The 57,671-nt window shown below is 30.4% G+C and carries 49 protein-coding genes and 1 pseudogene (1 of these 50 running past the window's edge); 45 read left to right on the forward strand and 5 right to left on the reverse strand.

Going from position 1 to position 57,671, the window contains the following annotated elements:
* Nucleotides 1-28: 28 nt before the first annotated feature.
* The 24 genes from ACX6CF_RS12850 to mtnK all read left to right on the forward strand — a co-directional run bounded on the left by ACX6CF_RS12850 (nucleotide 29) and on the right by mtnK (nucleotide 27,811).
* Nucleotides 29-295: a winged helix-turn-helix domain-containing protein gene (locus tag ACX6CF_RS12850; RefSeq protein ID WP_458785737.1), complete on the forward strand. Its 267-nt coding sequence runs from the start codon at nucleotides 29-31 to the stop codon at nucleotides 293-295.
* Between the two features lie 2 nt (nucleotides 296-297).
* The gene (locus ACX6CF_RS12855) at nucleotides 298-1,713 is read left to right on the forward strand and encodes a sensor histidine kinase (protein ID WP_458785738.1); all 1,416 of its coding nucleotides are present in this window, start codon (nucleotides 298-300) and stop codon (nucleotides 1,711-1,713) included.
* A 9-nt stretch (nucleotides 1,714-1,722) separates the two neighbouring features.
* Nucleotides 1,723-2,646, forward strand: a complete 924-nt coding sequence (locus ACX6CF_RS12860; RefSeq protein ID WP_458785739.1) for a helix-turn-helix transcriptional regulator — start codon at nucleotides 1,723-1,725, stop codon at nucleotides 2,644-2,646.
* Between the two features lie 56 nt (nucleotides 2,647-2,702).
* Entirely contained in the window at nucleotides 2,703-3,059 is a 357-nt protein-coding gene (locus ACX6CF_RS12865) for a RidA family protein (protein WP_458785740.1), read from the forward strand.
* Nucleotides 3,060-3,253: 194 nt separating this feature from the next.
* Entirely contained in the window at nucleotides 3,254-3,874 is a 621-nt protein-coding gene (locus ACX6CF_RS12870; RefSeq protein ID WP_458785741.1) for a TetR/AcrR family transcriptional regulator, read from the forward strand.
* A 15-nt stretch (nucleotides 3,875-3,889) separates the two neighbouring features.
* Complete coding sequence (locus ACX6CF_RS12875; protein WP_458785742.1) at nucleotides 3,890-5,161, forward strand: cation:proton antiporter; 1,272 nt, start codon at nucleotides 3,890-3,892, stop codon at nucleotides 5,159-5,161.
* A gap of 182 nt (nucleotides 5,162-5,343) precedes the next feature.
* Nucleotides 5,344-5,724 carry a BlaI/MecI/CopY family transcriptional regulator gene (locus ACX6CF_RS12880; RefSeq protein WP_458785743.1) on the forward strand — a complete coding sequence of 127 codons (381 nt, stop codon included), beginning with the start codon at nucleotides 5,344-5,346 and terminating at the stop codon, nucleotides 5,722-5,724.
* Entirely contained in the window at nucleotides 5,721-7,628 is a 1,908-nt protein-coding gene (locus ACX6CF_RS12885) for a M56 family metallopeptidase (protein WP_458785744.1), read from the forward strand. Before ACX6CF_RS12880 ends, ACX6CF_RS12885 begins: the two co-directional genes overlap by 4 nt.
* A 213-nt stretch (nucleotides 7,629-7,841) precedes the next feature.
* Nucleotides 7,842-8,309, forward strand: coding sequence for a MarR family transcriptional regulator (locus ACX6CF_RS12890; protein ID WP_458785745.1), 468 nt, complete (start codon nucleotides 7,842-7,844; stop codon nucleotides 8,307-8,309).
* 17 nt (nucleotides 8,310-8,326) lie between these two features.
* Complete coding sequence (locus ACX6CF_RS12895) at nucleotides 8,327-8,947, forward strand: L-2-amino-thiazoline-4-carboxylic acid hydrolase (protein ID WP_458785746.1); 621 nt, start codon at nucleotides 8,327-8,329, stop codon at nucleotides 8,945-8,947.
* A 121-nt stretch (nucleotides 8,948-9,068) separates the two neighbouring features.
* Nucleotides 9,069-9,425, forward strand: a complete 357-nt coding sequence (locus ACX6CF_RS12900; protein WP_458785747.1) for a hypothetical protein — start codon at nucleotides 9,069-9,071, stop codon at nucleotides 9,423-9,425.
* 230 nt (nucleotides 9,426-9,655) lie between these two features.
* Nucleotides 9,656-13,642 carry an acyl-CoA dehydratase activase gene (locus ACX6CF_RS12905; protein ID WP_458785748.1) on the forward strand — a complete coding sequence of 1,329 codons (3,987 nt, stop codon included), beginning with the start codon at nucleotides 9,656-9,658 and terminating at the stop codon, nucleotides 13,640-13,642.
* A 155-nt stretch (nucleotides 13,643-13,797) separates the two neighbouring features.
* Entirely contained in the window at nucleotides 13,798-14,406 is a 609-nt protein-coding gene (locus ACX6CF_RS12910) for a class I SAM-dependent methyltransferase (RefSeq protein WP_458785749.1), read from the forward strand.
* A 195-nt stretch (nucleotides 14,407-14,601) separates the two neighbouring features.
* The gene (locus tag ACX6CF_RS12915; RefSeq protein ID WP_458785750.1) at nucleotides 14,602-14,724 is read left to right on the forward strand and encodes a hypothetical protein; all 123 of its coding nucleotides are present in this window, start codon (nucleotides 14,602-14,604) and stop codon (nucleotides 14,722-14,724) included.
* Between the two features lie 655 nt (nucleotides 14,725-15,379).
* Nucleotides 15,380-16,672, forward strand: coding sequence for a radical SAM protein (locus ACX6CF_RS12920; RefSeq protein WP_458785751.1), 1,293 nt, complete (start codon nucleotides 15,380-15,382; stop codon nucleotides 16,670-16,672).
* Nucleotides 16,673-16,695: 23 nt separating this feature from the next.
* Nucleotides 16,696-18,525 (forward strand): YcaO-like family protein, encoded by a 1,830-nt coding sequence (locus ACX6CF_RS12925; RefSeq protein WP_458785752.1) that lies wholly within the window; start codon nucleotides 16,696-16,698, stop codon nucleotides 18,523-18,525.
* A gap of 28 nt (nucleotides 18,526-18,553) precedes the next feature.
* Nucleotides 18,554-20,248, forward strand: coding sequence for an ABC transporter ATP-binding protein (locus tag ACX6CF_RS12930; RefSeq protein WP_458785753.1), 1,695 nt, complete (start codon nucleotides 18,554-18,556; stop codon nucleotides 20,246-20,248).
* Nucleotides 20,249-20,264: 16 nt separating this feature from the next.
* Nucleotides 20,265-21,035 (forward strand): hypothetical protein, encoded by a 771-nt coding sequence (locus tag ACX6CF_RS12935; protein WP_458785754.1) that lies wholly within the window; start codon nucleotides 20,265-20,267, stop codon nucleotides 21,033-21,035.
* 286 nt (nucleotides 21,036-21,321) lie between these two features.
* The gene (locus ACX6CF_RS12940) at nucleotides 21,322-22,092 is read left to right on the forward strand and encodes a DeoR/GlpR family DNA-binding transcription regulator (RefSeq protein ID WP_458785755.1); all 771 of its coding nucleotides are present in this window, start codon (nucleotides 21,322-21,324) and stop codon (nucleotides 22,090-22,092) included.
* A 12-nt stretch (nucleotides 22,093-22,104) separates the two neighbouring features.
* Nucleotides 22,105-23,265 carry an iron-containing alcohol dehydrogenase gene (locus ACX6CF_RS12945; protein ID WP_458785756.1) on the forward strand — a complete coding sequence of 387 codons (1,161 nt, stop codon included), beginning with the start codon at nucleotides 22,105-22,107 and terminating at the stop codon, nucleotides 23,263-23,265.
* A gap of 57 nt (nucleotides 23,266-23,322) precedes the next feature.
* A complete protein-coding gene (locus ACX6CF_RS12950) occupies nucleotides 23,323-23,970 on the forward strand; it encodes an L-fuculose-phosphate aldolase (protein WP_458785757.1) in 648 nt (215 codons plus the stop codon).
* A gap of 76 nt (nucleotides 23,971-24,046) precedes the next feature.
* Nucleotides 24,047-25,357, forward strand: coding sequence for a Na+/H+ antiporter NhaC family protein (locus ACX6CF_RS12955; RefSeq protein WP_458785758.1), 1,311 nt, complete (start codon nucleotides 24,047-24,049; stop codon nucleotides 25,355-25,357).
* Between the two features lie 166 nt (nucleotides 25,358-25,523).
* Nucleotides 25,524-26,570: an S-methyl-5-thioribose-1-phosphate isomerase gene (locus tag ACX6CF_RS12960; protein ID WP_458785759.1), complete on the forward strand. Its 1,047-nt coding sequence runs from the start codon at nucleotides 25,524-25,526 to the stop codon at nucleotides 26,568-26,570.
* A 20-nt stretch (nucleotides 26,571-26,590) separates the two neighbouring features.
* Complete coding sequence (gene mtnK / locus ACX6CF_RS12965; RefSeq protein WP_458785760.1) at nucleotides 26,591-27,811, forward strand: S-methyl-5-thioribose kinase; 1,221 nt, start codon at nucleotides 26,591-26,593, stop codon at nucleotides 27,809-27,811.
* 143 nt (nucleotides 27,812-27,954) lie between these two features.
* Here mtnK and ACX6CF_RS12970 read toward each other — a convergent pair whose 3' ends face one another.
* The 3 genes from ACX6CF_RS12970 to ACX6CF_RS12980 form a co-directional block, all read right to left on the reverse strand.
* Complete coding sequence (locus ACX6CF_RS12970) at nucleotides 27,955-29,286, reverse strand: S-layer homology domain-containing protein (protein ID WP_458785761.1); 1,332 nt, start codon at nucleotides 29,284-29,286, stop codon at nucleotides 27,955-27,957.
* A 354-nt stretch (nucleotides 29,287-29,640) separates the two neighbouring features.
* Entirely contained in the window at nucleotides 29,641-30,255 is a 615-nt protein-coding gene (locus ACX6CF_RS12975; protein ID WP_458785762.1) for a TetR/AcrR family transcriptional regulator, read from the reverse strand.
* Between the two features lie 135 nt (nucleotides 30,256-30,390).
* On the reverse strand, nucleotides 30,391-31,440 hold the full coding sequence (locus ACX6CF_RS12980) for a zinc-dependent alcohol dehydrogenase (RefSeq protein ID WP_458785763.1): 1,050 nt from the start codon (nucleotides 31,438-31,440) through the stop codon (nucleotides 30,391-30,393).
* Between the two features lie 262 nt (nucleotides 31,441-31,702).
* Between ACX6CF_RS12980 and ACX6CF_RS12985 the strand changes: the two genes are divergently transcribed.
* From ACX6CF_RS12985 to ACX6CF_RS12995, 3 genes are all read left to right on the forward strand, one after another.
* The gene (locus tag ACX6CF_RS12985; protein WP_458785764.1) at nucleotides 31,703-32,320 is read left to right on the forward strand and encodes an L-2-amino-thiazoline-4-carboxylic acid hydrolase; all 618 of its coding nucleotides are present in this window, start codon (nucleotides 31,703-31,705) and stop codon (nucleotides 32,318-32,320) included.
* A gap of 90 nt (nucleotides 32,321-32,410) precedes the next feature.
* Complete coding sequence (locus ACX6CF_RS12990; protein ID WP_458785765.1) at nucleotides 32,411-33,316, forward strand: helix-turn-helix transcriptional regulator; 906 nt, start codon at nucleotides 32,411-32,413, stop codon at nucleotides 33,314-33,316.
* 155 nt (nucleotides 33,317-33,471) lie between these two features.
* A complete protein-coding gene (locus tag ACX6CF_RS12995; protein WP_458785766.1) occupies nucleotides 33,472-34,854 on the forward strand; it encodes an MATE family efflux transporter in 1,383 nt (460 codons plus the stop codon).
* A 60-nt stretch (nucleotides 34,855-34,914) separates the two neighbouring features.
* Here the strand turns inward: ACX6CF_RS12995 and ACX6CF_RS13000 are convergent, their stop codons facing one another.
* Nucleotides 34,915-35,967, reverse strand: a complete 1,053-nt coding sequence (locus ACX6CF_RS13000; RefSeq protein ID WP_458785767.1) for a helix-turn-helix transcriptional regulator — start codon at nucleotides 35,965-35,967, stop codon at nucleotides 34,915-34,917.
* A gap of 146 nt (nucleotides 35,968-36,113) precedes the next feature.
* On the opposite strand from ACX6CF_RS13000, the gene ACX6CF_RS13005 reads away from it, so the two are divergent.
* From ACX6CF_RS13005 to ACX6CF_RS13085, 17 genes and pseudogenes are all read left to right on the forward strand, one after another.
* Nucleotides 36,114-36,722: an MptD family putative ECF transporter S component gene (locus ACX6CF_RS13005; RefSeq protein ID WP_458785768.1), complete on the forward strand. Its 609-nt coding sequence runs from the start codon at nucleotides 36,114-36,116 to the stop codon at nucleotides 36,720-36,722.
* Complete coding sequence (locus ACX6CF_RS13010; protein ID WP_458785769.1) at nucleotides 36,719-37,441, forward strand: energy-coupling factor transporter transmembrane component T; 723 nt, start codon at nucleotides 36,719-36,721, stop codon at nucleotides 37,439-37,441. Before ACX6CF_RS13005 ends, ACX6CF_RS13010 begins: the two co-directional genes overlap by 4 nt.
* Before the next feature lie 12 nt (nucleotides 37,442-37,453).
* On the forward strand, nucleotides 37,454-38,686 hold the full coding sequence (locus ACX6CF_RS13015) for an ABC transporter ATP-binding protein (protein ID WP_458785770.1): 1,233 nt from the start codon (nucleotides 37,454-37,456) through the stop codon (nucleotides 38,684-38,686).
* Complete coding sequence (locus tag ACX6CF_RS13020; protein WP_458785771.1) at nucleotides 38,655-38,909, forward strand: hypothetical protein; 255 nt, start codon at nucleotides 38,655-38,657, stop codon at nucleotides 38,907-38,909. Before ACX6CF_RS13015 ends, ACX6CF_RS13020 begins: the two co-directional genes overlap by 32 nt.
* Nucleotides 38,906-39,877 (forward strand): helix-turn-helix domain-containing protein, encoded by a 972-nt coding sequence (locus tag ACX6CF_RS13025; protein WP_458785772.1) that lies wholly within the window; start codon nucleotides 38,906-38,908, stop codon nucleotides 39,875-39,877. Before ACX6CF_RS13020 ends, ACX6CF_RS13025 begins: the two co-directional genes overlap by 4 nt.
* Before the next feature lie 114 nt (nucleotides 39,878-39,991).
* A pseudogene (locus ACX6CF_RS13030) lies at nucleotides 39,992-41,760 on the forward strand (ABC transporter ATP-binding protein).
* The gene (locus ACX6CF_RS13035; RefSeq protein ID WP_458785773.1) at nucleotides 41,747-43,474 is read left to right on the forward strand and encodes an ABC transporter ATP-binding protein; all 1,728 of its coding nucleotides are present in this window, start codon (nucleotides 41,747-41,749) and stop codon (nucleotides 43,472-43,474) included. Before ACX6CF_RS13030 ends, ACX6CF_RS13035 begins: the two are co-directional and overlap by 14 nt.
* Nucleotides 43,475-43,748: 274 nt before the next feature.
* Nucleotides 43,749-44,687, forward strand: coding sequence for an ABC transporter permease (locus ACX6CF_RS13040; protein ID WP_458785774.1), 939 nt, complete (start codon nucleotides 43,749-43,751; stop codon nucleotides 44,685-44,687).
* Between the two features lie 15 nt (nucleotides 44,688-44,702).
* Nucleotides 44,703-45,590, forward strand: a complete 888-nt coding sequence (locus ACX6CF_RS13045) for a carbohydrate ABC transporter permease (protein WP_458785775.1) — start codon at nucleotides 44,703-44,705, stop codon at nucleotides 45,588-45,590.
* Nucleotides 45,591-45,667: 77 nt separating this feature from the next.
* Entirely contained in the window at nucleotides 45,668-47,305 is a 1,638-nt protein-coding gene (locus ACX6CF_RS13050; protein ID WP_458785776.1) for a type 2 periplasmic-binding domain-containing protein, read from the forward strand.
* Nucleotides 47,306-47,509: 204 nt separating this feature from the next.
* Nucleotides 47,510-49,438 (forward strand): glycoside hydrolase family 31 protein, encoded by a 1,929-nt coding sequence (locus ACX6CF_RS13055; protein ID WP_458785777.1) that lies wholly within the window; start codon nucleotides 47,510-47,512, stop codon nucleotides 49,436-49,438.
* A gap of 93 nt (nucleotides 49,439-49,531) precedes the next feature.
* Entirely contained in the window at nucleotides 49,532-51,583 is a 2,052-nt protein-coding gene (locus tag ACX6CF_RS13060; protein ID WP_458785778.1) for a glycoside hydrolase family 31 protein, read from the forward strand.
* 121 nt (nucleotides 51,584-51,704) lie between these two features.
* Nucleotides 51,705-51,899 (forward strand): sulfur carrier protein ThiS, encoded by a 195-nt coding sequence (thiS, locus tag ACX6CF_RS13065; RefSeq protein WP_458785779.1) that lies wholly within the window; start codon nucleotides 51,705-51,707, stop codon nucleotides 51,897-51,899.
* A gap of 3 nt (nucleotides 51,900-51,902) precedes the next feature.
* The gene (gene thiF / locus ACX6CF_RS13070) at nucleotides 51,903-52,706 is read left to right on the forward strand and encodes a sulfur carrier protein ThiS adenylyltransferase ThiF (RefSeq protein WP_458785780.1); all 804 of its coding nucleotides are present in this window, start codon (nucleotides 51,903-51,905) and stop codon (nucleotides 52,704-52,706) included.
* 6 nt (nucleotides 52,707-52,712) lie between these two features.
* Nucleotides 52,713-53,489, forward strand: a complete 777-nt coding sequence (locus ACX6CF_RS13075; RefSeq protein WP_458785781.1) for a thiazole synthase — start codon at nucleotides 52,713-52,715, stop codon at nucleotides 53,487-53,489.
* A gap of 5 nt (nucleotides 53,490-53,494) precedes the next feature.
* A complete protein-coding gene (gene thiH / locus ACX6CF_RS13080) occupies nucleotides 53,495-54,649 on the forward strand; it encodes a 2-iminoacetate synthase ThiH (RefSeq protein WP_458785782.1) in 1,155 nt (384 codons plus the stop codon).
* A 9-nt stretch (nucleotides 54,650-54,658) separates the two neighbouring features.
* Nucleotides 54,659-55,252: a thiamine phosphate synthase gene (locus tag ACX6CF_RS13085; protein ID WP_458785783.1), complete on the forward strand. Its 594-nt coding sequence runs from the start codon at nucleotides 54,659-54,661 to the stop codon at nucleotides 55,250-55,252.
* 102 nt (nucleotides 55,253-55,354) lie between these two features.
* Here the strand turns inward: ACX6CF_RS13085 and ACX6CF_RS13090 are convergent, their stop codons facing one another.
* Entirely contained in the window at nucleotides 55,355-56,167 is an 813-nt protein-coding gene (locus ACX6CF_RS13090) for an AraC family transcriptional regulator (RefSeq protein WP_458785784.1), read from the reverse strand.
* Nucleotides 56,168-56,333: 166 nt separating this feature from the next.
* Here ACX6CF_RS13090 and ACX6CF_RS13095 point away from each other — a divergent pair, with 166 nt between their 5' ends.
* Nucleotides 56,334-57,671, forward strand: partial view of a glycoside hydrolase family 2 protein gene (locus ACX6CF_RS13095; protein WP_458785785.1) — the 5' portion only. Its footprint extends 870 nt past the window's final position; only the first 1,338 of its 2,208 coding nucleotides appear in the window; its start codon is at nucleotides 56,334-56,336; its stop codon lies beyond the right edge, outside the window.

A 57,671-nucleotide genomic window follows, 5' to 3' on the forward strand; every position in this document is an offset into this window, starting at 1 on the left:
AAGTGGTGGTTGCTGACTTAGTGAAAAAATGGAAGTGAAAAAAAGTGGAGAGATTCTTGACTTAAAACCAAAAGAGTTGAGATTGTTTTTATATATGGCAAGTCATCCTAATCAAATTCTCAGTAAAGAAAAAATATGTGATGAAGTATGGGGAGAAGATTATATTGGTTTTGATAATACTATAATGGTTCATATCAGAAGACTTAGAGAAAAGATAGAGGATAATCCCTCTGAGCCTAAGTTCATTATTAATGTTAAAGGGCTTGGATATAAGCTTATTGTAAAGGATGAATAGGTATGAAATGGAAGCTGACATTCAGATTTGTAGCTACTATAATTTCAGTAGTAATAATTGTAGTTCTTATAAATAGTGTTGCTATAATAATGACTATATTAAACAGTAATAGAAATGGCCAAGAAAATAAAAGCATAAGTGGACATAATATGGAAAATTTTGTTAGAGATTTTTCTGGATATATATTGGCTGAGGGCGAAGAAATATATGTGAACAACCAAGGAAAGAAAGCATTGGATAGTAAAGAAACTTGGATACAAATATTGAATGAAGATGGGGGCGAAGTATATCAATACAAGAGACCAGATAATATTCCAGCGAAATATACTCCTTTTCATATTGTACATGGTTATAAGTATGAAGGTGGAATAGGTGAGGCGTCGACCATATTTATGGGGAAGAAAGAGGTTGAAGATAGATTTTATAGTTACATTATTGGAATTTCAATGCAAAAAGTTAGAAGAGAAGTCATTACGTATAATACTAATGAATTAGGGATTTTTCTAAAAAATATAATTTTGATTGTATTGATTATTGATTCTGTAATAGCTTTATTTTTTGGTTATCTATTTAGTAGGGGGATTACTAAACCTTTAGGTAATATCATAACTGGTGTAGGGAGATTAGGGAAGGGAGAATATGATGTCTATTATACTCCGAAAGGGGTCTATAGAGATATTTACAATAATCTTAATGATCTATCCAATATTCTAAAGAGCAATAGAAAAGAAAGAAAAAAACTCAATAAGATGAGGGATGAATGGATTGCTAATATATCTCATGATATTAAGACTCCATTAGCTTCTATTAAAGGGTATGCAGAGATTTTGAGTGACGATGATTATGATTTTTCTAAGGAAGAGGTCAAATCTTATGCAGCTATTATAGATGATAAATCCAATTATATTAGAAAACTTGTGGATGATCTAAATCTAACTACAAAATTAAAAAATAATATCTCAACAACAAATAACAAAAATGAGGTTAATATAGTTAAGCTGGTAAGAGAAACAATCATAGATATATTGAATGACCCTATATATAATGATAGTAATATTGATTTTATCGCAAAAGAAGATATCATATTAGATAAAGTGGATGAAACGCTGATGAGAAGAGCCATTAGTAACTTGTTGTATAATGCACTTATTCATAATGATAGTAATGTGAAAATTGAGGTGAAGATAATTAAAGATGATAGAATTCATATATTCATCAAAGATAATGGCAAAGGAATATTACCAGATGAACTAAAATACATTTTTGATAGATATTATAGAGGAACAAATACAGGGGAAGAGCATAAAGGGTCTGGACTTGGTATGGCTATAGCAAAAGACATAGTAAAAGCACAGGGTGGAGACATAAAAATAAGCAGTATAATAAATAAAGGTACAGAAATAGAAATTATTTTATAGGAGATGTATATGAGAATAGATCGTTTACTAGCTATTACAACTTATCTTTTGAATAGAAATATTGTGACAGGCAAAAAACTAGCTGAGAAGTTTGAAGTATCTGAACGTACTATCCAAAGAGATATAGAAACAATAAATATGGCTGGTATACCTATTGTATCTTTAAAAGGTGTTAGTGGTGGTTATCAGATTATGGATACTTTCAAGGTAATGAAACAGCCAATGACCAATGATGATATAGAGGCAATTATAATTGCATTGAAAGGACTAGAGACTACTCTTGAAGACGAACAGATATCAAAGACTTTAGAAAAAATAAAATCCTTGTCATTTGATAATGATGAGATTATAAGTATTGATTTTAGTATAATAAATGAAAATCAATGTATAAGTGAATATATGAGAGTACTGTCAGATGCTATTGTCAATAAAAAAATGGTCACAATGAAATACTGTAATGCGGACCAATTGATTACTAAGCGAAATATTGAACCAGTAATGCTTAAATATAAGTGGTATACATGGTATGTAGTTGCTTACTGTTTGGATAAACAAGACTATAGAATTTTTAAACTAAGTAGGATTCATGATATATTAGAATCAAGTAGGGATTTTATAAAGCAACATATTGCTGAGGAAGGAATATTTGATAAATTATTGATGAAAGATGATAGGAAATATATTCATATAAAATTATCCTGTACTAAAAAAGCTATGTATGTGTTAAAAGAATACATTCCCAAATGTACTATTGTTAAACTTGAGGAAGATAAATATATATGTGAGATGTCGTTACCAGAAAATGAACGTATGTGGTATGGGATTGTTTTATCTCTTGGAACAGATATTAAAGTTATAAGTCCGATAGAACTAAGAGAAAGAATAGTGTTACATTCAAAAAAAATACTAGAATTTTATAATGACGACATATAGTTGTCGGGTATACTATTATATAATTATTCCAAAGTGAAAAATAGGAGGAATAAATAATGATAACAAGATACCCAACACATTGTAATGATAAAACATGCGCATCTTGCGTTGAAGCAGGAGATTTTATTTTTCTAGCACACCATGCAGGGGGATTTGATAAGGATGATGTAGCTTATCAGTCATTGAAAACACTTAATGCCATGAAGGAGACACTGAATTCAGTAGGAGCTTCCTTAACAGAGATTGTTCAGCTCAATTTATATCTGAAAAATATAAAGGACCTTAGAGAAGCATGTGATGTGTTCTATGAAGTTTTTGGTGATGAAGTGCCTGCAAGGATGACCTTGACAACAGATTTCTTTGATGATAGATGTTTGTGTATGATGGATGCAATTGCCTATAAAAAGAAATAGCGATTAATATAATAACAAATCAATATTATACCAAGAGCAAGGGACTGTACATATGAGACAGTCTTTTTGTATTTGTCAATTGTTGTAGATATATAGCTATAATGGTTGAATTAAGGCTGGAAGTTTGTTATACTAAAACACAGACCAGGTGGTTTGTTTGTCTGGTTGTATAATACTGAAGGAAGGTCATTAGATTGAATAGGGAAGAACAAAATAAAAATAGTAGAAAAAAGATCTTGGAAGCCAGCTTACAGGAATTTGGTGAAAAAGATTATACGTCAGCATCCATCAATAATATATGTAAGAGTCATAATATTTCTAAAGGGATGTTATTTCACTATTACAAAAACAAGGATGAGATTTTTCTTCTTTGTGTGGAGAAGCTTTTCATTGATTTAAGTGATTATTTAAAGGATAACTTTAAGGTGTTACATACAAGTATTGAAGATGATTTTAGAGAGTTTATTCAGAAAAGGTTTACTTTTTTTCATCAATATCCTTATTATGAGCAGATATTTTATTCAGCTACATTTAATACGCCGAAGCATTTGATATATGAAATAAATTCATTAAGAAAACCCATAGATGAAACTAATAAAGAGTTTTGGTGTGAAATTATAGGGCATCTTAATTTGAAACCAGATATTATTATAGATGATGTAATTGACATGATTATAGGTATAGGAAATCATCTACACATAAAAATTCAACAGAATAATACTCAATATAAGGATGGTGAATCTTGGGTGGTAGAGAGATATACAACAGAATATGTGAAAATGATAAATATACTTTTATACGGAATAATAGACTAAGTAGTTGTGGAGGAAATGAACATAATAAAAGGAATAATATTATTGATTGGTTTTATTTTTATTGCATTAATAATTGGTAAATTGGTAGCAAAAGCAAAGATGCCTGCTATACTAGGATGGTTATTAACAGGGATGATAATTGGACCATATGCATTAGGATGGTTAAGTGATAGTATGATGCATAGTACATGGTTTCATATCATTAGCAGTATTTGTGAAGTGACAGTAGGACTTTTTATAGGTACAGAATTGATTTGGAAGGATCTCAAGAAATCAGGTAAGCAAATTTTAACAATATGTTTTACAGAAGCTTTTGGTACATTTTTGATTGTTACGGTAGCTTTTGGATGTATCTTTGCATTTATGGGTGTTCCAATATATTTAGCATTCATTTTTGGGGCTATTGCATTAGCAACTGCACCAGCACCTTCTTTATCCATAATCAATGAGTATAAAGCGAAAGGACCAGTGACAAGAACATTGATGCCTTTAGCTATTCTAGATGATGTAATTGCATTGATTGTTTTCTTTTTAGTGGTAGGGATAGTATCTAATGTTTTGGCTGGTGGTGGTATGCCATTGTACTATGCACCACTTATGATAGTGTTGTCAATTATAGTAGGTATTGTAACAGGGATTTTAGCATTAATTGTATTAAAAAGAGAAGTAGGTAGTAAAAGTACAATTATATTAGTATTAGCATGTCTTGTTATGGTAACTGGAATTGGGATGTATATTAATGAATATCTTTTACCAGAACCTATGATGAATCTCATGCTTGTTGGTGTTACTTTTTCAACTGTTTTTGCAAATCTAATATCTAAGGAAAGACTAGAGCAGATAATGAAAGATGTAAATCTTGTGGTTATGCTAGCTATGGTTATTCTCATAATTAATCTAGGAGCACCATTAGATTTTCATTTGATTACGGGTGCAGGTATTTTTACAGCAGTTTATATTGTTGCTCGTGCCATTGGTAAATTAGGAGGAGCATATATTGGTGCTGTAATTTCTAAGGCGCCAGTAACAGTGAAAAAATATCTAGGACTTACATTATTGCCTCATTCAGGTGTTTCATTGATTTTTACAGGTATTGCAGTAAGTACTCTTATACAACCAGCTCCTGAATATGCCAAGATAATACAAGGGACGATTGCAGCGGCAGCTGTTATTAATGAAGTGATAGCAGTGATTTTGGCTAAACAAGGATTTAGATTAGCGGGAGAATTAGATGGTAATAAAATAGAACAGAATTATATAGATGAGATTAAAATAATTGTTGACTAATTTGAAGTAAGTCACAAAACTCTTTTTCTTCTAATCTAGTATAGTTGTTGTCTTCTTCAAATTCTATGTATAATAATATAGTGACTTACATAAATAGTCACTTTTTTCTTGACATATAGAGGTTACAAGAGTAAACTGTATAAATGTAGGTTACGAATGTAACCTGGGAGGAGAATTTGTATATGAGTAAATTGGTTTCCAAAATTTCTGACTCTGAGCTTGAAGTGATGCGTGTTCTATGGGAAGCTGGAACTGAACTTCCTATTGCAGATATTAGGAAGACACTTGAGATAAGAAGTAATTGGGATACATCTACAATAAAAACATTACTTAGGAGACTTTGTAAAAAAGAAGTTGTTTTAGCAACAAAGAAAGAAGTATTCTATTATAAACCTCTAGTAACAGAAAAAGAATATAATGAATATAGTACACAAAAATTAATTGATAAATTGTATTCAGGTAGTGCCAAGAATCTTGTAGCATCCCTTTTGGGGAGTAAGAAACTTGATGATGAAGATATAGAAGAATTACGTACATTATTTAAAGTAGGTGATGATAATTGAATGAATTAGCTAAGCTGATACTATCCCTTTCATTATCAGGTAGTATTCTAGTAGTGCTATTATTAATAATGAAACCGTTCATTAAACATAAGTTATCAAAGATTATACAATACATCATATGGATTATTATTTTATTAAGATTTATTGTTCCTATTTCTTTTGAAGATAGTTTAATGAATAGAGTATTCAATAACAGTGAAAGTCAAATCGAGAGTATTACACCAAATGATTTTAAAGGTACTGATGAATCAGGGGATATAATAAATAAGCAAAATGTAGTGAAAGACAATCAAAAAAATAAATCACAAATAGCTTATAAAACGGATAATAGTAATGAATTTATAAAAATAGCTAATAAGTATATTATATATATATGGATGTTGGGAGTAATTATAGTTCTTACCAAAAACATAATTTCATATATTAGATTTTTAAGATACTTAAAAAAATCCAATAAACATGTTGAAGATAATGAAAAAAGAATATTAGTTAATTTAATGAATGGTATGGATTATGTAAGACTTCTACGCAATTCACATGTTGCAACACCTATGTTAATCGGAATTATCAGACCTTGTATTATAATTCCTGATGATGAATATACAGAAATACAACTTAGAAATATTTTACTTCATGAGACAACCCATTTAAAACATTTTGATATATGGGTAAAATGGTTAACTATGATTGTTACTTCTATTCATTGGTTTAATCCGTTAATGCATTTTATCAAAAGAGAAATTAATAATACATGTGAATTAGCATGTGACGAAGCAGTGATTAAGAATCTTAGTAATAAAGAAAAACAAGCATATGGTGATACACTAATTTCTGTTATAGCAGAACATAAATATTCTACTTCGGTATTACAAGCAACCATGTGTGAAGAAAAAAAGAGCTTAAAGGAAAGGTTAATATCTATAATGAAGTATAATAAGAAATCAAAGATAGCAATAATTTTCTCGGCAATCTTAATAGTAGCAGTTATACTTGGGGCATTATTCTTAGGTACAGGACTTGTTACTGGAAAAGATTCTCCCCCAAATATCTATATCAGTACAGAGAGGCAAAATACTAAAGAAGCAATTATAGGTAGTTATTCTTGGAAGAAAGGGAATGAACACATACAAGCAGACTCAATTAATCCAATTGATTTTGAATATAAATTCAATAATGTAGTATCAGCGGCTAGTGAGGAACAGCTAATTATAAGTACACAAAATATGAAAAAAGATAAAAAATACGATTTTACCATAGAAGATATATCTATATATAAGAATAATCAATTGATGGAAATGGATATGACAGAACCAAATTTTATGGATGGTAATTTATATATTCAAGCACCAAATGAAAAAGGTGAATATGTATATGTTTTAACATTAAAATATGACAAAGGAATAGTTATATATGGATTCATTGCAAGAGTCAATATGCTAACTTATGATTTGGAAAGTCTATCAGAATATAAAACCCCATATGTGGGTGACAGTAGTAAAGTTAGTCATATAGCAGGATTTTTACCAGTTCCAGAAAAAACTTTTATGCAGCACTATACATCAATGGAAACAAGTGAAAAACCCTACAGTCTAACGATATATTATGAACTAGCTCCTGATTTAGATTATAAAGGAGAATGGCCTATTGTAACACCTAATTCAATTTTCCAGACTAATTCGAGAATTAATGCATTAGCTGTATTTTCCATGATTGATAATCTAGATAGCGTAACCTTCGCTTTTCGTAATTCAAGATCTGATGGAAAACTGGATCAATCAAAATATAATACATCTTTTACATTTCCAAGGGAAGCTTATGAATCAGAATATGGAGATCTCGGGGAACTTGGTAACAATTTAGACTTATTAAAAGATATATTGAATGATTTGATAAATAAAAACTAGTAATAACTTTTATATTAAAAAAAGTACACATCTTTTGAGGGTGTGTATTTTTTTGCATTTTTTTATAGTAGATCAATGATATAAAAAAATAAATAGCTTGACAAAATAGTATACCTGTATTACTATATTTGGTATACCTGTATCACAAAAAATGTTTTGAATACTATGCAACTATCAATATATATTTTTAAAATCAATGAAGAGGTGATATTAATGAAAACAATTATTAACGAATTCATGGAAGTTTCAAGCGTATATATGGAACTTATTAAAAAAACTGAAAAAGTTAAAAGAAATTATAATGGAATAGAGTTGTACCCATCAGAAATCCATACTTTAGTATTTATCCAAGATAATATTGAAAGTAATATGACGACAATAGCCAAGAGGCTAGGGGTAACAAAAGGAGCTATTTTTAAAATTATACAGAAGTTAGAGAAAAAGGAGTTGTTGTTAAGATATAAAAAACTTGATAATAATAAAAATACTTATTTTCAATTAACCCAAAAAGGCATATCGGCGTATGAAGGGCATGAGAGTTTTCATAAGAATTTTTTTGATGAACCATCAAAAGATTTTGTTGAATTCGTAACCAATAATAAAGATATTATAATAAAGATGTTCGATTATTCAAAAGAATATCTAAAAGAACACATAGAAAAATTAGATAACGAAGAATAAAAGAGAGGATGATAATCATGCTAAAAACCAACATAGACAATATTGCAAAACCTTCAAGTGCTTTAATTATAATAGGGATATTAAAAGGATATATAAAACATCCAAAATCGTTTTTCTTTAAAACTATATTAACATTTAAGAAGTTCAAGAAAAGCATTGAATTGGATTTACCAAAGGAATTCATTAATTCCAGTGGATTGATCGCTTGGTTATACATAAGACTTAAAAAAGAGGTTGGTAAAGAAAAAGCATTTGAAATAATAAGAGCTACAATACTGTGCTCAGGACTTGCAGTTCAACAAGCCAACTTTAGGAATGTAGAAGCAAAAAGAACTTTCGAAAATCTAGTAAAATATCAAAAACGTGTAAAGAATGAAGGTACGACAAAGCTTAATAAAATGGAGATCATTGAGGAAACAGAAAGCAAATATGTTTATAAAGTTACTAAATGTATGTTTTATGAGTTTTTCAAATCTATGAATGTTCCAGAACTTACAACTATAATGTGCAGTATAGATAATGCAATATTTAATACGTATTCCCCAGAAAAAATTACTTTTCATCGTGATGGAGTCAATAATAGAATGGTAGATGGTGCTTCTGAATGTATGTTTGTAATGGAAAATAATAAAAAATAGACCATATAATGTTAATCTAGGTTGGATATCTCAAATTCAGCCCTTGAAGTATTGAACTTGGAAAACAAACATTTTAATTGGTAATTACAAAATTTTATTATAGGTAAGGTAGGTGAGTTATATGATTGTTTTTTATGGTATTTGTTTATTTGCAATAATACACTTAGCTGTACGATTGGCAATAAGACCATTAATTCCTATTAAAGAAAAAGATATATCCAGGGAAGATGAAATAAGTATTATTGATCTGAAAAATCTAGAGTTGTTTAATAACGAAGAGATGGAAGAGATTCTACTCTTATTTCAGGCTAAGGGCAAAGATAATACGAATACGATAAGGTATGAAAAATATCTTGATATACTTACTCAATTGAATGAATTAGGATATCTAAGTGAAACGCAACTTCAAGAAAAGACAAGTAAGTTGAAAAAATGTGCTTCAAATAATTTTAAATTCAAGGAAAATAAAACTTTCTAAATATATTGAACTCAAATATTTAATTCAACTTATATTAAATACTGTACGTGTAGAGGTGGCAAATAATCTTGCCATCTTTTTTTTATTCAATTGAAAATAATAATAATTAATTAAAATTTACTTTGAGTGTATCGCCAGATACATTCTTTTTTAGTATATTATGATAAAATCTCCATTGTAGATGAAAATGAATTTCAATATCACGAAATAATTATAGAGGAGGCAGAAAAGTGTATAGCGTAGGAATTGACATAGGATATTCATCAATAAAAATAATATTGATGAATGGAGACTGTGATATAAAATATAGTAAATATTTATTGCACAAAGGAAAAGTAAAACGAGTTTTGATAAAGGCTATTGAAGATTTACTATTATATCATAGTCATGAAGAGATTAGATTGGGAGCTATTACAGGCAATGGTAGTAAGTTTTTGTCTAGAGCCAATAAAGCTGAGTTTGTTAATGAAGTGGCGGCAATAGTAGAAGGCAGTACCAAAATGGATAATAATATCAAATCCATAATAGAGATTGGAGGAGAGAGTGCTAAGTATATTACAGGTTTTGATGGAGAAAATAAATCAAAAATAGAGATTGCAATGAATTCCAATTGCTCTGCTGGAACAGGTTCTTTTCTAGAAGAACAGATGTCAAGACTGAATTTGAAGTTAGAAGATTATTCAATATATGCAAGTAGAGCAAAATCAATACCAAGAATAGCAGGAAGATGCAGTGTATTCGCTAAAACTGATATTACACATCATCAACAAGAAGGCGTACCGGTTGATGATATCTTACTGGGATTAGCTTATGCAGTTATCAAGAATTACAGGGGAGCTATAATTAAAAAACTTCCATTGAGAAAACCTATACTTTTTTCAGGTGGTGTTGCTCATAACCAAGGTATTATTACTGCTCTGAAAGATGTGATTAATCTAGATGATGGAGATTTAATTATTCCAGAACATTTTAGTAACATTGCAGCCTTTGGAGCAGCTATTATTGCCAAGAAAGATGGTATAGATATTGACTTAGTCAAATTATTAGATTATATAAAATTGGACGAAGATTATATGGTAGAAGAAAGTGAAGTCAAATTACCAAAGTTAATTAACGGTGGTAATTGTGATAGCCTAGATAAACATATTTGCAAATCTTTGGATAGTACAAAAACTTTGGACTGTTACTTAGGCGTTGATATAGGGTCTACTAGTACTAATCTAGTCCTTATGGATGAAAACAGAGACATCATTTCATATAAATACTTGAAAACGTTGGGGAATCCAATAGAAGCAGTTAGATTAGGATTAAAAGTATTATTAAAGGAATTTGGTGACAAAGTTAATGTTATAGGTGTGGGTACAACTGGTTCTGGTAGATATATGATAGGCGAATTCATAGGAGCAGATGTAATAAAAGATGAGATTACTGCTCAGGCAAAAGCAGCTATAAGAATAGATAAAAGTATAGATACCATTTTTGAGATAGGAGGACAGGATTCGAAATACATATCTATCAAAGATGGTGTGGTAACTGATTTTCAGATGAATAAAATATGTGCTGCTGGTACAGGGTCTTTCATCGAAGAACAAGCTAAAAAGTTCAATATTCCTATTGCCGAATTTGGAGACATAGCACTAGAAGGGGATACCCCCATCAATCTAGGAGAACGATGTACTGTTTTCATAGAAACAAGTATTGCTGCTAATATAGCAAGGGGAGCTAAGTTAGAGAACATTGCTTCTGGTCTTTGCTATTCAATTGTTAAAAATTATATTGGAAGGGTAGTAGGACAGAAGAAAATAGGTAATAAGATATTCTTCCAAGGAGGAGTAGCATTTAATCAAGGTGTTGTGAATGCTTTTAGAACATTAACAGGAAAAGAGATTGTTATTCCGCCTTTCTTCAGTGTTACAGGTGCATATGGAGCTGCTATATTAGCTGAAGAAGAAATGAAAGATCAAAAAACTAAGTTTAAAGGTTTCAATATTGAGAGTAAAGAGTTTGTTGAAAAACATAGAGAGAATGAGTCAAAAAAAGATAATGCGTCAATATTCAATGATAAGGTTACAGAAATAGTTTTCGAGGGTTATAAAAATGAGAATGACAGCAATAAAAAAACTGTCGGAATACCAAGAGCGTTATTTACATTTGGTATGTTCTCAATGTTTCATGGGATTTTTAAGGAATTAGGTTTCAATGTTTTATTATCTGAACCTACCAATGAGAAGACTATTCGTTTAGGTCAACAGTATGCACTTGATGAAACCTGTTATCCTGTTAAGCTTATAACTGGTCATGTAGCAGAATTGGTTGAGAAAAATGTAGATTATATATTTTTTCCTGATTTGTTTTCAGTGGACCATCCAGGTTCCAAAAGCAGAGTTAATTATGGTTGTGCCTTCATGCAATTAGCTTTTAAGGTGATGAATCAAACAATGGAGCTGGATAAGAAAGGAATACAATTATTATCACCAACTTTTGCATTTAATCTAGGTAAGAAATTTATGATGGAAAGTTTTTCTAAGATGGGAAAACGATTGGACAGAAGTAAGGAACAAATTCAGAGAGCACTAGGAAAAGGTACAGAAGCCTATTATAGATTTGAAGAAAAGATGGAGGAAAACGGTAAGGAAGTTCTTGAGTCCATAAAACCAGATGAAAAAGTATTCGTTATAATATCCAAGATATACGGTGTTGCTGATCCAATGTTAAATATGGGAATACCTTCAAAACTTATGGATATGGGATACAAAGTAATTCCATTCTATGATTTACCTGAAGGGGATGTTTCAAAAGAGTATCCTAATATGTTCTGGCCTTTTGGTCAACATATATTAGAACCAACAAAACTGGTTAAAGAACATCCTAATCTATATGCTGTATTATTAACCCATCATGGCTGTGGACCAGATTCAATTATTTCACACTATTTTAGAGAAGAAATGGATGGTAAACCATATCTTCATATTGAAGTAGATGAACATTCGTCAGGTGTAGGAGTAATAACAAGAGTGGAGGCTTTTATTAACAGCCTTAATTCAATAGGAGTTAGAAAAGCTGATCCAGTTGAGGTATACCAAAAAAATATTGTCCATAAAGAAACTAATGTTAAATATTCTTTAAAAGATATAGATAAGAATACTATAGTTTATTTGCCTTATTTATACCCTTATTCAGATATTTTTGAGGAAATATTAATCAATCAGGGAATAGATGCCAGATCGTTACCAAAAACCAGTAAGGATTCTATATATACAGGTAGAAAGTTCACAATTACTGAAGAGTACTTTTCTTTGACTGCTTTACTGGGTGATTTTTTCAAAGAACTTTCCAGATTAAAAGAAAATAATAAGGAAGTAGCATTTTTAATACCACGAAACGAGGGAACTGAGACAGATGGACAGTATGGTAGATTACTAAGGACTAAACTTGATGAAGAAGGCTATAAAAATGTAGATGTAATATCTCCTTTTATTGAAGATACTTTAAAGTTAGAAGATAAATATGTAACTTCAATATATTTAGGTTTGATGGCTGGTGATATTGTAAGAGCGGCACCTAAGGACTATAGAGATAAACACTTAGCTAATATTCGGAACATAATTAAAAGTAATAATTTTACAATAGATAATTTGAAACAGATAGCTAATGATGTATATGAAGATTCAAAGTATATCAAATACAATAAGAAGGTTTTAGCTACTGGGGAAATCTGGATACTATATAATGAGCTTTTGAATAATAATATATTCAGCAAACTTGAAGATAAAGGTCATAAAGTTGTTTATAGTCCTTTGAGTGAAACAATGTGGCTTTTATGGAAAGACTTTTTAGATCAAAACGTTGATGAAGTGAATCAACAAAAAAAATTAGATGAATTCAAGAAAAATATTGATTTAATATCGGAAGCTTTGTCAGATCAATCACCATTCGAGAAAGATTTAGATAATCTTGTTACAATAGCGGATAGGACTATTGGTTATTATGCGGGAGCTAATGGAAGATACAGAGAATCTAAGGTTCTAGGACAGCTAAATGGAATAGATGGAAATATTACTGTAGCATCTATGTATGAAAATACTGGCATTGTATTAGGTATATTGCATAAAGGGTTTGAGCAAGAGAATGGGAAACCTATTCTTAATCTTACTTTTGATGGTAATAAAAATGAAAATATTGAAACTAAAATCGAATCATATATGTATTATTTATAAAAGATTAGTACTAGTTAACATTATATTATAGTTTTTGTAAAACTGTATCTTGAGATACTACTTTATTAGGGAGAGTATATTAAAATTATTATATATATTATTGCCATATTAAATAATATTGAATGTAAAAAAATAATATGAAAGGATTTGATATAATGAATAATGTAAATAGATGTAACAATGGGCATCTATTTAATCAACAAAGAGGACATAGGCGTGGGCCTAGCAGTTATCATATGCATGATGCAGATGTGGTTTTTGAACAATTAAATATAAAAAAAGGTGATTCTTTCCTTGATTTAGGTTGTGGAGCAGGTGATTACTCGATTGAAGCGGCTAAAATGGTTGGAGAATCAGGTGAGGTCTATGCTTTGGATATATGGGAAGAAGTTCTTGATGGCCTTAGTGATAGAGCAGTAACTAATGGATATAAAAACATAAAAACAAAGGTTTCTGATATTAAGGATAAAATATCTGTTGATGATAATAGTATTGATATTTGTTTTATAGCAACGGTACTTCATTCCCTTAATCTAATTGAAGATGCTGAAAGAATGTTTGATGAAATTCGTCGTATCTTGAAATCAGATGGACGTATGGTAATCATAGAATGTAAAAAAACTAATGCATCATTTGGTCCTCCACTGAATTGCCGTATATCACCAGAAGAATTGGAACAAATAGTAAAACCCTATGGTTTTGAAAAGATTAATTATGTAGATCTAGGATATAATTATATGATTTCGTTTAGCAACAATAAGTAATTTTAAAAATATTATAATGGAAAATACAGAAAAACTCTTGAATTAAATTTCGGGAGTTTTTTTGTATATTAGTAAGAATAAACTACCTCTGAAATATAACTAAATAATATTTTCTTTTGTGTAATGATTAAAATATATGTGCATATATATATTAATGGATTAAAATTCAAAATTATTTGTCTAAGGAGGTAAAGAATGGATAATTTCCAAATTGAATTAGCAGTTGAAAAAGAAGAAGACGAAATAGAAAAATGCTCATGTATGTGTATTCATAGCGTAGGTTATGGTTCTGGTGCAGGGATTTTTGAAGAAGAATAATTATAGTCTCGCTCATCTACAGATGAGTGAGACTATAGATTTTTCTTGAAAGTGGATAACCCTTTTTAATATTTAAAAAAAGGAATAATGGCTCATGGATTAAGATTAAAAATATATTTTATATTTTTTATAAAAACTGGAATAATAAAAATACAATTACATATATATATTAATGGCTCTAGAGTTAGAAAATATTTTATTTAAATTACAAATAATTTATATTATAAATTATATATGTAATTTAATTTAAATAAAATTTAATTCAAGGACATAATTATATTATACATAAATATCAAAATATGAAAGGGGGTAAAAGAATGGACTTTCAAGTTGAATTAGCAGCTGAAGAGAAAAAGGAAAAAGATAAATGTGCATGTTTATGTGGATTAAGTTCAGGCGGTGGCTCTGGAGCAGGAATCCTTGAAGACGAAGAGTAATAATTCTTTAGTGGGGTTGCCTCATAATACATTTGTTTTATTATTATCTACAATATATGTATTATGCGACAACCCCACAATAGTTTTTGTTGAAAATAAGACTAGCTTAATTAAGAGTATATAGTTTTTATAATAAATAATGTGTCAAATTAGTAAATAGGATAACTTGAATATAATTATAGCAAAAGCTAAGTTTATAAGGAAAAGGGAGTATTAGTATGAAATTGATATATGATGAAAAAATTATTATAGAGAAATATGATGATGAACATTACATAATATATTCTCCATTCAATCACAATTTTTTAAGAGTTAATGAAGCCATGAAAAGTTTGATTGTCTATATTACTGATAGAAAGGGAAATGTAGATTTAATAGATATAGTTGAATATTTTAAACAATATGATGTTAAGTTGATGGAAGAAGAAGTGAAGAAGCAGATAGATACTTTGGTTGAAGCCAAACTGTTTTTTTATAATCAAAGAGATTATACTAAGTCAGAGGTTATAACTCTGGAAGATTATAGATTCCCACCTGGACAAGAAATAGATATGGTATATATCCATCAAACTCTAAGATGTAATTTTAATTGTTCTTATTGCTACAATAAAGCTCTAGCTGCAACGCAACAAGAATTGACCACTGAACAATGGATTCAAATAATAAATAAATTGAAGGCTCAGGATATTAATTATTTCATTTTTACTGGCGGAGAACCTCTTATGAGGAAAGATCTATTTGATATTATAAAAGCTATAAAAGATGATAATACAAGAGTTGAGATATTGTCAAACGGTTCACTACTTATGAAACAAGTCGATAAGTTATTACCATTGGTGGATTCTTTTGTAGTTAGTCTTGATAGTCTTGATATTAAGAAGAATGGTATAAACCGAAGTGAAGTAGGATTTAATAACATAATCAGATTAATAGAATATTTCTCGAAAACAGCACCTAAGAAACTAAGAATAAGATCAGTTATTACTAAGGAAAACGTTGATACTATCCAAGCATTCAATGATGAAATATACCAAAACTATGGAATAAGATGTGTTAATGTAAGATTCATACCTAATAATAAAGAAGAAATATCTTTAATGACTGAACCCCCTATGCCAAATATTGATACAAACAAAAAGTATAAAATGGATATGGGGATAAAGAAATATAGATGCGGTGCATGTTCTAATATAATAGCCATTAATCCAGAGGGAGATATATACCCATGTCAAAGTTTGATGTTACCAGAATTCAAGATAGCCAATATACTAGATGATGATTGGCGTAAGCAGTTAAGAGAATCAGAGGTAACACAGAAGTTTAGAAATATTAAAGTAGATAATATAGATGAATGTAAAGATTGTTCATATAGATATATATGTGGAGGAGGATGTCCAGCTATAGCATATAAAGTATATGGAGATCTCAACCATCACATATCATTCTTTTGTGATTATCTTAAAAAGGAATCTAATCAAAGGTTAAAATTAGCTAAATTCGTATCAAGGTAGTAATTAACTTAAGGAGTGATGATATGTCTGTATTGAGTGCTAATAAATATAAAGAAGATAAACCGGTCAATACTGTTAATGGTATAAAAAATATACTTGATAGTATAGGTATTGAAATGGATGAAGGAATACACCTTAATTCTGCTGAAGAATTTCATTCTATACATCTAAGAGTTAAAGGAGCAAATCTATTAAATGTTAATGGTAAAGGTACAACTTATGAATATGCATTAGCAAGTGCATATGGAGAATTCATGGAAAGACTTCAGAACAAAGCATTATATCATTATAAAGTAGATTTATGTGATGAAAGTAAAAAGTATCTTGGATTCTACAATTCAACTGATGAAAAATATCTTAGTGTCGAAGAATTTATATCAAGTGAGAAGAATTGGGTATCAAGATTATTCAATACGCATGATAATGAAAAAGAGAAACTTGAAGTTCTAAGAGAGCTTACATTTATGACTCCAGATGAGTATTCCTGTGATTTTGTATGTATTCCTTTTTATAATATAAATACCAATAAATTGAATTATGTACCTATTAACATAATAGATATTTGTTACTGTTCCAATGGAATGAGTGCAGGTAATACAATGGAAGAAGGATTGGTTCAAGGTCTTTCGGAAATTATTGAGAGATATGTAAATAAGAAAATCCATCAAGAAAAAATAACTCCCCCTACTATTCCTATGAATTATCTAAAGAAGTTTCCTTTGCCCTATAAAATGATTGAGCAAATAGAAGAGATTGAAAATTATAAGGTAATAATAAAGGATTGTTCCCTAGATGGAAAATTTCCAGTAGTAGGATTAATTATAATAGATAAGAACACTCAGAAGTATTTTTGTAAATTCGGTTGTCATCCAGTATTTGAAATAGCCTTGGAAAGAACTTTAACGGAATTATTGCAGGGGAAACGTTTAGAAAATATATTTGATATGGTAAGTTTTTCTTATATAAATAAGAAGATAGACGCTAAGGAAAACTACGAAAGCATATTTATCAATGGGGCAGGTTACTACCCTACAGAATATTTTGGTGATGAATTCAGTTATACTTTTGCAGATATACAAGATAATTCTAAATTGAACAATAAAGAAATGCTTGAGTACCTGATCAATATTATAACCAAAGAGGGTTTTGAGATATTAGTAAGAGATGTTTCATATTTGGATTTTCCATCATTTAATATAATTGTTCCTGGTATGAGCGAAATCAATGAATTAACCAAAGAGAATATAAGGGAAGCCAAAACGAATAATGATATAAGACAAAAATTAAAAAATTTGAACAATCTAGAGGATAAGGATGTAGAAGAAATAGTCGCATATATGAAAAAGAAATACTATACTAACCAAGATACTATAGTTAATCTTTTGAAAGTCCCCCTAGATGATTCGTTTTCTTATAACAATCTAAGAACAGACCTGTTTTTTGCTTGCATGTACTATAAAGTAAAGAGATATGAAGAAGCATATAACCAGTTAAATAAATTTGTCAAGTATCTAAAGAAGAAAACAAACATCAATAAAATGGCATTGGACTATTATAAATGTTGTAGAGATTATATTGGAGGCAGAGCAAAAAATCAGGATGAAACTCTTGTGAAGAGTATATTGGAAAAATTCTATTCGGAAGATATCGTAGCCAAAGTTATACAAGATTTGGGCAATCCAAAAGACATATTCAAATATCATAGTGTGTTAAAATGCTGGGATTGTGATAAATGTAACTTAAAAGGAAAGTGCTCCTATGATAAAGTAATGAAAATTCATAAGGCATTGAAGGAACGACAAAAAAAAGCTAATCTAAATCAATTGGATTCATTTGAAAAGTTACTTGAATAATAGGCACGTAGAATAGAGGAGGTGTGCTATGAATACAATTTTTAGTCATATAAAAAGATATAAAAAATACATATCATTGACAATTTTGTTAATATGTATCCAAACATTGCTGAATTTTATTGGTCCATTAGTAATAAGAGAAATACTTAATAATGTAGAGATTAATAAAGAAGGTAATATTCTATATTATTTCGTTATATTCTTGGCGTCATTAATTACAATATATATTATAAAAATAATCTCAAGTTTTATTTATACCAAATTCTCATTAAAATTCAAAGTTGATGAAAGTAAAAACATGTATCATAATTTATTCAAGATAAAAATTTCTTTTATAAATAAATTTGAACCTTCATATTTTATTACTCGTATAAAACAAGCTGTAGATAATCTCTTTAATCTGTTAGGGGATAAGGTTTCTAGAGCTGCTATAGCTTCTCTTACAATAATTATTTCTTTGTATTTTGTTATGAATGTTAGTATTTATTTGGTTATACTATTCGTAATATTATCTGTACTCAATTTCTATGGATACAAAGGTATAAATAATAAGTTGAAAGAGGATAGTAGTAGATTACAAAAAACATGTGCTGATAATTTTAAGAATATAATTAATGTAGTACAGAATATTGAACAGATTAAACAAATAGGGGAATATTCCGGTTTTGTAGATATGACTGGCAGGTATGTTCATAAGATAGAAAAAGAAAACACTAAACTTTTACTTAAATCAAATGTAATCAGTATAGTGCTTGGTTTTATAATAGATATAATAAAAAACTCTGTTTTGTTATTATCCATATATTTATATTTTACGAAACAAATTGTATTTGCAGATATAGTATTCATTAATATGATACTGAGTATATATTTTGCAGCTCTTACTGACTTGAAAAATATTAATATTAGTCTTAGAGATGTTAGGGCATCTATGAAATTTATTAATGAAGAATTATTAGAGAATTTAGAAGAACAAGATGCTGTAATAGAATTAAATACTATTGATGATATTGAATTTAATATTAATGAATTTGGTTATGATAATCAAAAAAGTATCTTAGAGAATATAGATTTTAAAATAAATAAAAAAGATAAAGTTGCACTTGTTGGAGAATCTGGTAGTGGTAAATCAACATTAATAAAGCTTTTATTAAATTTATATGATTTTAACGATATATATATAAATAGTATTCCAATAGAACAATATGAGTTGAAATCCATCAGAAGAAAAATATACGTAATAAGTCAAAATACTTATATGTTTCCAGGAAGCATTAAGGATAATATTGTAGTAGGTATGAATAATTATGACAAAGATAAATTAGATGAAATACTTAATTATTCATTTTTGGAATCATTCAAATCATTACCTGAGGGGTTAGATACACCTATTAGGGAAAAAGGACTTAATTTCTCGGGAGGACAAAAGCAAAAGATAGTTATTGCCAGAATGCTTATGTATGATCCTGATGTTATAGTATTTGATGAATCAACGTCTGCACTTGACAGTAATTCTGAAGATACTATATTTAATGACATTAGTGAAATCTTAAAAAATAAAACAGTGATAAAAGTTTCTCATAGATTATCATCTGTGCAGGATTCAGATTATATAGTAGTCTTAAAGGATGGTAAGGTGGAATCAATAGGAAATCATGATGAGTTATTGGAAAACAGTGAAGAATATAAACGATTGTTTACAAGACAAATCACAAGTACCTAGATTAAAGGAGAAAAATATGCTTCAGGTACAGAGTTGTTTAGATAATGTTTCAAGAATACAACTGAAAATGCAGCAAATACATCCACTATATAAAAGAAATTATCCTTTAATTATTGTTAAAGATGATAAGGGTTATATTTATGATAAGAACCATAAAGAAAACTATTGTTTCATAAAAGAATTTAGATTTTCTATCCATGTTTCGGATGATATAGCTGCATGTTTCTGTCTTGATGATTACTATAATAAGTTTTGCTGTTTCATGGGATATGAGTTATTAGAAAAAGAGATATTTCCTATGCTTTGTCTGCATGAAATGGTTCATTGTTATCAAGGAGTAGAAGTTGAAGAAGAGTTAAAGAAGAAATTAATGATATATGATGAAGATTCACCTATGTGGGAGATTGATTATAAGTTTAACTATGATGATGAGAAGTTTGTGGAATTGTTTGGGCAGTATCTCTATTCTCTTAATAATGAGGATATAAAACAAGTTATTTACAAAAGAAAAATATTATTAGAAAATCTTGATAAAGGTGATAGAGAGTTTTTCATATGGCAGGAATGGAAGGAAGGATTCGCTAGATTTTTAGAAAATAGAGTTAGGGAACAAGTTGGGATGAAACAAAATATAAGAGGGAATAGGATACCTTATTCCAGGATTTCTTTTTATAATTCAGGGGATTTGTTTATAAGTCACATTTACAAACATAATCCCAAATTAATACAAGATATAAAAACATTATTTGAATGTATGTATGAGAATGAGTTACCTAAATATTGGTAATAAGCTGTATTGAAACATGGGAGTCTATAGAAAATATTAAGTCTATGGGCTTCTTTTAATATTGTGGAAATATAACATTTTCCAACATTTAGAGTTGGTTTACTACTAAAATACAAGATATAATTTATAAAAATATATATAAATGTTGACTTGATGTTGGATAATGTGGTAAAATGTAAGTAACAGTTCGGTAGATGTGGTAAAATGTGACTTGTATTTATTGCTAAGATTATTATTCTACAGATGAAAAAGTTGTTTATTATAACATATCAAAAGGAGATGTAAAATGTTAGCTATAGATAGATTGAAAAAAATAGAAGAATTATTAAAAGAAAATGGAAGTATTGTTATAAGCAATTTAAGTGATTTGTTAGATGTATCAGAAGAAACAATAAGAAGAGATTTGGAAAAGTTAAGTAAAACCATGAAATTCAAACGTGTTCGTGGAGGTGCTTATCTATATGAATCATCTGATACTGAAGTACCTGTTAAGATAAGAGAGCAGATTTACATAAAAGAAAAGCAGATCATTGGTGCAAAAAGTGTAAGCTTCATTGATGATGGAGATACTATTATGCTCGATAGCAGTACAACAGCTCTTTATATAGCAAAAAGCTTGAATCTAAGCAAGAAAAAAGTGACAGTCATTACCAATTCTATAAAGATAGCAAGTGAATTAGCTGATAATTCTCTAATAAAAATTATTAATCTAGGTGGTACATTACGACGAAGAACAAAATCATATGTAGGGTATATGACTACAGATAGTTTATTGGATCTGTCAGCAGATAAAGCTTTTGTAAGCTGTTCTTCCGTAAATGTTAAGTTTGGTGTGACAGATAATCATAATTTAGAAGCCAGAGTAAGAAAAGGTATGCTAACAAATTCTGTCAAGAAATTTTTAGTAGTGGATTATACAAAATTCGAAGAACCTGCCGTTAACAAAATATGTGATATTAAGGATATTGATGTAATTATTATAGATAGAAAATTATCAAATGAGCATCTTGATGTCCTTAAAAAACATAAAATAGAAGTTGTATGTTGTGAAGAATAAGGAGTGAATCACATGCAAAATTTTGAATGTAAATTAGGAACAAGAGTCGTTTTTGGAAAAGGTAGAGAAAATGAAGTAGGAAAATATGTAGCTAGATGTAGTAAAAAAGTTTTAATACATTATGGCGGAGACTATCTAAAAGAATTTGGAATATTAGATAGAATAACTAAATCATTAGAAGAAGAGAACATAGGATATGTTATTCTAGATGGCGTTGTACCAAATCCACGATTATCTCTAGTTAAAGAAGGGATAAAGATATGTAGGGAGCAGGATATTGATTTCATTCTTGCTGTTGGAGGCGGAAGTGCAATAGATTCTTCAAAAGCGATAGCTTTAGGTACTATGTATGATGGAGATGTGTGGGATTTCTACACAGGACAAGCAACTCCAAAAGAAGCCTTGAAAGTAGGAGTAGTGCTAACTATACCCGGTTCTGGTTCTGAAATGTCTGAAAGTAGTATTATTACTAACGAAAAAGAGAACTTAAAATATGGTATTGATACAGAAGTAATAGTACCTGAGTTTGCGATTCTTAATCCAGAGATGTGCTATACTATTCCACCTTACTTATTATCATGTGGAATCGCAGATACACTAACACATTTATTCGAAAGATATTTTACACCAACTAAAAATGTAGTTATTACAGATTATCTAATAGAAGCTGCAATGAAAGCATTAATAGAGATAGGACCAAAACTAAAAAAAGATCCTAAAAACTATGATTACTGTGCTGAGTTCATGTGGATTGCAACAATAGCTCATAATGGAACTATGGATGTGGGAAGAGCTTCTGATTGGGGTTCTCACAGAATTGAACACGAAATCAGTGCACTATATGATGTAACTCATGGTGGTGGAATGGCTATCATATATCCAGCATGGATGAAATATGTTAAAAGTCAAGATATAGATAGATTCAATCAACTAGCAACCAGAGTATTTGGCGTAACTAATTCTGACAAAAAGGAAGCTGCTGATTTAGGTATTCAAAAGGTTGAAGAATTCTTTAGAACATTAGGATTGAAAACTACTTTAACAGAAGCGGATATTCCATTGGACAGATTTGAGGAAATGGCAAAGAAAGCAGTTGGTGAAGCAGGTTCTATTGGACGATTCAAGAAATTGGATGTAAAAGATATTATAGAAGTACTAAACATTGCAAAATAAGTTATTAATAAAATAGAATCACGTAGTAAGATATGTGTGAAAGGGGTTATCAATAGAATGAGATTTGAAGAAGAAAGAAAATTATTAGTAGAATATGGCAAGAAAATGATTGATAGAAATTTAACTAAGGGATCTGGTGGAAATCTTAGCATTTTTATGAGAGAAGAAGGATTAATGGCAATCACTCCAAGTGGAATTGATTACTATGAAATGAAACCTGAAGACATTGTTATTATGGATTTGGATGACAATGTTGTAGATGGTGATAAAAGACCTTCATCAGAATATTCAATGCATAAAATTTTCTACAAAGAAAGAAAAGATATAGATTCAGTTGTACATCTTCATTCAGTATATTCAACAATACTAGCTTGCCTTCGTTGGGAGCTGCCAGCAACTCATTATCTAATAGGAGTATCAGGAGGTGAAAATGTAAGATGTGCTAAATATGCAACATATAGCACAGAAGAACTTGCTGAAAATGCTTTTGAAGCTATGAAAGACAGAAATGCAGTATTCTTAGCTAATCATGGATTATTAGTAGGTTCTAAGAGTTTACCAAATGCCTTTGGCAAAGCAGAAGAGATTGAACTATGTGCTGAGGTATACTATAGAGCGAAATCTGTAGGCGAACCTGTAATTCTCGACACACAAGAAGTAGATAAAATGTTGAAAATGTTTAAAGGATATGGACAAAGAGCATAAAAGAAGAGCATTAAAAGGTACATATTATTTTGATTAAGATTTACTAAAAAACTACTAATTTTAAGGAGAGGTTGACATGAACAATAACAAAGATAATAATAATAGTAATTTTAAAGGATTATTACCATTAATAGTGTTCTTGGTATTATTTATGGGTACAGGTATTATAACAGGAGATTTTAGTAGTATGCCATTGTTGGTAGCATTTATATTTGCATCAGGTTTTGCTTTATTATTGGATAAAAAAGGTGGTAAAACAAGCTTTGGAGAAAAAGTATCTATATTTACTAAAGCTGGTGGTGAAGACACAATAATTTTGATGGTTGTCATATTCATACTAGCAGGAGCTTTTTATTCTGTGGCTGATGCTATGGGAGCAGTAAACTCAATAGTTAACTTAGGATTGACAGTTCTACCGGTTAACATGATTTTACCTGGAATATTCATCATTGGCTGTATTTTATCATTTTCAATGGGAACATCAATGGGTACAATTACAGCTTTAGCCCCAATTGGTGTTGGTATTGCTAATCAAGCAGATATCAGTATGGCGTTGGTATTAGCTACAGTTGTAGGTAGTGCAATGTTTGGTGATAATCTATCATTTATATCTGATACAACAATAGCTGCTACAAGAACTCAAAATGTAGAGTTAAGAGACAAATTCAAATCAAATATTCTTATAGTTCTACCAGCAGTGATAATAACACTTATTATATTAGCAATGATTCCAGTTGATGTAGTCAGCTTAGAAAGTGTTGATTATTCATTAGTTAATATTTTACCTTATGTAGCTATAATAGTCAGTGCATTAGCTGGACTTAATGTAATGGCTGTATTAGGAATTGGTATTGGTGTTGGTTCAATCATAGGATTACTTAATTCTAGCTTCACTGGTGTTGAATTATTAGGGGTTTTACAAAGAGGTATGGGATGGATGGAAGACCTAGCTATAATCGCAATTGTTGTTGCTGGTTTAGTTGGACTTATGAAATATTATGGTGGTATTGATTATCTATTAGAAAAAGTTACTGCTAAAGTAAAAGGCAAAAAAGGTGGTCAATTCGGAATTGCAGCGTTAGTTGGATTGATTACAGCTGCTACAACTAATAATACAATCTCAATACTTACTGCTGGACCATTAGCAAAAGATATATCAGAAGAATACGATATAGATCCAAGAAAAACTGCAAGTTTATTGGATATCTTCTCAGCAGCGGTACAAGGATTAATTCCTTATGGAGGACAATTATTACTGGCAGCAGGGTTAGGACATATTTCACCAGTTGAAATAGTACCATATTCAATATATTCAATACTAATGTTAGTAATCGGTAGTTTATCTATTATTATTGGATTCCCTAGATATAAAAAAGCTAGAAAATAGTAGGCGATAAGTTGATATAGATAATTATCAATATATAGATTATATAGTAAACAATTTTATATAGAATAAACATATAAGAATATGCCATATATAGTGCCTAAACATTATATATGGTACATTCATAAGAAATTTTACAGGGCAAATGTATACAGGAGGTAATAGCAAAATGGAAAGAGTAGATAAAGATCTTGCATTTATGCTAAGATATGAGAATGTTGCTTGGTATGAAGACGGAAAAGTAAAAATATTAGATCGTAGAATATATCCAACAGAAGTTAGATTCGTTACATGTGCATCTCATGGGGAAGTCGCTAAGGCAATTGCTGATATGGTGACTCAAAGTGCAGGACCTTATACAGCAGCAGGGATGGGTATGGCACTTGCAGCTTATGAGTGCAAAGATTTAAAAGAAGAAGAACAAATGAAATATCTAAAAGATGCGGCTTATACACTATCACATGCAAGACCTACGACAGTTCCTAGAATGACTCTAGTTGTCAATGGTTGCCTAGAAGTTGTGAAAAAAGCTTTAGAAAATTCACAAAGAGTTGACGAGGAAATATTCAAGCATACTGTTAATTCCATGAATAGAAGATATTCTAAGATTGGTGAAGTAGCTAATTATCTAGTAGATATGTTTCCACAAAATGGTAATGTAATGACTCAATGTTTTGGTGAAACAATTATAGGTATGATGTTGAAAGAGGCTAAGAAAAGAAATAAAGTCGTTAAATTCTTTTGCCCAGAAACAAGACCTTTCTTACAAGGTGCAAGACTTACAGCAAGTGTTATACATGACCAAGGGTTTGATGTAACAGTTATTACAGATAATATGCCAGCCATCACTATGCAGACTAAAAATATTGATCTGTTTACATCAGCTGCTGATTCCATATGTATAGATGGACATATTGTCAACAAGGTAGGAACAATGCAGATTGCAATTGCTGCAAAACATTTTGGAATACCATATTTCGTAACAGGAATTCCTGATAAAGACACAATAGATACGGTTAAAATAGAAGAAAGAGATCCAAAGGAAGTATTAGAATTCAGAGGTATAAAAAATACTTTAGATGGTGTTAAGGCTTATTATCCAGCTTTTGACATAACACCACCACATTTAGTAAGTGGAGTAGTAACTGATAAAGGTATATATAGTGCATATGATTTAAAAAGATATTTTTCTACAGAAGTAGATAACTATTGGTAAAAATAATTGGAGATGAGATAATGTCTAAATTTGATAAACATTTTAGAATGAATGAACAAGATGCCATTGAGTATGTAATAGAAAAACTTGATTTCTTCGATGATAATGCTAAGCTACAATCAAAAGAAATTGGTGATGGCAATATTAATTATGTATTTAAAGTATGGGATGAAAACACACAAAAATCGATTATTATTAAACATGCCGATACAGTACTTAGATCATCAGGTCGTGCATTAGATGTTAATAGAAATAAAATAGAAGCAATGGTACTGATGCAACAAGAAAGATTAGCGCCTAATTTAGTTCCTAAAATATATAAATATGATTCTGTGATGTGTATATTAGCCATGGAAGATGTGTCAGTATACCATAACCTAAGAACAGAATTATTACAAAGAAATACTTTTCCAACTTTAGCTGAGGATATTACAACTTTCTTAGTAAATACCTTATTACCAACAACAGATTTGGTTATGGATTCAGGAGAAAAGAAAGATCAAGTAAAAGAATATATCAATAAAGATTTATGTAAGATATCAGAAGATCTTGTATTTACTGAACCTTATATTGATTATAAGGGTAGGAATATTATAATAGATGAGAATCTAAAATTCGTTGAAGAAGTTTTATATAATGACGATGATCTAATTCTTGAAGTTGGTAAGTTGAAAAATAACTTTATGAATAATGCTCAAGCTTTAGTTCATGGAGATTTACATTCAGGTTCAATATTCGCTAATGAAACTGGAATAAAAGTACTAGACCCAGAATTCGCTTTTTATGGACCTATGGGTTATGATGTTGGAAATGTTGTAGGTAATTTATTCTTTGCATGGGCTCACGCATATGTTGAAGACGTAGATAAAGATGAAGAATTAAATAAAAAAGCATTCCTTGATTGGCTATCAATTACAATAGAAGAAATTGTAGATTTATTTATAGTTAAATTCAATAAACTATATAAAGAAATCGTTACTGATGAAATGGCTAAAAAAGATTATTATAGAAATTGGTATTTAGTTTCAGTATTATCTGATTCTGCTGGTAGTGCTGGACTTGAAATAATTAGAAGAGTTGTTGGTGATTCAAAGGTTGCGGATGTAACTACGATTGAAGATACAGACAAACGTGTTAAAGCAGAAAGATTATTGATTAACATTGGAAAAGAAATGATAATGAATCGTAAGAGTATCAACAGCGGTAAAGATTTTATTGATATATTAAAGAAACATATATAGTATAAATATTAATTTACCATTATTATAGAGACTGTTAACCATTATGAGCGTATTTGAGGGCATTGATATAATTGACGAAATAGATTAAGAGGCTGCAACATATAAATTGTTGCAGCCTCTAAGTATATTATAATATAAAACTATTAAAGTGCTTTTCTGCTGTCAGTATTAATGACTCTGTTTATTATTGCAGAAGCTTCAGCTCTAGTAATATTATCAGTTGGATGGAATGTTGCTTCGGCATCACTACCTGTAACAACTCCTGCGTTAAATAATAAATAGATTTCAGAAGCATAATTTGTATCATCATCGACATCAGCCATTGGGTAAAGCTGTATTGCTTTGAATTCTTCCTCAGGTACTGATTTAGCAAATAAATATGATAATTCAGCTTTTGTAATTTTTCTAGTATAATCATCAAATTGATCTTCTGTCATGATATTGTTTTCTAATGCATATTTAACGAATCCATCATACCAATTATCACCAGTTTTTTCAATTTCACTACCTAGACCTGCATAGATTTTATTTGTTCTAGCTGCCATTGCAATAGCCTCAGCTACACTGATAGAACCTTTTGGCGCGAATTGGTTGTCGCCTTTACCATTCATTATTCCTAACTCATAGCAGTTTTTCACTGAATCTGCGTACCAAATACCATCTTCAACATCATTGAAAGTATCTGCCTTATATTCATTAACTTGTTCAAAATTACTTAATCCAGGAACTGCTTCAGTATCTTTAGTAGTATCTACTTCTTTAGCAGTTTCGTCTTCTTTAGATGTATCTTCTGCAGCGTCGTTCACATCTTCTTTTTTAGTATCAGTAACAGCTAATGCTTCCTTGGCTTTTTTTACATCTTCTGCACTTGGTAATGGATAAGTTTTTGAGTCAACTACCATGATACCTGTAGGTTTGTTGTTGATATTAAAAGGGAACTTTTCAATAGTATTTTCAGATAATTTTTCAAATACTCTAGCAACTCCTGTAGTATAAGAACCGCTTTGTTCCAAACCGTTGCAAAATACTGTTTTCTCATTATCTATAAAAGGAAAATATGATACATAGAAATCCATGGCATCTTTATCATCAATTACTTCAATAAGAATTTCAGCGCCTTTCATTACAGGAATAATAGTTAATCCATTATCAATAAATTCACCTGTACCATTCCATACATCCCTGTGTGTTTCTTTATTATATGTAAAATGGTCTGGATCATCACAATAAGTATCTAAAAATTTATGGTTATAATTTTCAAATAAAACAGTAGTATCATTTAATTGAACTCCTACAACACCTTTAATAGTTATTTTGCATATTCTTTCATTACCATAATAATCTGTGTATAGAGCTTTATTCAATATGATAGTTCCAAAATTTGAATCTGTTGTTTCGTTTTCAGCAGCATAAGATAGAGTACAAGTGCTAAAAACAAGAGTAAGAGCTAATAGTAATGTAACAATTTTTTTCATTTGTAAATTCCTCCTATTATTTTTGTATGCTATCTAAAAAACTGATAGCATATAAAATTTTATATCATTAATAAATGTTTGTCAATAAATTGTCTATTTATTTTTTATTTTAGGGAATTATGTTGAGTAAATAACATTGTAAAAAATATAAAGTAATAATTATTTAATTAAATAGATATAATAACTGGTTTGTAGAATTAAATGAAGTAAAGATAGAGATATATAGCATTAAACATGAACAATAAATTTTATTGAAATGATAATTTTCTTAAAAGTATTGTAATAAAAAAGGCTGTTGATAATAAGTTCCAATCAACAGCTTTATAGTGTAATTATTCATTTCTAATTAATTTATTATGTTAGTATTGATTCAAAAATAAGTGTTTCAACTTGTTTTTTATGATTGTCAATAAATTCTTGTTCAGTGAAATCTTTATCCATTAATTTTAGAAACGTATCTTGAGTTATAATGGGTAACCATGCCATTGCCATAGCATTTAACCATAGAGTATTTATATCTATATCTTGTCTTATGATTCCCATATCTCTTGCATCTGATAGATATTTATGACTCCAAGAAATCATATCAGGAAAAAAGCTGAGTATCCATTCTTGCCTGTTATTATTTAATGATTCAGTTACTAAAATTTTTGTTAGGTTAGGATGCTTGAAAGTGTAATCAATATGACGTGCCAAAATAGTTTTTAATGCATCAACAGTTACTGTATCTTTAATTACTAATTTATCAACGTAATTCTTTTCATCTTCAATAAGATGTTCAATTACATTTTTATATAGCATTTCTTTATTACCAAAAAAATAAGAAGGTGTAGTCCTTGATAAACCACTTAATTCTGCGATTTCAGTCAAAGTTGTCAAATGATAACCTTTTTGAGCAAAAAGTGTTTCAGCAGCATCTAATATTTTTTTTCTGGACAACTCAGCATCTCTTTTTCTTATATTATCCATAGGTTGACTCCTTCATTAAATGATTTGTTGAATCAGCAATTACAAAAAAAGACTATAATAAAAATATATCTAGTCTTTTTTTGGTAATATTACTATGTAATTATAACATATCACAATACAATAAAACAGTGCTTTTTATAGTTGAGGTTTTATGATGACCTTAACTACTTCGTCCGGTTTGTTTTGAACGAGATCAATAGCACTTTCAATATCATCTATTGGCATTGTATGACTTATTAAAGGTGTGAGATCAAGATTACCCTCATTAACTTGATCAAGAAGACCACCTATATTTTTAAGATCACCCAATCCCATACTGAAAGTGATATTTTTATAAAAATGATTTGATTGAATATTGATAGGTTTTTTGGGAATACCTACAAGGAACATTCTGCCACCAATACCAAGACAATCAATTCCTTGATTGATTGTGATATCTAATCCTGCTGCATCAATAACAACGTTAGCCCCATTGTTGTTAGTGTACTTAGCTATATTTTTTAATACATCCTCATCTGTACTGATGGTATGAGTAGCCCCAATTTGTAATGCTTTCTTCAATCTTGTTTCGGATTTTTCAACAACTATTATTTTATCTGGATTATGAAGTTTAGCTGTTAGGATTGTTGCCATACCAACAGGACCACAACCAAATATTACAATGGTTTCACCTTCTTTTAAACCAGAATGTTCAATACCGGTATAGCCAGTAGAAGCTATATCTGATACAAAGATAACCTGTTCATCAGTAAGGTTATCAGGTACTTTTAATAAACATGAATCTGCATGAGGTACACATGTGTATTCAGCATGAACACCAGGTATACTACCCCTGGTTTCTCCGGCACCGTGAATACCACCATTAGCACAGTGGGATACATACCCATTCTTACAGGGTTCACATTTGCCACAATAAGGTGCAGGAGGTCCGATAACTCTGTCACCAACTTTGAAATTCTTAACATCTTTTCCTACTGATTCAATTATTCCTACATACTCATGACCTAATACAAAACCAGGTTTCGTAGGGATAGCACCTCTTATAATATGGATATCGCTGCCACAAATTGTAGTAGTAGTAACTTTTACAATGACATCGGTAGAGTTTTTCATAACAGGTTTTTCAACATTTCTTAATTCAATTTTATTTACTTCTGGAAAGTATAATGCTTTAATAGTAAACACTCCTTTATGTAATATATAAGTAAGTCTAGTTAATCATAGGTAACTAGCTGAACGTTCATCTAGTTAATAATAGCACTGATTATTTTACTTGTCAAGATGGCAAAACAATTGAAGGTAATGATATTAAAAATATTGACAGAATATTTATTAAGATTTATAATTTAAATGATATTAAATATCATTATCAATTAATAAACTTGATTATAAATATAACTAGAGAACAAAAGGTATCACTAAAATAAGATATGGAGGTAAATCAATAATGTCACAAACTAAGGTTTATTGGTTAGTATTTAAGGGGATTTTGAAAAAACAGATATCCAAAAGATATTCTAGAGAATTTACAAAGGATTTGTTGAAAAAAACTAAAAAAGAGTACAACGACATGATTTCTAGAGCTCCTGATATAGGAGGAAAAGAAAATAAACTGATTATGAATATATATGCAGGAGGAATCTTTATTGCATGTTATAAGGCTGCGGATAAAGCTATCTCACCTGAAATAATGGGTAATATCATAATAGATGGGTTAAAACAATCGAAAATCGTAAAATTTGTGTGTAAAGGACAAGATCAAACAACCCAAAAATTCAAGGGGTGGGTTAGGAGTGTATCAAAATGGACACAAGCAAATGCTGATAAGTATCCTGCAAACTGGATTATGAGGGAAAATAGTAGTAAGCACAAAACAGGAACATATTTTGAATTTACTCGCTGTGGGCTTTGTGAATTGTGTAAATTAGAAAATTGTACTGAGCTTGCTCCATATCTATGTGAAACAGATTATATAACTGCTAGTTTTGGCAAATCAAAGTTAATAAGAAATTCTACACTAGCAGAGGGAGCTTCTTGCTGTGATTTTTGGTATGTTAATAAGTAAGTTTAGAGAAATGAAAAATACTACATATTTTTAAATAAGACAAATAGATGTCATATTTATCTGTTATAATATTAATAGGTGGTGATATTATTGCAGATTGATAGATTATTTCAGATTGTGTATTTACTCTTAGATAAAAAACAAGTAACAGCAAAAGAATTATCTAATATTCTAGAGGTATCCACAAGAACAATATACAGAGATGTAGAAACTTTGTCTATGGCAGGAATACCAATCTATACTAATAAAGGGAAGGGTGGAGGTATAAGCCTTCTGGATAATTTTATTATAAATAAATCCGTTTTATCGAATGAAGAGCAAAATAAAGTGCTTATAGGATTGGAATTATTGAAAGCAACTGAATATGAAAACGTTGATGATGCTATACTCAAATTAAAATCTTTATTCAAGAAAAGTAATGAAAATTGGATTGAAGTAGATTTTTCCTATTGGGGTAGTTCAAAATCAGAAAAAAAGAAATTTGAAGATTTGAAATATGCTTTAACTTTTTGTAGGAGTATAAGATTTGCTTATTATAATCTATATGGAGATAAAACTACAAGAATTGTTAATCCATTGAAACTAATATTTAAACAAAAAGATTGGTACTTGTTAGGCTATTGTTTAATGAGGAAAGATTATAGAATGTTCAAGATATATAGAATGAAAAATCTTGAAATAACTAGTAGTGATTTTGATAGAGATGATTATAACTTGGATGACTTTAATTTATCATATCAACAAACGGCTCAATTAATATCTCTAAAAATCATTTTAGCGCCTGAGATAAAGTATAGAGCTTATAATGAATTTAATATTAATGATATTATCTGTAGAGAAGATGGTAGTTATGAAATTATGTTCAAAGCGGTAGAGGATGAGTGGTTATACAATTATATAATCACATTTGGACAATATATAAAAATCATAGAGCCAAGTTATATAAATGATATAATCAAAAAAAAGTTGGAAGATATTTTGAGAAGTTATCAATAAGGTATGGATGTTGGTAAGTCCATACTATTTTTTTTAGAGTTAAAATGATAATGATATTCATTGCTATAATTAAACAATGATGAATGTTGATTGAAAGGGGACTTTTATAAAATAGATATAGTTAATATAAAATAATTTTAGAAAGGAAATAAATAATGAATAGTAGAAAAGAATTATTAGAAATGAGTATGGGTAAACTTTTTATGAAACTTGCTATACCTGCTATGATTGGAATGTTAGCGGTAGGATTATATAATATGGTTGATGCTATTTTTGTAGGTCAATTTGTATCTGGAGAAGGTGTTGGTGCAATAGTTCTAGCATATAATGTAGTGCTTTTGAATACTGCTGTAGCAATGCTTCTTGCTATGGGAGCAATGTCTGTTTTATCTAGAGCCATTGGAGAAAAGGATCAAAAGACAATAGATAAACTATTTGGTAATGTTTTGATAGGGGTTTCAGTATTATCAATATTACTGACTATAATAGTATATAACTTTGCAAATCCAATGCTTGAATTTCTTGGTGCAACAGACGAGATATTGGTGTTAGGAACGAGATACTTAAAAATCATATCTCTAGGATTTGTTTTTTCAGCTTTAGGACCTGCTCTTAATTTCTTGATTCGTGGTGAAGGTCGAATGAAAGTTGCCATGAAGATAATTATTTCAGGTACGCTGATTAATATTATATTAGACCCTATTTTGATTAAATTCCTTAACATGGGAATTGAGGGTGCTGCATTGGCTACAGTTATTGCACAGATTTGTGTTGCAGTAGGCGATATTATATATTTCAAATCAGGTAAGAGTATTATCAAAATAACTAGGCATAGTTTTAAGATGTCATTTGATATAATGCCCAAAATATTAAATGTTGGAATTTCAGGTATGGTAATGCAAGTAATGCCAGCAATCCAGATGTCCGTAATGTTTAAAGTACTTTCCAATATAGGAGGTAATGATAGTATCATTATTATGGGAGCATCTTATAGAGTTATGATGTTTGCATTTATTACATTATGGGGTATTGCACAGGGGGTACAGCCAATAATAGGTGCGAACTATGGAGCTAAGAAATTTGAACGTGTAAAAGAAGCTTTCTTGACATTTACTAAAATATCAACAGGTGTAGCGGGAGTATTGTGGATTTGTTTCATGTTATTCCCTAAAACTATATTGAGTTGGTTTATAACAGATGCATCATTAGCACAACTTGGTATAGGTAGATTCAGAATTTTTCTTGGAATATTTATTTTATATGGTATCATGTCAATGTCAATTGTATTTTTCCAAGGAATTGGGAAAGGGAGCAAAGCAGCTATTTTGGTTATGGGAAGACAGATATTATTTTTCATACCTATTGTACTGATTTTACCTAGGATCATTGGTGAAACAGGAGCTTGGATAGCTATGCCTCTAGGAGATCTGCTTACTGTGATAATGAGTAGCGTTTTAATTATAAAAGAATTCAAATCGTTAAACAGTAAAATTAACGGACATATCAAAAACAATAAATTAATAAGAGCGGAATGCTGATAAATAAAAAACCTCAATCTGATTAGTTCATGATTGAGGTTTTTTCAATAGATAAGGTCTCTAGAGTAAGTGACTATTTTCTCCTAACGATAATTCACGGTATTTACTAGGAAGCAATCCAGTACTTTTCTTAAATAATTCAGAGAAACGACTAGCGCTATGATATCCAACGATACGAGCAATTTGACCTATATTAAGCTCTGTATTCGCCAACAAATGTTCAGCTTGTCCCATACGTCGATGTTGAATGTATTCAGTAATAGTACATTTATATACTTCTTTAAATGAAGACTTCAATTTAGTTATTCCCATACATGCTATTTGAGAAAGATTATCTAGATGAAGGTCATATGCATAATGGTCATTAATATATGCTGTGACAGTTTCCAGATGTTCAAGGTCTTGCTTGGTAATTCTTCTAGGAGTTTTCGGCTTTATCTGTTTTGATCTTTCAACGAGAAGAGATATCGCCTCAGTAACTTTGCTTTCAAAAAATAATCTTGCTGCCATTCCTGTACCTTTGTAATTTCTAATCTGATGTAATAATAAAACCATCTCAGGAAAGTTTGTATCTTCATCTATACTTAATACAGCTGAGCGTGGACTTATGTACTCTCCTGAATATTTGGATTTTAGATAATCCTCATAATACTCTGGTGTAATTTCAATACCAATTGAGCGAATTGGAATATTCTTATGAAATAATGCTTTATATACAGTTTGGTTGCTCCAATATCCTTTTACACATCCTGCATTCAATCTTTTATATGGATTCAATTCTTCTCCTGAGAGAGAATCATAATAAGTTATACTTAGATATTCTGGTAATCTACATTCCAATAAATAATCTTCATAGAAGTAAAAATCATGAATAGCAATAGCAAAAAGATTGTTATGAGCGTATATCCAGTAATAACCTTTACCAATCTTAGGGTCGATTTTATAGCATTGACCCATTGCATTATATTGTTTATTAGTATCAATTGTGAATCCCTTTTCAAATAAATAAGGTTCATGTATATCTTTAATTATGTTTTTAATTTTAATTCCTCCCCCTAATGCCACGATTAGACGAATTTTTATTATGATTAGGCGAATGTATTTGAGAATCATTGTCAATTTCTATAGTGCATTGTATACTTATTGACATTGACATAGTAATAATCATTGACCTAATGATAGTTTAATGAAACATGATTGCTTTGTCAATGAGGGTTTAAATTATAATAAGCACTTTATATAACAAGGAGGAATTTAACATGTCAAATATAACTATTTCAAAGCAAAAATTAAGTATTAAAGATTTAGTAGTAACAGGAATTTTTTCTGCACTTTTTTTTGTATTAACTATGATTGGAGGAATACTCTTTGCACCTAATCCAGTATTGACATTCTTATTACCACCCGCTGTAGCTCTTCTTACAGGTCCTGTGTACCTTTTATTAATTGCTAAAGTTCCAAAACATGGTCCAATACTCATTCTTGGTATTCTAATGGGATTACTGATGTTTGTTACAGGAATGTATTGGTTGTGGTCAGTTGCTTATATATTACTCGCAATCGTGGCTGAATTGATTTCAGGAGCTGGTAAATTTAATAATATGAAACTTAATATTCTAGGATTTTTGATTTTCTCTCTTAATCCTATAGGTTCTTATATGATGTTGTGGCTTAATCAAACCAAATACATTGAATATCTGGTTGGATCAGGAACAGAACAAACCTATATGAATACAATGGTTGATACAGCAAAAGATTGGATGTTGCCAGCAATGATTATTGGCACTTTATTATGTGCATTTATTAGCGCTCTACTTGGTAGAAGATTACTCAAAAAGCAATTTGAAAAAGCGGGAATTGTAGCATGAATCTCATAGTGGGAACAAGCACTAAAAAACAAGGATTATTACATATTGATCCAAGAACAAAATTATTTATTCTATTAGTAGGTAACTTATCTGTATTTTTTGCAGGGTCTATCAAGTTGGAAGTAATACTTGCTTGCTTTATAATTTTACTTGGGATGATTAGTGGTGCGTATAGATTCACTTTTAAAATGTCAGTAATCTATTTCATGATATTGATAATACAAATATTGGGTTCAGTATATCTAGGTGGAACTTTTAAGATATTTATTGTGAGTTTTTGTATGTTCATAAGAAAGATATTCCCATGTGGTATGTTAGGTGGAATAATTGTTTCTACAACAAGAGTAAATGAATTCATGGCGGCTATGAATCGTATACATATGCCCAAAAGTGTAGTTATTCCGTTAACAGTAATGCTTAGATATTTTCCAATGGTAGGAGAGGATTGGAGATATATCAAAGATGCAATGAAAATGAGGAATGTGGCACCATCGTTTGGTGGGTTCTTAATTAGACCGCTTCAAACTATAGAATGTGTTTATGTTCCACTTATGATGTCAGCTTCCAAAGTTGCTGATGAACTATCAGCAGCAGCAGTAACAAGAGGAATTGAAAATCCAAAGGTTCGTACTTGTGTTCAAACGATTCGTTTTTCATGTGCAGATGCTATTTGCAATATTTGTTTTTTTGCATTGTTGATAATAGCGATTATAACATAAGGAGGTAATGACTTGATTGAAATAAAGGATACTTCTTTTACTTATCAAGGTAAAGAAGAAAATGGAATTAAGAATGTTAATATTACAATAAAAACAGGTGAGTGTATACTTCTTTGTGGAAAAAGCGGATGTGGTAAAACCACAATCACACGACTTATCAATGGTCTAATTCCACATTTTTATTCTGGAGAGTTAAAAGGGACTATAGAAATAGATAATAAAAATATATTGGATATGAATATGTATGAAATCGCTGAAAAAGTGGGATCAGTATTTCAGAATCCAAGAACTCAGTTTTTTAATGTGGATACTGACAGTGAAATAGCATTTGGAATAGAAAATCTATCATATCCACATCAGCGATTGAAACATTGTGTTCATAAAACTCAAAAAGACCTACATATAAAACAATTAATGGGAAGAAGTATTTTCGAATTATCTGGGGGAGAAAAACAAAAAATAGCATTTGCATCTATCTATGCTATGTCTCCAGATATTTATGTTCTTGATGAACCTTCCTCCAATCTAGATGTAGATGCTATATCGGAATTACGTAATATCTTGATAATGTTGAAAAGACAAGGTAAAACAATCATCATAGCAGAGCATAGATTGTATTATCTTAGAGATATTATTGATCGGGTAGTTCACGTTGAAGAAGGGGAAATTAAGAAAATATATGATAAAGATGAATTCATCAATATTCCGTTAAAGCAAAGAATTAAGTTAGGATTCAGAACTACTGATTTATCAACTATTGTACCACTCAATAACAATGGAAAAAATGATAAAGATGTTTTGGATATTAATGATATGGATATATCCTATAAAAAAAATGTAGTCATGAAAGATATTTCCATTTGTGCTAAACGTGGAGAAGTAATAGGAATCATAGGACATAATGGAGCAGGAAAATCTACGTTTCTAAGAAGTGTATGCGGATTACATAAAGGGTGTAAAGGCAATTTCTGTTGGAAAGGTAAAAAAGTAAGTAACAAACAACGCTTGAAACTGTCTTATATGGTAATGCAAGATGTTAATTACCAACTTTTTAGTGAAAATGTAGAAACGGAATGTCACTTTGGCATAAAAAGCCCAGATATGGAACTTATCAATCAAGTGATGAAAGATCTAAAAATCTATCAATATAAGGATAGGCATCCTAATACATTATCTGGGGGGGCAAAAACAAAGAACAGCTGTAGCGGTAAGTATGATATGCGAAAAAGAGATTCTAGTATTTGATGAACCTACAAGTGGGCTTGATTATGATAGTATGCTACAAGTTGTAGGTCTAATCAAAAAACTAGCCAGTATGGGAAAGATAATTTTTATCGTTACTCATGATTATGAGTTCATCTCTTCTGTTTGTAGTCGTATTATACATTTTGATGATGGTATGTTAGTAGATGATTTTAATATTGATGGAAACAACATAGAAAAGCTTAGGGATTTTTTTATAGTATGAGAAGAGTAGAAGAAAACAAAACATACTATAGAGATATCATCGACAAACAGATCATTCAAAATGATTCAGTTTTATATACAGTATCGTCTTATGCTGGAAAAGGTACTATGCGTAGTTATAGTGTTATGCCAGGTGTTGAGATCATATATAATGATATTGAACTTTTTAAGCCTTTAAGTAAAACAATGAAGATCGATGTAGACTGTATCGAGATAAATTATTGTCTGAAGGGACACGTGGAAATCAAGTTCAAAAATCAGAAATATGCTTATATGTCAGATGGAGATCTCTCTCTTTTTAACTGCAAGACAGATGCTCTTTACTGTGATTTCAGTACAAAACCTTATGTGGGGATTACAATAATGCTTTATTTACCTTATATCATTGAGAGTCTTGATGATATGTTAAATACTACTGAATTTATAAAAGATTCTTTTTTTGGAAAGGTATTTGATGCTGATTCTTGTATTATTGATAGTGCCAATGAGAGTGTCGAACATATTTTTAAAGAACTTTGGGTTTTGCCTGATAAATACAAGAATCATCTTATGAAGATTAAAGTAACAGAACTTTTATTATACTTATTGTCTGATTCGGATTATAAAAATAATAGAGTAATATATTTCTCCAAATCATCTGTAGATAAGATTAAAGAGGCAAGGCGTATTATAGTTTCTAGGATTGATGAGTGGATTACAGTTCAGACGCTTTCAAAACTGGTAGGAATGAATGTAACAGATTTAGAGAAAGGATTCAAGAGTATATATGATCATCCTGTATTTACTTATGCAAGAATACGAAAAATGCAAAAGGCAAAAGAATTACTTACAGATACTAACATGTCCATAATTGATATTGCACTTGATTGTGGATATTCAAATGGAGGAAAATTTGCAAAAGCATTCAAAAATGAATTTAATATGACACCATCAAAATATAGAAAAAGCAGTGTTGTAAGTAAACCATGAGAATCGCAGAAGCGTATGCTCATGGTTTGTTTTCAATTGGGCCATTTTTAATCATATGGAGTAGATAAGATTCAAAGAATTAACTATTATAAGTTGTGGAAGGAGTGTTACAACATGAAGAAAGGGAAAAAAGATTTAGTTTTATTATTATTGAAGTGGGCTGGTAAGGATAGATACTATCTGTATTTATCAGTCATATTATCATTACTTAGCGGTTTAAGCACAGCAATTCCATATTATGCTGTATATAGGATTCTAGAAAATATTTATGCACATACTTGTACAGAAAATATTATCATACATTATTGTATAATACTTTTTGTTGGAATCATTTTTAGATTTTTATTATTTGGAACATCAGGTGTATTGTCTCATAAAGGAGCTTATAATACCTTATTCAAAGTGAGGTGTATGGTCATAGATCATATGGCTAAAGTGCCTCTTGGAAATCTCAGTGAACGTAATACAGGAGAAATCAAGACAGTATTAAATGAAGAGATAGAAAAACTAGAATTATTTTTAGCCCATCACTTACCTGAACTCATATTTTACATTAGTGGTCCAATAGCCATATTCATATATCTGAGCATAGTCAACTGGAAATTAGCTCTTATTTCGTTAATTCCTTTGGTATTTGCTTTTATAGTTATGGGTATTATGTTTAGAGGAACTGATAAGATGATGGATAAAGCATCAAGATCGATTGCAGACCTGAATTCAACAAGGATTGAGTACATAAGCGGAATGAAATTGATTAAAGCATACAATATGGGAAGTAGATCATTTACTAAGTATTCTGATGCAGTGGAAGATGAATGTTCAGTATGGAAAAAGATATCTCGTAAAATGGGACCACCTTATGCAATGTATATATTATTGTAGAATGTGGATTGTTACTTATTGTCCCCATTGGAGGCTATTGGTTTATGAAAGGAACATTGACAGCTAGTGCTTTTATCTTATTTGCATTTGTGGGTTCGTTATATTTGACAGAGCTACGACCATTACAAGAGTTAGGCACTAACTTCGCACAAGTATTGAATGGAATACGAAAAGCAGAAGCGATTCTTGATATTCCCGCTTATGAAGGTGGCAGTAAATTTCCTGTTAAGCATTCCGTTGAACTGAAGAATGTAGATTTTAGCTATGATGGTAATACCAATATATTGAAAGATGGTAATATTAGTATAAAAGATGGGGAAAAGATTGCATTAGTAGGACGATCTGGTGCAGGTAAAAGTACAGTAGTCCAATTATTAGCTAGATTTTATGATGTCAATCGAGGAAAAGTTTTGATTGGAGATACAGATGTAAAAGATATAAACTATGAAGAATTATTAGAAAATGTATCAATCGTTTTTCAGAAGACATTTTTAACTAGAGGGAGTGTATTAGAGAATATAAGGATGGGTAGTAGTGCTACATTAGATCAAGTTAGAGAAGCTGCAGGACAGGCACAAATCGATGATTTTATTATGACTCTACCTAATGGTTATGATACTCTTGTTGGAAGTTATGGTTCACGTTTCTCAGGAGGAGAAAAACAACGTATTGCTATTGCTAGAGCCATTCTCAAGAATGTACCTATACTAATCCTAGACGAAGCCACTTCAGCAGCTGACCCTGAAAACCAATTAGAAATAGATAAGGCTATTCATAATCTATGCAAAGGAAAAACAGTTGTCATTGTTGCACATCGATTAAGTGTAGTTTTGCAATGTGACAGGGTAGCGGTTGTAGAGAATAATACCATATCTTGTGTAGGTACTCATGAACAAGTAAGAAATAAAAATAAATATTATAAGAATGCTTGGAAAGATTATAAAGAAGCTAGAAAAACTTCTTATAGTATGGGAGGAGGTAATAATAATGAAACAAAATAATGTTATGAAAAAAAATGGGCATTATTATTCATCAATGATACTGAATATCATTGAAGGTATGTTATCAGGTTGTAATTTCATAGTACTATTAGATTGTATAAAAGCATTATGGAATAACAATATGACATCAAGTTTATTACTTACTTCGACAGGATCCCTTGCCCTAGTATTCCTAGTACGTATTATCATCTATAGTATAGGATACACACAAGGACAGGTTGGTGGAGCTGATATAAGTAAACGAATTCGGTTGTTTTTGGGAGATAAAATCAAGAGAATACCATTATTCAGATTCACTAAAGGACAAACAGGTGAATATATTAATGTCGCAACTAACGATGTCAATAACTATGAAAAAATTCTAACACATAAAGCAGGAGATTTAGCTAAAAATGCTTCTCTTTCTCTCATGTTGATTGTTTTTATAAGTACTATCTATGTTCCTGCGGGTATTGTTATTCTTATAGGTGATTTGATGTTGCTTCCAACTCTATGGATATCTTTTAGATCTGTTAAAAAATATGGTAATGAAAAGAATGATATAATGGCTGATAATGTGAGTAATATAGTTGAATATATAACAGGGATTCAGACTTTTCGTGCTTATGGTATAGGTGGAACCAAAAATAAGACAGTCACTGATTCAATGAGTTCTTATAGCAATATCAGTTATTTATACGAAAAGAATGTAATACCAATAGGGATGATATTCAGTGTTATATCATGGTTTACCTTACCGGTTATGGTTTTAATTGCTTGGCATGGTTTTGATACCAATGTTTTTGATGCACCTACATTATTTATGTTAAGTATTTTACCTATATTTTCATCTAAGCTTGCAGGAGTTATATTTGTGGATTTAACTTCTTATAAGAACTTGATGATTTCAAAATGGCATATTAATAATGTGGTCAGTGAAGAAGAAGAGGTAGAAATAGATATATCTTTTATACCTAGAATTCATAATATTGAGTTTGAAAATGTAATATTCTCATATGACAAAGATAAACCAGTATTGAATGGGATGAATTTTGAAGTGGAAAATCAAAAACTCACTGCTATAGTAGGTGATTCAGGTTCGGGAAAATCTACCCTTCTTAATCTTATTTCCAAGTATTACGAACCAGGTTCAGGAGAAATAAAAATAGGAGGTATTCCAATAAAAGGTATTGATGCAGCTAAGGTTCTTAGTCAGATTTCTATGGTAGACCAGGATGTGTTCTTATTCAATGATACAATTAAAAACAATATAAGATATGCTCGTCCATCAGCTACAGATAAAGAAATAGAAAAAGCCTGTAGACTTGCTAATTGTGAAGAGTTTATTCAAAAGCTGGAATTAGGTTATGATACACCAGTTGGGGAAAATGGTAATCAATTCTCTGGTGGAGAAAGACAAAGATTATCAATCGCTAGTGCTATTCTTAAAGATAGCCCTATACTTCTGTTAGATGAAGCTACTGCATCATTAGACATTGAGAATGAATTAGCTGTGAAAAATGCCATTGCTAATTTATTAAAAAATAAAAAGACTGTTATTATGATTGCTCATACACTATCTATTATCAAAAATGCTGACCAGATTCTTGTTGTTGCAAATGGTAGAATACAAGAGAAGGGTAATCATGATGAGCTTCTTAATAATAGAAGTAAATACTATAATATGTGGAATGCGGAAGAAAAATTATACTCAAATACTATTGTTGAAAATTAATTATTTATAACCATTGAAAATCAATGCTTTATACTATATAAAATGTATTGTTTAGAATTATCTAATCAATGCATTTTTATTTTAATTAATTCTTGACATGAAACTATAAAAATGTTACCATACATACATAAATAGATTAACGTTAAACTAACAATAACAACAACGAATATATTGTGTTTTACATTAAAAGTATACAAAAATAAAAATAATGGAAGATATTGATATATTTATTATTGTAATAATTGAGATATGTACATAAAAAAAGGAAGGCATGATGAAAATGTATCAAAAATTATTAAAGAAAAATCATTTATGGAAAAGAATATTTAGAAATCGAGGTCTCTATTTATTATTATTACCCTCTTTGATTCTACTGATTTGTTTTAATTATATACCAATGTATGGAGTTCTGATTTCCTTTAAGGACTACAAAGGTTCACTTGGTATTCTTGGTAGTCCATGGGCTGATCCATGGTTCAAATATTTTATTAAGTATTTCAATTCTTATCAATTTGTTAACACAATAAAAAACACTTTGGTTATTACAGGTTATAGCTTATTGGTCAGCTTTCCTATTCCAATAATTTTTGCATTAGCGATTAATCAAATGAGAACTTCAAAATATAAAAAAGTGTTTCAAACTGTATCTTATATGCCACACTTTATTTCTACAGTTGTAGTAGTAGGAATGCTAAATTTGATTTTTTCACCTGGAACTGGGTTAATCGGAAATTTATTTGGATTATTTGGTGCAGAAGCTCCAAACTTATTAGGTAGTGCTACTGCTTTTAAACATTTATATGTATGGTCTGATGTGTGGCAGCATGTAGGATGGGATTCTATTATTTATATCGCTGCATTATCATCTGTAGACCCGTATCTTTATGAAGCAGCCAGTATTGATGGTGCCAGCCAGTTTCAGAAAATACTTTATATTGATATCCCCATGCTGATACCTACGGCTATGACCTTGTTGATACTACGATGTGGTGGGCTTATGGCACTTGGATTTGAAAAAGTATATCTAATGCAGAATGATTTGAATTTATTGAACAGCGAAGTTATTTCTACATATGTTTATAAAGTGGGTATGATCAGTGCTCAATTCAGCTATTCTTCAGCAGTTAACTTATTTAGTACAATAATTAACTTTATACTTTTGATATCGGTTAACAAGTTCAGCAGAAAAGTATCTGAAAATAGCTTATGGTAAGGGAGGTATACATAAATGAGTAATCTAGGAAAAAGAAAAAAAATAACAAAGTTTGATATTATACTATATTCTATATCCATTATTCTACTAATTATTATTCTATATCCAATTTATTTTGTTGTCGCTGCATCTTTTAGTAATCCAGCAGCAGTATCAAGTGGACAAGTATGGTTATGGCCAAAAGGAATAACTTTGGAAGGTTATACCGAACTACTTAATCATAAAGAGATATGGATAGGGTATAAGAACACTATTTTATATACAGTAATAGGAACTGCAATTGGGATTTTTGTTAATATTACTGCTGCCTATACATTGTCTAGAAAAGATTTTGTGGGGCGTAAATTTTTCATGTTGCTATTTGTATTCACTATGTTTTTTAATGGAGGTTTGATACCAACATTCTTAACCGTTAAAAGATTTGGATTATATGATAATTTTCTAGCAATGGTACTTCCTTTTTCAGTATCAGCTTTTAATATTATCGTAGCTAGAACATTTTTTCAAAATTCTATTCCAGGTAGTCTGTGGGATCAGGCTCGTATTGATGGATGTGGTAATATAAGATATTTTGTTCAAATAGTATTACCTTTATCAAAAGCTATTGTGTCCGTGTTAGGTCTTTGGATTGCAGTAGGTTTATGGAACTCATATTTTAATGCTTTGATTTATTTGAAGAGTCCTAGCTTACATCCACTTCAATTGATTTTGAGGAATATTCTAATTACTAACAATATGCAAACTGCACTTGGAAGCGGTGAGGCAGCTCAAATTGCATTACGTAGAGCCAATATAATGAGATATTCTGTAATCGTTATATCTACACTTCCAATTATGTGTGTATATCCATTTGCACAAAAGTATTTCAATAAAGGAGTAATGATTGGTGCAGTAAAGGGATAAAGTAACAATGAATCTATTAAAAATTATATAGATTGCTATTAATAACTTTAATAAATTAATAATAAGGAGGAAGAATAATGAAAAATAATAAAACAAAATCATTATTAAAAAAGACAGTAAGTCTGTTAGTTGTTACAATGTTAATGGTTTCATGCTTTGTAGGATGTGGTGCGAAAGATAAAGAGACAAATAATGATGGTGCTGAAGTTGCAGGAACAGAAAATTTTAATAAAGAAGGACTACCTATTGTAAATGAACCTGTTACATTAACAGTATTAACTACTAGATGGGGTAATATGGGAGATAGTTTCACAGATAATCAATTCATAAAAGATTTAGAAACTAAGACTAATGTAAAAATTGATTGGCAAGTTCAATCTTTAAGTGATTGGTCAGAACAAAAAGGTATTATGTTAGCTGGAGGAGATCTACCTGACATTATCATTGGTAATAAAACATTTGAAGATACTGATGTAATCAACAATATAGAAATGTTCTTACCAATTAATGATTTAATAGAAAATTATATGCCTAACTATAAAAAAGCTTTAACAGATATGCCTGACCTGAAAAAGACAGTTACATATTTGGATGGAAAAATGTATTCAATGGGTAAAAATCTACCTTGTCGTCCTGTTGTATGTAATCAGCCAATTATCAACAAATCTTGGTTAGATAGATTAGGATTAGAAGAACCAACTAATATTGATGAATTATATACAGTATTGAAAGCATTCAAAGATCAAGATGCAAATGGTAATGGAGACCCTAGTGATGAAATTCCTATTACAGGAAGTAAAGGTCTTTCTATGGATTTACTTAATCCTTTTGGAATCACTGATATAAATGGAGCTAAAATGCTTATAAATGATGATGATACTCTTACATTTTATCCAACTAGTAAACAATATAGTGATGGAGTAAAATGGTTAAACAAATTATATGTAGATGGTATTATTGATCCAGAGACTTTCACACAAGATGATACTATGGCACTTGGTAAGAATCAAGATCCTACTGTTTCAAGAGTAGGTTTTTCATATAACTGGATTCCAGATGCTGTATATGGACAATGGAAAGATGAATACATCGCTTTAGCGCCTATTGCTGGACCAGATGGTGAGAGATATGCTGGTGGAGATAAAAATGGTATTTCTGCAATTGAACGTAATGAAGCTTTAATTACTAAAGAATGTAAATACCCTGAAATAGCTGCACGTTGGCTTGATGAATTCTATACAGGTGAAGCAAGTATTCAAAACTTCTGGGGAGCTATTGGAACAGTTATCTCTAAAAATGAAGATAATACATATACTTTAAATAATCCACCAGAAGGAACAAGTGCGGATGGTTGGTATTGGGATCAAAGTTTAAGAGATTTTGGACCAAAATATGTAAGCCCTGATTTCCAAGAAAAAATTAAATTATCACCAGAAAGTGGAGATGGTCTAAAATTAGAGCTTAGTAAATTAGGTGAAGACTACATTACTAAAACTTATCCAAAAGTAATGCTTAGTGCAGAAGAAATTGAAGAATTAGCTACTCTAGAAACCGATATCAATAAATTCATTGATGTAAATCTAGCTGATTGGGTAATCAACGGTAATATTGATGAAGGTTGGGATAATTACATCAAAAAATTAAATGAAATGGGATTAGAGCGTTTGATTGAAATTCGTACAAATGCTATGGATAGATATACAAAAGGTGAATAATATTATTAATTAATATAACCAAATATTAATTGATGGTGATGATAAGGGGCTGCCTCATAATACATTTTGTTAATATCTTAATGATAAAATTTTCTTAATGGTATTTAAACAAAAATGTATAGCAGCCCCTTTATTAATTTGAGTGGGTACAAAGGGATATAAATAATTAATATGAATATAAATAAAAAATACGAGGAGTATAAGATGAAAACATATAAATATAACTTAAATAATGCTCTAAATATTGATGATTTAGATTATGTTTACTTAGAGAAAGAAAATGATAAATGTACAATTACTATTGATATAGATTACCAAGCAGCTTATGGTATGGGTGAAAGATTTAATCAGATTAATCAAAAAGGGTTAACTGTTCAATCACATGTATATGAGAAATTTTGTAATCAAGGTGAAATAAGCTATTGTCCTATTCCTTTTTTCTTTACAAATACAGGATTAGGAGTTTATGTAGATTCTTGGGTCATCATGGAATTTGATTTTGATGATAAAATAAAAATTACAATTCCAAAAGATAGTTTAGACGAATTCCCTGAAATATATATTTTTAGCGGTGAACCAAAAGATATAATCAGGGAGTATGTTGAATTGACGGGAAAACCTTTCATGACACCTAAATGGAGTTTCGGACCATGGATATCTGCTAATAGATGGAATACTAGTGAATTAGTGCAGGAGCAGATCGACTTACTTGAAAAGCATAAGTTCCCTGCCAATGTAATGGTTCTTGAAGCATGGAGTGACGAAGCTACATTTTATAGATGGAATGAAAATGGAGAATGGAAAAATCCCAAAGAAATGATTGATAAGCTTCATGATAAAGGTATCAAATTATTATTATGGCAATGCCCAATTATCAAGAAAATGGATGAAGGAGAATTCCATGAAGTTAATGCAGAAGATTGGAAATATGTTAAAGAAAATGGCTTATGCATAAAAAATGCAGATGGAAGTCCATATACTATTCCAAACGGACGTTGGTTCAGTGGATCCATGATTCCAGATTTTACTAATGAAGAAACAATCAATTGGTGGTTTTCTAAAAGACAACACTTATTAGATATGGGAGTAGATGGATTCAAAACAGATGGTGGAGAATTTGTATATGATGATGATATAAAAGCCCATAATGGTATGACAGGTATTGAAATGAAAAATGCTTATGCAACTAGTTATGTACAAGCTTATCATAACTTCATAGGTAAAGACAGAGTACTATTCAGCAGAGCTGGACATAAAGGTCAACAAAATTTCCCTATGCAATGGGCTGGAGATCAACAATCAACTTGGGATGAATTCCGCCATATCATAGTGGCTGGTATTTCATTAGGCGTAAGTGGTGTTCCGTTCTGGGGATTCGATATTGCTGGATTTGCAGGTGAACTTCCATCTCTAGAATTATATGAAAGAGCAACACAGCTAGCTGTATTTACACCTGTAATGCAATGGCACTCAGAGCCAGTAGGTGGGCAGTTTTCAGAAATACTACCAGGTATAAAAGGTACCAATGATAGAAGTCCATGGAATATGGCTTTATGTTACCAAGACGAGGATTTAATAGATAGATTAAGATACCATTATAACCTAAGAATGAATTTATTACCTTACATATATGACCAAGCAAAAAAATCCGGTGAAACGGGAATTCCAATGATGAAACATCTAGTGTTAGACTATCCAGATGATGAGGTAGTATATAATGTAGAAGATAGTTTTATGCTTGGAGATATCTTAATTGCTCCTGTGATAAATGAAGGTAAGACAGATAGAGAGGTATATCTACCAGAGGGTACATGGACTAATCTATGGAATGGAGAAACATTAGCTGGTAATAAAAAATATAAGATGGATTGTGGAAAAGAACGTATACCAGTTTTTGTTCGTAATGGCGGATGTATTGCATTGAATTTAGGTGAAGACAAAAAGTTAGGTAGCTATGTAGGCAATAACATAGATGAGTACAATAAATTATGTTTCTATTTAGTTGGTCCTGAGGGAGAATATTATTTTAGTGATGATTTAGGAAATAAAATTTTATTAACATGGAAAAATGGAGTCAATAAGACAGAAGTGTTATCTGGTAATGTACAGTTTGAAATTATTAACAATCTATAAGTAATGATTAAGATTGCACAAATACATTTTGTATCCATTTTTTAGAAGATAACTATAAAGTTTATATTATAGACTACCATAAGGAGACATAAAATGATTAAGAGATTTATATATGGTAATCCATTTGATACAGAAGCTGTTATTAAAGAATTACCAATCGAGAATGATAAGCCAAAATACGGTAAACTAGAATTGACAGAAGGTTTTACATATACATATGATATGAAAGACGATATCGTTTTTGGTCTTGGAGAAAACATAAGAGGAATAAACAAGAGAGGGTATAGATATGTAAGTAATTGTTCAGACGATGCTTTTCATACAGAAGATAAAAGTTCATTATATGGAGCACATAATTTCATTATAATCTTTGGGGAAAAAACATTTGGACTATTTTTTGATACTCCACAGAAGATTGTTTTTGACATTGGATATACCAAACAAAATGAGTTGAAAATAACGGCACCTGAAATAGATATTAATCTATATTATATAGAAGGAAACAATCTTAATGACATAGTAAAAGAATTCAGACAGTTAATAGGAAGAAGCTACATCCCTCCATATTGGGCTTTTGGATATCAACAAAGCAGATGGGGATATAGAAATGAAGAAGATGTAAGAAAAGTATTCAATGAGTATAGAAAAAATGAAATTCCTCTAGATTCAATATATTTAGATATTGACTATATGAAAGATTATAAGGATTTCACTATAGATAAAGATAGATTTCCAGATTTTGAAAATTTGGTTTCTGATATGAAAAAAGAAGGAATACGTTTAGTACCCATTATAGATGCAGCTGTTAAAATAGAAGATGGTTATAATGTCTATGAAGAAGGTGTAGCCAACAATTATTTTTGTAAAAGAAAAGATGGTACTGACTTTGTAGCTGGTGTATGGCCAGGAAGAACACATTTTCCTGATTTCTTGAATAAAGATGCTAGAAAATGGTTTGGAGATCAATATAAGTTGTTATTAGATCAAGGTATAGAGGGTTTTTGGAATGACATGAATGAACCTGCAATATTTTATTCTGATGAAGGCTTGAATGAGGCATTTACCAAGATTGAAGAATATAAAGAGGATAATTTAGATGTGAACTCATATTTTGAGTTTCAGAATCTTGTAAAAGGTCTGTTGAACAATCCAGAAGATTATAAAAGATTCTATCATAATATAGATGGTGAGATGATTTGTCACGATAAACTTCATAACTTATATGGATATAATATGACTAGAGCAGCAGGAGAAGCATTCGATAGGTTAGTTCCTAATAAAAGGATATTAATGTTTTCTCGTTCTTCCTATATTGGAATGCATAGATATGGAGGTATCTGGACTGGTGACAATAATTCATGGTGGTCTCATTTATTATTGAATATCAAAATGATGCCATCACTAAATATGTGTGGATTCCTTTATTCAGGTGCAGATATTGGAGGATTCGGTTGTAATACTACTAGAGATTTGGTACTTCGTTGGCTAGCATTCGGTATTTTTACTCCACTGATGAGAAATCATTCGTGCTCTATAAGAGAACAGGAGTGTTATCAGTTTGAAGGAACTGAAGATTTTAAGAATATCATTGACTTTAGATATAGGCTTATTCCATATATTTATAGTGAATACATGAAAGCGGTTTTACATGACGAAATGTATTTTAGACCATTGGCTTTTGACTACCCTACAGATTCTTTTGCAATACATGTAGAAGATCAATTGATGGTAGGGGATGGTATAATGGTTACACCTGTATATGAGCAAAACGCAGTAGGTAGATATGTATATCTACCAGAAGAAATGTTGAAGATTAAAGTCAAAGATGGAAAATTAACAGAAGAAATTTTGCAAAAAGGTCATCATTATATTGATGTAACTCTAGATGAGCTAGTGTTCTTTATTAAAAAGAATCATATAATTCCTATTTGTGAACCTGCCTTGAATACAGAAAAACTAGACACTAATAATTTAACATTGATAGGATATGTTGAGGACAGCGCAGTCTATGAGTTATACCATGATGATGGTATGTCAAAAGACTATGATATCAGTGATAATATGATAAGCATCAAAGTAGAAAATGGAAAAGTGCAATCTAATTCTGATAATATTAATTTTGACTTGACTGGAGTTGTAAAATAATCTATAATACTAATTAATCAAATATGGTTCGTATTTTTAAGCATGAAATGGGGTACACCACCACGGGTGTAAATCTCATTTTGTGCTTTTTTTTATGGATTAAACATGAAGGAGTGAAAAAATGAGAGTTAATGGAACAGATATTAACCTTGATGATAATATGAGTTTATATGATTTCTTGAGTACCAATAACTATGATATTACTAAGATCGCTGTTGAACATAATACTAACATTGTTCCTAAGACAGAGTATAAGAATATCATGCTTGATAATAATGATACCCTGGAAGTTGTCAGCTTTGTTGGAGGAGGTTGATATATGAAAATAACAGTTAACGGTAAAAGGATTGATATAGATTGTAATACTACATATGAACTACGCAGTATAATTGGAAACGAAAATGATATTATCATTTTAAACGGTTATCAAATAGAAGAAGATAAGAAGTTAGTAGAGGATGACATACTTAGTATCATAACAAAAGGTGCTATGGTTAAGGGCGATGAACTAGAGAGTATGCTCATGGCAAGACATACTCCTAATGTACATAAAAAGATTAAAAAAGGGAAAGTGGCTATAGCTGGATTAGGAGGACTCGGTTCTAACATTGCAATAATGCTTGCAAGAACGGGTATTGGAGAATTATTCCTTGTAGATTTTGATATTGTTGAACCAAGTAATCTAAATCGCCAGTGTTATAATATCAGTCATTTAGGTATGCCTAAAACAGAAGCATTAAAACAGCAGATAAAAGAAATAAATCCTTATGTTGAAGTAAAGATCAAGACTATAAAAGTAACTAAAGACAATGTTTATAAGCTTTTTAATGGATATGACATTATTTGTGAAGCTTTTGATAAGCCAGAGTCAAAGTCAACACTGGTTAACGTAGCTTTGGAAGAGATGGATGACGTCAAGATTGTTGCAGCTTCTGGTATGGCTGGTTATGGTAGTTCCAATTCAATCAAGACAATTAATCCCATGAAACGATTATATGTATGTGGAGATCTGCAAAGCGAGGCAAAAATCGGACAAGGACTAATGGCTCCAAGAGTAAATATATGTGCAGGTCATCAAGCAAATATGATACTAAGATTATTACTAGGAATAAAAGATATATAGGAAAGGATGTATGAAATGAATGATAAATTAATAATTGGAGGACATGAATTCAACTCAAGATTTATATTGGGTTCAGGTAAATTCTCTCTAGATATGATAGATGCAGTTATAAATAAGGGAGATGTAGAGATAATAACTCTTGCATTAAGACGTTCTAATGTAGGGGGACAAGAAAATATATTAGACTACATTCCAAAAGGTATAACATTATTACCAAATACTTCTGGTGCTAGAAATGCTTCTGAAGCAGTTAGAATAGCAAGGCTTTCAAGAGAAATTGGTTGTGGTGATTTCATCAAATTAGAGGTAATAAAGGATTCGAAATATCTGATGCCAGATAATTATGAAACAATAAAAGCTACGGAAATACTTGCAAAGGAAGGCTTTGTAGTAATGCCTTATATGTATCCAGATCTAAATGTAGCAAGAGCATTAGTAAATGCTGGTGCAGCGACTATTATGCCTTTAGGATCTCCTATCGGTAGTAATAAAGGACTTTGTACCAAAGATTTTATACAAATACTAATTGATGAAATCGAAGTACCGATTATTGTAGATGCTGGCATAGGACGTCCTTCTCAAGCATGTGAAGCAATGGAGATGGGTGCTGATGCAGTTATGTGTAATACTGCAATTGCTACAGCTAAAGATATATATACTATGGCTGAAGCATTCAAACATGCTATACAAGCAGGACGAGGAGCATATTTATCAGGGTTGGGAAGAGTGCTGAACAAAAAAGCTGAAGCATCTAGCCCTTTAACTGGATTTTTGGAGGAGTGATTATTATGAATAAACAAAAAGTAGACCATATGAAATATTTAGAAGGAATGGATGTTATAGATTCTGATTTAATGGAAAAAGTATTGGACTTAGTAAATGAATATGATTATAATACTTATACTTCTAGAGAAGTTGAGAAAGCATTAGAAAAAGACCAGATTTCAATAGAGGATTATGCAGCTCTGTTATCACCAGCCGCTATGCCATACTTAGAGGATATGGCAAAGAAAGCTACCAAGAATACTAAAAAGTTTTTTGGAAGTTCAGTGACTATGTTTACGCCTTTATATATATCTAATTATTGTGAAAATCATTGTGTCTATTGTGGTTTCAACTGTATGAACAAAATTCATAGAGGAATGTTGACGTTAGAAGAGATAGAACAAGAACTGCAAAACATAGCTTCAACTGGTTTAAAAGAGATTCTATTACTGACAGGAGAATCTCGTAGTACTTCCAGTGTGGAGTATATTGGAGGAGCTGTGAAATTAGCCGCAAAATACTTTTCTACAGTTGGTATAGAAATCTATCCTCTTAATACAGACGAATATGCTTATCTCCATAAATGCGGTGCGGATTTTGTTTCTGTTTACCAAGAAACATATAATACAGATAAGTATGAACAAGTTCATTTAAGTGGTACAAAACGTATATATCCATATCGTTTTTATGCGCAAGAAAGAGCACTATTGGCTGGAATGAGAGGAGTATCTTTTGGTGCATTATTAGGTATAGATGACTTTAGGAAAGATGCATTTGCAACAGGCTTACATGCACAGCTTGTACAGAGGAAGTATCCTCATGCAGAGATTTCATTCTCAACTCCAAGGTTAAGACCGTATATTAATAATGCTGATAATAATCCTAATGATGTCCATGAAAAACAGCTTTTACAAGTAATGACAGCTCATCGTATCTTTATGCCATTCGCAGGAATAACTATTTCCACAAGGGAGAGAGCGGGTTTTCGTAATAATGTTATTGGAATGGTTGCAACCAAGATATCTGCAGGTGTGAAGGTAAGTGTTGGAGGTCATGGTGAAGAAGAAAAAGGCGATGAACAATTTGAGATTTCTGACCCACGTAACGTAAAAGAAATTCACGATATGATTCTTGATAGAGGATTACAGCCAGTGTATACAGATTATATTTATGTTTAGGAGAATATTATGCTTATTTGTGTAACTAATAGGAAATTATGCAGAGATAACTTTTTAGATAGAATAAATGAGATATCTAAAGGAAAACCTTATGGGATAATGCTAAGGGAAAAGGATATGGATATTTCAGAATATGAATGTTTAGCTATAAAAACACAAGATATATGTAATAAAAATAATGTGAAGTTAATTATTAACAATAACATTGAAACCGCAATAAAATTAGGTATTCCCAACATTCATTTATCAATGACTGCTCTTAGAACACATAAAAATGAACTGAACCGATTTACTAATATAGGTGCTTCCGTTCATTCATTAGATGAAGCAAAAGAGGCACAGAAATTAGGTGCTTCATATATAATCGCAGGTCATATATTTCCTACTGATTGTAAACAAGGAGTTCCCCCAAGAGGTCTTAACTTTTTAAAAGAAATATGTTATTCAACCTCAATCCCTGTATTTGGTATTGGAGGTATAACTAAGGATAAGAAGAAGGAGATATTGAAAACTGGTGCAAAGGGAATGTGTATAATGTCTCAGATTATGACCTGTAATGATCCTATTGAGTGTATAGATAGTTTTAGTGGTAATCAATTTTGAACAGCTTATAATTATAAGATCATATTATATAATATTAGTAGGTATATGAAATTAGATAGACTGAGTGCTATAAAATACCTGCTAATATTTATTATTTATAGTCTAACATCCCTTATAATGTTTTCTAAATGCACCTGGTGTAATTTTTTCTATTCTCTTAAACCACTTACCATAATAACTTGCATCTTCAAAACCTACTTGGTTACCTATTTTACTAATGCTCAAATTAGTATTTAACATCAGTTCTTTACTCTTTTGTATCCTGACTTCATTAATATATTCAAAGGGTCTTTTGTTAGTGCTTTCAATAAATATTTTACATAGATATTGAGGGGTTACGTCAATAAGTGCAGCGAGGATATCAATGGTAAGAGGTTTAGTATAATTTTCATTAATGAAATCAATAACCATATCTATTTTCAATAGTTGAAATGGGGAGGACTTATGGATGATATAATCTGGTAATGACATTATAAAATCATAACTCATTACAGATAGTTGATTATGATTATTATAAGAATTACCAGTTTCAATACAATCAATTATTTTTTGTCTTATTACATCTATTTCTTTTATATAATAATAGTTGGATTTGTAGAAACTCAAAGTGTTTAATAGTTGTTTTACAGCAAATCCATCAAAAGTTATCCAATCAGTGAGCCATGTTTCTGACAAAGGACGATATTGATGAGGCTCATCTTTATATATAATCATACCCATATTTTTTTCTAAGATAATACGCTCATTACCGATTATCACCTCACCTTTACCGTTAGAACATTGAATCCAATGATAAGAAGAAAAACCATATCTACGATTAATGCTTTCTTGATAAAATTCACAACCTGCTGAGGTTAAGTAAATGGGTAATTTAGCATCTTTATCTAATATAACTGGGAAGAATGTCTTCTGCATAAAATTCACCTCTATAGAATATAAGTAAGTAGTTTCATATAATTATATATACCATAATATTGTTAGATATACAAGGGAATATATATTTGGTATATTATTAATATAGTTATATTGGTTTTATATTTATTGATATAAAATGAAGGAATGATTTTTAGGAGGAGATATTATGCATAGAAATATATCGTTTAATAATGACTGGTTATATACTGAAAGATTTGAAGAAAAATATATTGAAAATAAATTTGATGATTCTTTTTTTGATAGGGTAATGTTGCCACATGCGAATAAAACAATACCGTATAATTATTTTGATGAGAGAGATTATCAATTTGTTTCTTGTTATAGAAAACATTTTTCCATTGATGATAAATGTAAAGGTAAGAGTTTGTTCATTGACTTTGAGGGCGTAATGACTTATGCAAAGTGTTTTGTTAATGGGGAATATGCAGGTGAGCATAAAGGTGGATATACTCCTTTCTCAATAGATATTACAGATAAAGTATTATTTAATGAAGATAATGTTTTAACTGTAATGGTAGATTCTACAGAAAGAAATGATATACCTCCTTTTGGACATACTATAGATTATCTTTGCTATGGTGGAATATATAGAGAAGTATCACTTAGGATAGTTGATGATATATATATCAGTCATGCATTCATACGTACTGAAGATGTTTTATGCGAAAGTAAGAAATTAGAAGCGGATGTTTTTATTAATAGTAAAATGTCAGCAACTATAATGTTAGAATTAAAATTAACAGATGAGGATAATAAAGTATTCAGAACTATAGAAAAAACTATAGAAGTTAGTGCAGGCAATTCTATGGGACAAATATCACTAACAGAATTAACTGATATCAGTTTATGGGATATAAATGATCCTAATCTATATAACGTTTTGATTTCATTAAAGAAGGATAATGAAGTCATGGATATAAGGGAAGAAAGAATCGGTTTTAGAATTGCTGAATTTACTGAGACTGGATTTTATCTTAATAAAAAGCATCTTAACTTAGTGGGACTTAACCGTCATCAAGCATTTCCTTATATAGGTTATGCTATGCCAAAAAGAGCACAAGAAAAAGATGCAGAGATACTAAAAGACTTAGGACTCAATATTGTAAGAACTTCACATTATCCACAATCAAGGCATTTCTTGAATCGTTGTGATGAGATTGGACTTTTGGTTCTTGAAGAAATTCCAGGATGGCAGCATATTGGTGATGAAGCGTGGAAAGAAGTTGCTTGTGAGAATGTAAGAGAGATGATTACAAGAGATTATAACCATCCTTCCATAATTATATGGGGAGTACGAATCAATGAATCCAGGGATGACCATGATTTTTATGTGAAAACTAACGAAATTGCTCATAATTTAGATAATACCAGACAGACAGGCGGAATAAGATGTATATCAGATAGCGAACTGTTAGAAGATGTTTATACTATGAATGACTTCGATATACACCAAAGACGTCAGCAAAGTATTACAGGTCTAGAA

Source organism: Vallitalea sediminicola (assembly GCF_054408565.1).

Bases quoted from the DNA above. Each gene is read 5' to 3' on its own strand.
- ACX6CF_RS12850 (WP_458785737.1), top strand. From the start codon at position 29: ATGGAAGTGAAAAAAAGTGGAGAGATTCTTGACTTAAAACCAAAAGAG.
- ACX6CF_RS12855 (WP_458785738.1), top strand. From the start codon at position 298: ATGAAATGGAAGCTGACATTCAGATTTGTAGCTACTATAATTTCAGTA.
- ACX6CF_RS12860 (WP_458785739.1), top strand. From the start codon at position 1,723: ATGAGAATAGATCGTTTACTAGCTATTACAACTTATCTTTTGAATAGA.
- ACX6CF_RS12865 (WP_458785740.1), top strand. From the start codon at position 2,703: ATGATAACAAGATACCCAACACATTGTAATGATAAAACATGCGCATCT.
- ACX6CF_RS12875 (WP_458785742.1), top strand. From the start codon at position 3,890: ATGAACATAATAAAAGGAATAATATTATTGATTGGTTTTATTTTTATT.
- ACX6CF_RS12880 (WP_458785743.1), top strand. From the start codon at position 5,344: ATGAGTAAATTGGTTTCCAAAATTTCTGACTCTGAGCTTGAAGTGATG.
- ACX6CF_RS12890 (WP_458785745.1), top strand. From the start codon at position 7,842: ATGAAAACAATTATTAACGAATTCATGGAAGTTTCAAGCGTATATATG.
- ACX6CF_RS12895 (WP_458785746.1), top strand. From the start codon at position 8,327: ATGCTAAAAACCAACATAGACAATATTGCAAAACCTTCAAGTGCTTTA.
- ACX6CF_RS12900 (WP_458785747.1), top strand. From the start codon at position 9,069: ATGATTGTTTTTTATGGTATTTGTTTATTTGCAATAATACACTTAGCT.
- ACX6CF_RS12910 (WP_458785749.1), top strand. From the start codon at position 13,798: ATGAATAATGTAAATAGATGTAACAATGGGCATCTATTTAATCAACAA.
- ACX6CF_RS12915 (WP_458785750.1), top strand. From the start codon at position 14,602: ATGGATAATTTCCAAATTGAATTAGCAGTTGAAAAAGAAGAAGACGAA.
- ACX6CF_RS12920 (WP_458785751.1), top strand. From the start codon at position 15,380: ATGAAATTGATATATGATGAAAAAATTATTATAGAGAAATATGATGAT.
- ACX6CF_RS12925 (WP_458785752.1), top strand. From the start codon at position 16,696: ATGTCTGTATTGAGTGCTAATAAATATAAAGAAGATAAACCGGTCAAT.
- ACX6CF_RS12930 (WP_458785753.1), top strand. From the start codon at position 18,554: ATGAATACAATTTTTAGTCATATAAAAAGATATAAAAAATACATATCA.
- ACX6CF_RS12935 (WP_458785754.1), top strand. From the start codon at position 20,265: ATGCTTCAGGTACAGAGTTGTTTAGATAATGTTTCAAGAATACAACTG.
- ACX6CF_RS12940 (WP_458785755.1), top strand. From the start codon at position 21,322: ATGTTAGCTATAGATAGATTGAAAAAAATAGAAGAATTATTAAAAGAA.
- ACX6CF_RS12945 (WP_458785756.1), top strand. From the start codon at position 22,105: ATGCAAAATTTTGAATGTAAATTAGGAACAAGAGTCGTTTTTGGAAAA.
- ACX6CF_RS12950 (WP_458785757.1), top strand. From the start codon at position 23,323: ATGAGATTTGAAGAAGAAAGAAAATTATTAGTAGAATATGGCAAGAAA.
- ACX6CF_RS12955 (WP_458785758.1), top strand. From the start codon at position 24,047: ATGAACAATAACAAAGATAATAATAATAGTAATTTTAAAGGATTATTA.
- ACX6CF_RS12960 (WP_458785759.1), top strand. From the start codon at position 25,524: ATGGAAAGAGTAGATAAAGATCTTGCATTTATGCTAAGATATGAGAAT.
- mtnK (WP_458785760.1), top strand. From the start codon at position 26,591: ATGTCTAAATTTGATAAACATTTTAGAATGAATGAACAAGATGCCATT.
- ACX6CF_RS12970 (WP_458785761.1), bottom strand. From the start codon at position 29,286: ATGAAAAAAATTGTTACATTACTATTAGCTCTTACTCTTGTTTTTAGC.
- ACX6CF_RS12975 (WP_458785762.1), bottom strand. From the start codon at position 30,255: ATGGATAATATAAGAAAAAGAGATGCTGAGTTGTCCAGAAAAAAAATA.
- ACX6CF_RS12985 (WP_458785764.1), top strand. From the start codon at position 31,703: ATGTCACAAACTAAGGTTTATTGGTTAGTATTTAAGGGGATTTTGAAA.
- ACX6CF_RS12995 (WP_458785766.1), top strand. From the start codon at position 33,472: ATGAATAGTAGAAAAGAATTATTAGAAATGAGTATGGGTAAACTTTTT.
- ACX6CF_RS13000 (WP_458785767.1), bottom strand. From the start codon at position 35,967: ATGATTCTCAAATACATTCGCCTAATCATAATAAAAATTCGTCTAATC.
- ACX6CF_RS13005 (WP_458785768.1), top strand. From the start codon at position 36,114: ATGTCAAATATAACTATTTCAAAGCAAAAATTAAGTATTAAAGATTTA.
- ACX6CF_RS13010 (WP_458785769.1), top strand. From the start codon at position 36,719: ATGAATCTCATAGTGGGAACAAGCACTAAAAAACAAGGATTATTACAT.
- ACX6CF_RS13020 (WP_458785771.1), top strand. From the start codon at position 38,655: ATGATATGCGAAAAAGAGATTCTAGTATTTGATGAACCTACAAGTGGG.
- ACX6CF_RS13025 (WP_458785772.1), top strand. From the start codon at position 38,906: ATGAGAAGAGTAGAAGAAAACAAAACATACTATAGAGATATCATCGAC.
- ACX6CF_RS13035 (WP_458785773.1), top strand. From the start codon at position 41,747: ATGAAACAAAATAATGTTATGAAAAAAAATGGGCATTATTATTCATCA.
- ACX6CF_RS13040 (WP_458785774.1), top strand. From the start codon at position 43,749: ATGAAAATGTATCAAAAATTATTAAAGAAAAATCATTTATGGAAAAGA.
- ACX6CF_RS13045 (WP_458785775.1), top strand. From the start codon at position 44,703: ATGAGTAATCTAGGAAAAAGAAAAAAAATAACAAAGTTTGATATTATA.
- ACX6CF_RS13050 (WP_458785776.1), top strand. From the start codon at position 45,668: ATGAAAAATAATAAAACAAAATCATTATTAAAAAAGACAGTAAGTCTG.
- ACX6CF_RS13055 (WP_458785777.1), top strand. From the start codon at position 47,510: ATGAAAACATATAAATATAACTTAAATAATGCTCTAAATATTGATGAT.
- ACX6CF_RS13060 (WP_458785778.1), top strand. From the start codon at position 49,532: ATGATTAAGAGATTTATATATGGTAATCCATTTGATACAGAAGCTGTT.
- thiS (WP_458785779.1), top strand. From the start codon at position 51,705: ATGAGAGTTAATGGAACAGATATTAACCTTGATGATAATATGAGTTTA.
- thiF (WP_458785780.1), top strand. From the start codon at position 51,903: ATGAAAATAACAGTTAACGGTAAAAGGATTGATATAGATTGTAATACT.
- ACX6CF_RS13075 (WP_458785781.1), top strand. From the start codon at position 52,713: ATGTATGAAATGAATGATAAATTAATAATTGGAGGACATGAATTCAAC.
- thiH (WP_458785782.1), top strand. From the start codon at position 53,495: ATGAATAAACAAAAAGTAGACCATATGAAATATTTAGAAGGAATGGAT.
- ACX6CF_RS13085 (WP_458785783.1), top strand. From the start codon at position 54,659: ATGCTTATTTGTGTAACTAATAGGAAATTATGCAGAGATAACTTTTTA.
- ACX6CF_RS13090 (WP_458785784.1), bottom strand. From the start codon at position 56,167: ATGCAGAAGACATTCTTCCCAGTTATATTAGATAAAGATGCTAAATTA.